Origin of the sequence: Acinetobacter portensis (assembly GCF_010646905.1) — a bacterium.
GTDB classification, from domain to species: domain Bacteria; phylum Pseudomonadota; class Gammaproteobacteria; order Pseudomonadales; family Moraxellaceae; genus Acinetobacter; species Acinetobacter portensis.
Genome location: NZ_JAAARQ010000002.1, coordinates 922,747 through 980,417, shown reverse-complemented (window position 1 = coordinate 980,417; position 57,671 = coordinate 922,747). Strand labels below are relative to the sequence as shown.

Sequence of the window (57,671 nt, the reverse complement as noted above, 5' to 3'; positions counted from 1 at the left end):
CAAGCAGATGTTGTGACATTAGCTTTGGCAAATGATATTGAGGAAATTGTAAATGCAGGTTTAATTAAAAAGAACTGGCAAAAAGAATTTCCGTATAACTCTGCACCTTATACATCAACTATTGTTTTTTTAGTACGTAAAGGTAATCCGAAAGGTATTAAGGACTGGAATGATTTAACCAAACCAGGTGTGGAAATTATTACACCAAACCCTAAAACGGGTGGTGCGCCACGTTGGATTTATTTGTCAGCATGGGGTTATGCGCTTAAACAACCCGGTGGAAATGATGCGAAAGCAAAAGAATTGGTTAAAAAGCTTTATCAGAATGTAAAAGTTCTGGATTCAGGCGCTCGGGGTTCATTAACTACCTTTGCTGAACGTGGTATTGGTGATGTATTACTTTCTTGGGAAAATGAAGCATTACTTGCAACCCAAGGACCAGATAAAGATAAATACCAAATTGTTTATCCGTCCATTTCTATTTTGGCAGAGCCTTCCGTTGCTATTGTCGATAAAAATGTTGATAAAGATGGTAACCGTAATTTGGCAAAAGGATATTTAAATTACCTTTATTCACCTAAAGGTCAAGATTTAGCAGCTAAATACTACTTCCGTCCGCGTAATGCGCAAGTTGCTGCAAAATATGCGAAACAATTCCCTAAAGTACAAACTTTTACTATTGGTAATGTTTTTGGTGGATGGGCAAAAGCACAGAAAACACACTTTGTGAATGGTGCGATATTTGATCAAATCTACACTGAGAAAAAATAATAGCGAAAGCTAATATTTGTCTACGTTAAAAGAATTAAGAAAAAGCGAATAATTATATTATTCGCTTTTTTTCATAAGAAATGCATAAAAATTTATAAATCTAGAATATAGCAGCTTTAATTTTTTTCATAATAAAAACAAAGTATTAATTTTTTTTAGGATGATTGATGTTAAATGAAATCGAATTATCAGAATTGCGATTTATGAAATTACTTCATATAGTTAGCATCATTATAGATAACTATTTTATTTAAATATGAAAACTCAATTCAAAGCATTATTTAGTGCAGCGCTCATTGCGGTGGGTGTGGCTTCAACATCGGCAACTCAAGCAGCTGATCGTGAATTTCTAAATGTTTCATATGATGCGACGCGTGAATTTTATACAGAATTCAATCAGTCATATGGTGCGTATTGGAAATCTAGAACAGGTCAAACTGTAAATTTTAAACAATCTCATGGTGGTTCGGGTAAACAAGCCCGTTCTGTTGTCGATGGCTTAAAAGCAGATGTTGTCACTTTAGCACTTGCAAATGACATCGAAGAAATTGTGAAGTCTGGTCAAATTAATGCAAATTGGCAAAAAGAATTTCCATATAATTCAGCGCCATATACATCTACAATTGTATTTATGGTTCGTAAAGGGAATCCAAAAGGTATTAAAGACTGGAAGGATTTAACTAAATCAGGTGTGGAAGTTATTACACCAAATCCTAAAACGGGTGGTTTACCACGTTGGGTATATTTATCGGCATGGGGTTATGCGCTTAAACAGCCGAATGGTAATGAAGCTCAAGCGAAAGAATTCGTGGGTAAAATGTACCACAATGTAAAAGTAATGGATTCGGCTGCACGTGCATCTATGACAACATTTGCTGAACGTGGCATTGGTGATGTGCTTTTAACTTGGGAAAATGAAGCTTTAATTACTCAAAAAACTTTAGGTAAAGACAAGTTCGATATCATTTATCCGTCTATTTCAATTTTAACCGAACCTTCGGTTGCTATTGTGAATAAAAACACAGATAAAAATGGTAATAAATGGTTAGCGAAAGGTTACATCAACTACTTATATTCACCAATTGGTCAAGAAATGGCAGCAAAACATTTCTATCGCCCACGTAATGTTGAGGTTTTAGCAAAATATAAAGCGCAATTCCCAACATTAAAAACATTCACTATTGATGAAGTGTTTGGTGGATGGGCAAAAGCACAGCAAACTCATTTTGCGAATGGTGCAATGTTCGATCAAATTTATAATTCGAAACGCTAATTTGAATTTATGTTAAAAAGTAAAAAAAGCTGGTCTTGAAAGAGACTGGCTTTTTTACTTTTATAATGATCAATATGCAGTTGTATTTTTTAATATATTTTGAATAAGGTATTTTTGTTTATCTTATTGTATTTTATTGTTATTTTTGATTTTTTATAGATATTGTGGTTTAAAGTGCAAAATAAAGTAATGAATCAGGCAATATAAAGAATAGGGATTAAAACGGTTTTCTCTATGAAAAGTAATAATTAAGTACAAAAAGTCATTTGGAGCTTTGCAAAAACAAGGTAATAATGTGAAGTTATATTTTTAGCTTTTCTATTTGAATAACTATGTCGCATATTTCTGTATTACTTCACGAAACTATTGATGCTTTGCTCGCTGAACGCAATACAGGTATTTATATTGATGGAACATTTGGACGTGGTGGGCATACGCGTTTATTACTTTCAAAATTAGATGAAAATGCACGTGTTTATGGTTTTGATAAAGATCCACAAGCACTTGCTGTCGCAGCTGAACTTGAAAAAGAAGATCCACGATTCAAAATCATCCATGCAAGTTTTGCAGATTTAAAACAAGAATTAGAACAGCGTGAAATTGGCTTAGTTGATGGTGTAATGGCAGATTTGGGTGTATCTTCGCCACAGCTCGATCAAGCAGAGCGTGGATTTAGCTTCATGAAAGATGGTCCATTAGATATGCGTATGGATAACTCTCAGGGACCTACTGCTGCGCAATGGCTTGTGGATATTGAAGAAGAAGCTTTAGCAAATGTAATTTATCAATATGGTGAAGAGCGTTATAGTCGTCGTATTGCTAAAGCCATTAAAAATGCAGGATATATCGATACAACTGCACAACTAGCGGAAATTGTAAAAGTTGCCCATCCTAAATGGGAAAAGAATAAACATGCAGCGACTCGTACTTTCCAAGCGATACGTATTGCGATTAATAAAGAGTTAGAAGACATTGAGATTTTTTTGCCTCAAGCTATGGATGTGTTAAAAACAGAAGGGCGTTTGGCAGTTATTAGTTTTCATTCGTTAGAAGATCGATTGATTAAGCAATTTATTCAAAAAGAATCAACTTTAGCGGAAGATACAGGGTGGGGCTATCCACAAGAGCGTGAAGATACTCGAAAATTAAAGAAAATTTCACGTATTCGTGCAAGTGATGAAGAGGTTAAAGCAAATCCTCGTTCACGTAGTGCTTGGTTGCGTGTAGCAGAAAAATTAGCTTTAAAAGGCGAATAATGAAAACAGAAATTGTTGAAAATAAGGGTGAAAATTTACGTCTAAAACGAGGTATTGCTTACGCAATACTATTGTTGTTGGTTATGGCAAGTGCAATCATGGTTGTACTTCAGGTCTTTCAATATCGCCATGATTATCGTGAATTGAGCTCTTTTTACCGTGAGCGTGATGACTTAAATGCGGAGTGGGGGCGTTTGCTTATTGAACAGCAAACTTTTGGTGCCACTGCGCAAATTGGTACACGTGCGGTAACTCAACTTCGTATGTATTCTCCTCCTGCAGCACAAACCGTTGTAATTTCTTTACCAACTTCGACTGAAAACAAAAAATAGGCTGGCTTTCAATGGTAGATCCACGAAAAAGACAAACACGTAAAAAACAACAGTCGATTACAAGTAAAGCTACAGTAAGTGTTGAAATGTGGCGCTTCTATTTAATGTGGGGTGTTGTTTTATTTTGCTTTATTGCATTGGTTGGACGTGCATTTTATGTGCAAATTGTGAACCATGACTTTTTACAAAATAAAGCAAATGCAAAAATTTTAAGAACAGATACTGTTAAAGCAATGCGTGGGGTAATTTACGATCGCCATGGTGTGCCCCTTGCAATTAGTACACCTATCATGAAAATTGTGATCGATCCACGTGATTATTTTGATGCTAAAAAGTTGTACGATGAAACTTCAGCAGAACTTGTAAAAAATCCAAATGACAGAAAATTAAAGCGCCAATTACCAGATAAAAATCTGAATTTAGATGAATTGGCTGATGCTGTTGGAATGGATCGTGCTGAATTACGTAAAAAAATGAATGAGCGTCCTCGTTCTCGTTATCTAATATTGAAAAAAGAAGTACCGCCACAGCAAGCAGATTTAATTCTAGAACGTGAATTCCAAGCAGTTTACACAGAAAAATATTACAAGCGCTACTATCCGCAACCTCAACCTAATGCACAAATTATTGGTTTAACCAATAGTGAAGGGATGGGGATTGAAGGTTTAGAGATGCAATTAAATTCACGTTTAGCGGGTAAAGATGGTGAACAACAGGTTATTCGTGATAAGCGCGGTAATCGTGTAAAAGATCCTGAAATCATTAAAGAAGTGGAGTCGGGCGAAAATATCACCCTGAGTATTGATTCACGCCTACAGTACATTATGTATCGTGAGTTAACAGCAGCAGGCGTGGCAAATAATGCACGTTCAGCAACTGCCATTACTGTTGATGTGAAAACGGGCGAAATTTTAGCCATGGCAAGTTGGCCATCTTATAACCCGAACGATAAAAAAGGTTTGGGAAATAAAGATGCTATGCGTAACCGTGGTGCAGTCGATTCTTTTGAGCCGGGTTCAACCATGAAGCCTATTACCATTTCTATGGCTTTAGAAAGTGGTAAATTTACAGCAAATTCGGTCATTAATACCACGCCAGGTTCTATGCGAGTAGGTAATCATACGATTCGCGACACACATAATTATGGCGCTTTAACTTTGGGTGGCATTATTCAAAAGTCATCTAACGTGGGTGTTGCAAAAATTGCACTTTCTTTACCTTATTCAACATTACCTACGTTTTATAAACGTGTAGGTTTTGGCGAGCGTTCTGCCGTGAAATTCCCCGGTGAAAGCGCAGGTTTAATTTTACCGAAAAATAAATGGAATGTTTCTGAAGTTGCGACCATGGCATATGGTTACGGCTTAAATGCAACAGTGCTTCAATTGGCAGATGCTTACGCCATGATTGCCAATAAAGGGAAAAAAATGCCTTTAAGTTTGTATAAACTTGAAGAACACCCGAAAGGTGAGCAAATGATTGATCCGAAAATTGCAGATCAAGTGTTGCTGATGATGGAAGCGGTAACTTTGCCAGGTGGTACGGCACGCCAAGCTGATATTCCGGGCTATCGTGTAGCAGGTAAAACAGGTACAGCACATAAGTTGCGTGCAGATCGTAAAGGCTATTCTCAGTCAGATTATCGTGCTTTATTCGCAGGTATGGCACCTGTAAGCGATCCACGCTTAGCGATGGTTGTGGTCGTGGAAAATCCGAAAGGACAATATTATGGTGGCTTGGTTGCTGCCCCAGTTTTTGCACGTGTGATGCAAGAATCTTTACGTTTAATGAACGTACCTTTAGATAAACCCTTAGATGCTCCCAAAATTCAGTAAATAGGTGATGAATGTCGATTACATTTCAAGAGCTATATAGCGTAGATCAACCCGCTGAATGGATGACTCAAACATTTCAGGGGTTTAATCTCGATAGTCGTAAAGTGACAACAGGGCAAATATTTATTGCCCTGACTTCGTTTTCACAACCTGAAAAAACCGTAGAATTTGCGGAAAAAGCATTAAATAACGGTGCAATTGCAGTTGTGTCGGAAAGCGATTTAGGTTTAAAAAATAATATAGTGATTCCAAACGTGCGTCATTTGATGGGGCAGTGGGAAAAACAATATTTACTTGCAACTCAGCCTTTGAATTTAGCGCGAATTATTGCTGTTACAGGCACAAATGGTAAAACCACAATTTCGCGTTTAATTGCTGAATTATTGATGTTACAAGGTAAAAAATGTGCGGTGATGGGTACAACAGGGAATGGTATTTTACCTCACTTGGAAGCGTCATCTCATACCACATTAGATGCATTACATTTGCAAAATGCGCTACATGAATATGCACAACAAGGTGCAGAGTTTGCTGCAATTGAAGCAAGTTCACATGGTTTAGAGCAAGGTCGTTTAAACGGTTGTGATATTGAAATTGCAGCATATAGCAATTTAAGTCGTGACCATTTGGATTATCACGGTACGCTTGAAGCTTATGCAGAAGCAAAATCACGCTTATTTAAGTTCGAATCTTTAAAAGTTGCGATTATTAACATTGATGATGAACATGCAAATATCATGATTGATGCGGTAAAATCCAATCCTGCTCAACCGAAAATTTTGACATATTCAACAACGCAATCTGCTGATTACGAAGTTCAAGATATTCAGTACAGCTTAAGCGGTGCAAACTTTAAACTTGTTACAGCACAAGGCACATTTGACGTAAATAGCCCGTTACTGGGTCATTTTAACGTTGAAAATATTGTGGCGAGTTTAATTGCAGCGGAGCAAGCAGGTTTTGCATTGGCAGATTTAATTGTGGTTGCACCACAACTGAAAGGTGCACCGGGTCGTATGCAAGTACTTCGTGATGCAGAGCGTTTATTTGTGGTCGATTATGCACATACGCCTGATGCACTTATTCAAGTTTTACAAACTTTGAAACGTCACGTATCTCAAAATTTATGGGCGGTGTTTGGCTGTGGTGGTGACCGTGATCGTGGTAAACGTCCGCTTATGACACAAGCAGCGTTAGATCATGCAGATATTGCTTTAATTACGTCGGATAATCCAAGAACAGAAAATCCTGAACAAATTTTTGCCGATATGAAAGCAGGCATTCAATTTGAAAATCACACTGTGCATGAAATTCATGACCGCCGTGAAGCGATTAAATTTGCAGTGAAAAATGCAAAAGATGGCGATATTGTGGTGATTGCAGGAAAAGGACATGAAAACTATCAAGAAATTGATGGTGTTCGTCATTGGTTTGATGATGTTGTTGAAGTTCAATCTGCAATTGATGCACAACACCATCATTCAGATTCAGCATATCCAGCTCAATAGGAAAGATCATGCATACATCGACAACGAGTACCGTGCCTTTAGAGCCGTGGACAGCGAAACAATTAGAAGAAGCAACACAAGGTTATTGGCATAATGGCAAAGCACCGCAAGGTGAAATTAAACGTGTATTAACCGATTCACGTGATGCTGAAAAAGGTGATGCCTTTTTAGCATTAAAAGGTGAACGTTTTGATGCACATGATTTTGTTGCCAAAGTTGCAGAGCAAGGCTGTGAAATTGCGATTGTTAGTCATCCTGTTGAGGCTAATATTTGCCAATGGGTTGTTGCAGATACGCGTTTAGCACTTGGTGCTTTAGGTGCTTATCGTCGTGCTCAAAATTCACAGCTAAAAGTCATTGCTTTAACGGGTAGTAGTGGTAAAACCACAACCAAAGAAATGTTAGGCAGTATTTTATCTCGCTTAGCGCCAACGCTCATTACACGCGGAAACTTAAATAACGATTTAGGTGTTCCAATGATGTTGTTGGAGCTTCGAGCTGAGCATCAATATGCAGTGATGGAGTTGGGTGCAAGCCATCAAGGTGAAATTGATTACACATCGAATTTAGTTCAACCTCATGTTGCAGGTATTATCAATATTGGTACTGCACATTTGGGCGAATTTGGTGGGCGTGATGGTATTTGCCGTGCTAAATCTGAAATTTATGCACATATTTCAAAATCAGGTACATCTATTGTTCCTGCGGCAGATGACTTTGCAGAAGACATTCGTAAAGCAGTACAAACTGAACAAGTTTTGAGTTTTGGTTTGGGTGGTGATGTTTTTGCAACAGATATTGAGTTGCAAGCACAATCGTCTACTTTTACCTTAAATACCCCTCAAGGCAATAAAACGATTCACTTGCCATTTGCAGGTGAACATAATGTTCAAAATGCAACGGCTGCTACAGCATTTGCATTATCTATTGGCATTGCCTTAGATGATATTGTGATTGGATTAGAGCAGGCGACTGGGGCAAAAGGTCGTTTAAACTTTATTCAGCAGAAACAGCACTTATTTATTGATGATACATACAACGCAAACCCAACATCTATGCGCGCTGCGGCTGAAGTTTTAGCACAGCAAGACGGTGTTCGAGTGATGGTGATTGGTGATATTGGTGAATTAGGTGCAACAGCGGCACAGCAACATTACATGCTTGGTCGTGATTTGGTGTCTACCAAAGGCGTTAATTTTGTTATAGCGGTAGGGGAATTTGCACCTGCTTCACAAGAAGGCGCACGTAGTACACAATATGGTAAAAAATTTCAGGCATTCTTGACTCAAGAACAAGCTTTGCCGTTTTTAATTGGTCTAGTCGAAACACATCAGCCTCAGTCCATGAGTTTCCTGTTTAAGGGCTCTCGTTATACCCATATGGAAACGTTGATGGCTGACTTGATGGAGAAACTCTAATGCTGTTATGGCTATTTGAACAGCTTGCGGGCTACCACAGCTCATTCCAAGTTGTACGATATTTAACTTTGCGATCGTTACTAAGCGTATTGACTGCACTCACAATTGGATTGGTACTTGGTCCAATTATGATTCGTAAGCTTCAAGCTTTGAAATATGGTCAAGCAGTAAGTTCTTATGCACCTGAAAATCATGCGAAAAAAATGGGTACACCAACCATGGGTGGTGTTCTTATTTTACTTTCTATTGGTATTTCAACATTACTTTGGGCAGATTTATCGAACCCATATGTATGGATTGTACTTGCCGTTATGGTGATTTTTGGTGCTGTAGGTTGGGCAGATGACTGGATTAAAATCCGTTATAAAGACAACGCTGGCTTACCTGCGAAAAAGAAATTCTTTTGGACATCTGTAGGTTCAATTGGTGCAGGTATTGCATTATATGTTATTGCAAAACAGCAGCCAGATCCTGTGCATACAGCAAATATGCTGAATGTTTTGATTCCATTCTTTAAAGATATCAGCATTCCATTGTCTATGATTCCTTTAGGTATTGGCTTTATTGTCTTTACTTATTTCGTGATTAATGGCGCATCAAATGCAGTGAACTTAACAGATGGTTTAGATGGTCTTGCGATCATGCCAATTGTTCTTGTTGCCGCAGGTTTAGGTGTATTCGCTTATTTATCTGGTGATGCTCGTTTTGCCAATTATTTGCATATTCCTTATGTAAAATATACATCTGAACTTGTTGTAATTTGCGCGGCAATGATTGGTGCTGGCTTAGCATTCTTATGGTTTAACGCACATCCTGCACAAGTCTTTATGGGTGATGTAGGCGCGTTATCTTTAGGTGCAATGCTTGGTACAATCGCTGTGATGGTTCGTCAAGAAATCGTATTTGCGATTATGGCGGGTGTATTCTTGGTGGAAGCAATTTCAGTATTCTTACAAATTGGTTCGTTAAGAATGCGCAATAAGCGCGTATTTCTTATGGCGCCATTGCATCACCATTATGAGAAAAAAGGATGGCGTGAAACACAAGTTGTTATTCGCTTCTGGATTATTACAATTATGCTAGTAGTTTTAGGCTTAATGACCTTAAAATTGCGTTAAGCAAATTGCATAGAAAAGGTCGGCATTTGCCGGCTTTTTTTATTGTGAAATTTTTGGAGAAAATGATGAATCTACTAATGTGTCCTGTATGTCGAAAGGCACTTTTGCTTACTGACAGAACTTGGCGCTGTGAGAGTAATCATAGTTATGACATGGCTAAACAAGGCTATGTAAATTTACATGTTGTACAGCATAAACATAGTAAAAATCCAGGTGATACACCAGAGTCTGTTCAAGCACGTCGTGCATTTTTAAGTGCCGGTTTTTATGCGCCGTTACAGCAAGCTGTAGTTAAAAAAATTCAAGAATTACGTATCGAAAACTTACTCGATATTGGTTGCGGTGAAGGCTACTACACCAATGCAATGCAAGCAGAAGTGATGCAATGTGTAGGTGTGGATATTGCTAAAAATGCAGTTCAAGTGGCAGCAAAGCTCAATAAAGATGTCGCATGGATTGTAGGAACGGGTGCGACTTTACCTGTATTGGATGATTCAATTGATTTATGTACGAGCTTATTTAGCCCTATTCCTAAAGAAGAAATTTTGCGAGTTCTTAAACCAAATGCATATTTAATGGTGGTTACGCCTGCAACTGAACATTTATATGCAATGCGTGAAGCACTTTTTGAAGAAGTAAAACCGCACGAGTCACATAAATTTGTAGAGCAATTGGCTGATGCTTTTAACTTGGTTGAAGATACTGTTGTAGATGCTCTATTTGTACTTGCTCAACAAGATTTGAAGAGCTTGGTTGCTATGACACCTTATGCGTATAAAGCGAAGCCTGAGCGTCGTGAGGCGTTAGAACAATTAGAACAATTGGAACTTAAGGCACAATTCCAAATTTATGTATTTCAAAAAAAGTAAAATTTAGAAGCTAAAAAAGCCCTCAATTGAGGGCTTTTTTATTCCTGATTAAATCTTATTGAACTTGGTCAATTAAACTTTCTAAAGCATCCTTTTTAGTATTGGGCTGTTTAGTCTCAGGTTTGTTGAGAGCTGGTGGCGCTTTCTGAGATGGTGTTAGCACCGTATCAGGTAAGTCTGCAAAATCTCGATCTGGTGTAGATACGACAGGGGTAGGAGCAGGGCGATACACAGGTCTTGCCAATGGCGGAGTAGAACGATCGATGGGTCTTGTTGGCTTATCAAGCTTTTCATGCACGGTTGCTGAATTTTTATTGTCTAAACGAACCCAAGCTTCAGGTGTGCCTTTTAATGCATTCGCCATAAACTTAGTCCAAATAGGAAGTGCAGCAACACCACCATATTCCCGACGACCTAATGTGGTTGGTTGGTCGAAACCAACCCACGCAATAGAAACTAATTTGCCGTTAAAGCCTGCAAACCATGCATCTTTTGCATCGTTCGTTGTACCTGTTTTACCTGCTAAATCACCACGGCCAATACTGAGGGCCGCTCTACCTGTACCATGAACAATTACATCTTGTAAGATATTTGCCATGTCAAAAGCAGAACTAGATTTTAAAATACGCTGTGCTTGACGGTATTGATCTGCATTTTTCCGAGTAGAACTTGTTTTTGATGATGGATTTTTTTTGTGAATCGCTTCAATCACTTCATCATCAGGGGTTGCTACATCTGCGGAAGTAATCGTGTCTTCGTCAATACAAGAGATACACGCATATTCAGGATTGGCTTGATAAATGACTTTACCGTAAGCATCTTCAATGCGATTAATAAAATGTGGTTGAACGCGAAAACCGCCATTTGCAAATGCTGCATAACCTGTTGCCATTTGAACAGGCAATACTTGAGGTGTACCTAAAGCAATGGTGTAGTTACTTGGGATATGATCTTCTTGAAGACCAAAATCCATTAGTAGTTGGCGTGCACGGCTAATACCTACTTGTTGAAGGAGTCGAACTGAAACAGTATTACGCGATAAATATAATGCACGACGTAAGGGGATCGCACCTAAATAGCGTCCATCTGAGTTTCGGGGTGACCATTTACCAATAGTGATAGGCGCATCATCAACCATAGTATAAGGTGTCATGCCACGTTCTAATGCTAAAGCGTAGATGAATGGTTTAATGGTTGAACCGGGTTGGCGCCAGCCTTGTATTGCTCTATTAAATGAAGATTGATAAAAATTATAACCACCTACAATTGCTTCAATTGCACCATTATTGGGATTTAGCGCAATAAGTTGACCTTGTACTTTGGGTGTTTGAACAAGCGACCATGCTGTTTTATTTTCATTTGGTCGAAGACGCACAATATCATTTACTTTAACAATTTGAGAAGCCTTGCTTGGTGCAGGACCAATGCTATTCGCACCACGATAAGGGCTTGCCCATGACATACCTGACCAATTGACTGTAACCGTACTGCCATCTTGCATGATGGCATCAAAGCTGGAGTGACTTACAGCTGTGACTTTTGATGGATAAGTATTTGCAAATGCTGAAAATTCTGTAAGTGGTTTATCGTGAGCTTCGGCACCGCGCCAACCATGACGACGGTCATAAGCTTCTAGACCTTCTTGTACAGATTGTTCTGCATAGGTTTGACGTTTACTATCAATAGTTGTGTAAATTTTATAGCCTGAATCAATAGCTTGTTCACCAAACTTTTCAATTAATTCTGAGCGAATCATTTCTCCGACGTAGGGGAATTTGTTGCTGATACTTCGGTCAGGCATATTGAGGTTAATTGGTTCAGCTGTTCCTGATTGGTATTCTTGTTGATTAATATAACCCAGTTGTAGCATACGTCCTAAAATCCAGTTACGACGTTCTAAGGCTCTTTCAGGGTTTGCAACAGGATTGTATTTAGAGGGTGCTTTGGGTAGGCCTGCAATCATGGCCATTTGACCAATAGTAAGCTCAGCTACACTTTTGTTGTAATAGATTTTGGCAGCGGCGGCAATACCATATGCATTTTTACCCAGAAAAATTTTATTGACATAAAGTGTCAGAATTTCTTCTTTTGTGAGATTTTGTTCAATTTTTCTTGCTAAGAATACTTCGGTTAATTTTCTTTTAATGGTTCGTTCAGGGCTTAAATAGTAGTTTTTTGCCACTTGCATGGTGATGGTTGAACCACCTGTTTGTACATTTGAACCAATTACAGCTTCACTTACAGCCCGCCCTAAGCCTTTAAAGCTAATCCCACTATGTTCAAAAAATGAAGAATCTTCTGCTGCAAGAAATGCATAGGTGAATTTTTTTGGAATTTGATTATATTCCATAGGGATAGAGAGCTTGCCACCATATTCTGCGATTAACTCATTATCTGCGCTGAATACCTGTAAGGGCTTGAGTAATGGTGCTTTTTGTAAAATTGTCATCTCTGGTAAAGAGGGCGCAATATATAGATACATACCGTAAAATCCCATAGGGATTACGGCTAAAAGTATGGTTATTAACAAAAAAAATGGATGAACACGACCCGAACAAGATAGCTTTTTCATAACAAGTGAGTTTTAATAAGGGCTAATGGCAAACTAATTGATAGTCAGTATATCCTTTAAGGATGTCGATTGTTAGATGAGTTATTGTATACGTTAATAATAATAGACCGTCATCAATTAGTAAGTTATATTTTTTTTGGGGAAAGAAAAATAATAGGAACACTATAGTGCGCAGTTTATATAGTAAACAAAGTAAAGGCTTAATTGGAGTGGATATTAGTTCTACTTCTGTTAAGTTATTAGAGCTTTCTGTAAAAAATGGTCGGTATTGGGTGGAAAACTATGCACTTGTGCCGTTGCCAGAAGGAAGTGTTGTTGAAAAAAATATCTTAAACCCAGAAGCTGTTGGTGATGCCATTGAGAAAGCTTTAGGTATTTCTAACATCCGTATTGATAGTGCTGCTTTGGCAATTCCAACTTCAATGGTTATTACGAAGATCATTGAAATGGATGCAGATATGTCGAGTGATGAACGTGAAGTTCAAATTCGTATGGATGCTGAGCAATATATTCCATTCCCATTAGACGAAGTTAGTTTGGATTTTGAAGTATTGCCAGACCGATTATCTACCCCAAACCGTGTCAATGTATTGCTTGTAGCAACGCGTGTTGAAAATGTGGAAATGCGCTGCGAAGCAGTAGAGTTAGGCGGTTTAACGCCTAAAATTGCAGATGTTGAAAACTTTGCAATTGAAAATGCATTCAAAGTTTTTGCTGATACTTTACCAATGGGTGCTAATACTATTGGGATCTTAGATATCGGGCATACGATGACAACCTTATCTGTGCTTCAAGACAATAAAATTATTTATAACCGCGAACAGGTTTTTGGTGGGAAGCAATTAACCCAAGAAATTCAAAATCGTTATGGCTTGTCTTTTGAGGAAGCTGGTAGAGCGAAAAAAACGCGTACGCTGCCAGATGATTATGATGCTGAAGTGTTAGAACCTTTCCTTGATGCAGTCATTCAGCAAGCAGCTCGCTCACTACAATTCTTTTTCTCATCTTCTCAATTCAATGAAATTGATCATATTTTGTTGGCGGGCGGAAATGCAAATATTCCAGGTCTTGCAAAAATATTACAACAAAAACTAGGTTATCGCGTGACGACAGCGAATCCATTTTTACAAATGGGTTTCTCACCCCAAATTGATATTAAAAAAATTGAAAGTGATGCGCCATCTTTATTAGTTGCATGCGGATTAGCATTGAGGAGTTTTGATTAATGGCAAAGATTAATTTACTCCCTTGGCGCGATGAGCTAAGAGAAAAGAGAAAAAAACAATTTATTACTGCAAGTGTTGGGGTTGCGTTTTTAGGGGCTTTGCTTGTTGGGGCAACATGGTTTTTTTACGATCAAAAATTAAGTGATCAAGAGCAAGCAAATCAGCTGATTGTGAGTACAAATCAAAACTTGGATCAGCAATTAAAATCGTTAGATGGTTTGCAAGAAAAGCGTAATCAAATTATTGAACGGATGAAGCTTATTCAGGGTTTGCAAAGTCAAAGACCAATTGCAGTTCGCTTGATTGATGAGCTTGCACGCGTAACACCTACTAATGTTTATATCACTCGTTTTACGCGTTCAGGTGATAAATTTATGTTTGAAGGGCGAGCTGATAGCCCGAATGCAGTTGCAGAATTTTTGAGAAACTTGGAAGCATCTTCATGGTATCGAAATGCGTTTATGAATTCATTTATTGCAGGTGTTGAACAATCTCAAATTCAAAAGTCTGTTGTTCCAAGACCAGAAGATGGTTATGGAACATTTGTTGTTACTGCGGATTTAGATGAACCATCAATTCAAGCTGTAGCGGTAGTGCAGCCTGAGGTGGCAGCAGAAAATGTTGTTGAAGTTTCAACATCGGAGGTTGCACAATGAGTTTAAATGACTTTGATGATATTGCTGAAGAAGCGTCTATTGCGAAAAAGAAAAAGTTTAACTTAGATAAATTTTTACAGCAGTGGAATACCTTAGATGCGAATAATTTTGGTAGCTGGCCTCTTTCTGTAAAGGTAACTGTTTGGATTTTTATCTTAATTGGGATGATCTTTTTAGGTTATATGTTGTTGTTAAAACCTAAGATGGATGAAATTTCAGATGCAAATGCTCAAGAACAAAATTTACTGAATGAATTTAAAGCCAAAGATTCTACATTAAGAAACTTGCAGGCATATCAAAGACAATTACAGGAAATGGAAGCAAACTTTAATCAACAATTAGAGCAACTTCCTAAAGAAACAGAAATTCCTGGTTTGGTTGAAGATATGAACGTAACAGGTGTGAATTCTGGTCTTAAATTTAGGAATATCCGTCTTGAGCCTGAAGTTCAGCAAGAGTTTTTTATCGAGCAGCCAATTTCCATAGAAGCAGTGGGTGATTATCATTCTTTTGGTGCATTCGTGAGTAGTATTGCTGCATTACCACGTATTGTTACATTGCATGATTTTACTTTGACTGCAGGACCAAACACTGAAAAAAGAACAGATATTCCTCAAATCACATACACAGTAAAAGCAAAGACTTATCGTTATGTTGGTAATGCAACAGAAGGAGCGCAATAATGAATATCAAGACATTAACGCTTATCTGTTTATCAACGGCTATTGTTGTTGGGTGTGACTCTCGTATAGATGCAGTGAATTTACAAATGGCAGAAATTCGTAGTCAAGCGCCTTTGCCTATTGAGCCGACACCAAGTTTTGAGCCTGCTCCAGTGTTTAACTATTCGGCACTTCAGCTTCGTAGCCCATTTATACAAAGTTCACTTGCTGCAGAGTTGAAATTAATGGCTGGTAAGCGCGTCTATCCAAACTTATCGCGTCAACCTCAACCATTAGAAAGTTATTCGCTTGAATCTTTAAGTTTGAAAGGCAGTTTAAAGAATAGTGCGGGACAAATTATTGCGTTAATCCAAACACCAGATGGTGAGGTGGAACGTGTACAAGTCGGTAGCTATATGGGGATGAGCTATGGACGTGTGGTGAAAATCACACCTACACAAATCGATTTAATTGAAATTATTCCAGATGGCCGTGATGGATTTGTTGAGCGTCCAAGAAGTCTAATTTTAATTGGGCTTGCGCCATAAGTTTAAGGAATAAAAATGAAGAATAGTGCAAAAGATTTTATATTTGGGGATGGTATTACAATGAACAATTTGTTCCGTCAATTTTCTATGGGTGCTGTTGCCTTTGCTGTAGTACAAGTGGCAAATGCTCAAGTGAGTATTACAAATATTGTGCCTATGGATATTCCTGGACAGGGAACTGAAATTCGTGTGATGTTCAATGGTATACCGCCACAACCTGCAGCTTATCAATTAGAGCAACCATCACGTTTAATTCTAGACTTTGATAAAGCACAACAAAATTTAAAACAAAAAGTAATCCCAATTGCATCTAAAGAAGCGAATTCAGTTGATGTGATTTCAGATGCTCAGCGTTCACGTGTAACTGTTAATTTGGCAAATTCAGGTGCATTTACCACACGTGTTGAAGGTAATACCTTTATTTTAAAAATTAATTCAGCAGATGTTGTTGCAAAACCAGTTTATGCCCCTGTGCAAAATCAATTTGCAAAAGGTGTGTCAAATATTGGTTTTCAACGTGGAAACGATGGTGAAGGGCAAGTTGTTGTCGATTTACTAGGGAAAGATACATCTGTAGATGTGCAGCAAAATGGCAGTAAAATTATTGTCCGTACTATCGGTAATAAAATTCCATCTCATTTGGCACGTCGCTTAAATGTAAATGATTTTGCTACGCCTGTGTCGACAATCGATTCGCATAATGATGGTGCAAATGGTGTTATTACGATTCAGGCAACGGGTGGCTATGAATACATGGCTTATCAAGCAGAAAATAAGTTAACTATTAGCTTAAAGCGCCCAACTGAAAAAAATACTTTAAAACCTCGTTCATCGAATAGTTACACAGGTCAGAAGCTTTCTCTAGACTTCCAAGATATTGAAGTGCGTCGAGTTCTACAGTTATTGGCAGACTTCACCAATGTGAATATGGTTGCTGCTGATAGTGTGGGGGGGAGTATTTCACTACGGCTAAAAGATGTTCCTTGGGATCAAGCACTTGATATTATTCTAAAAGCGAAAAACTTAGAAAAACGTCGCAGTGGTAATGTGATTTGGATTGCACCAATGGCTGAACTGACGAAAGCTGATGAAGATGAAGCAAAAATGTTGGAGCAACAAATTAAGCTTGCGCCAATCCAAACCGAATATATTCAACTAAGCTATGCCAAGGTTGAAGATATTTCAGCATTAATTACTTCAAATAAAGCAGCTGGTGGTGGAGCAAGTGAAGGTAAAAATGAAAGCCTTTTAAGCTCACGTGGTTCGATTTCTGTCGATAAAAGAACAAATACCTTAATTGTAAATGATACGGATCAGTTTATTCAAAAAGTGAAAAAAATGATCGACTTGCTTGATGTTGCTGTAAAGCAAGTGATGGTCGAAGCTCGTATTGTGACTGCTGATACAAGTTTCTCGCGTGAATTGGGTATTAAGTGGGGGCTTGAGCGTGGTAATCCATCTTTAGCCCAAGGACCAAATGGCTCAACAGTTTGGGGTGGAGATTTTTCTCCTAAATTTGATTTGGGGGTAGATTTATCTGACGGTATAGCAACAGCAGGTACATTTAACTTTGGTTTACTTAAAATCTCTGATTACATGTTGAATCTTGAGTTAATGGCAATGCAGTCGGATGGTCATGGTGAAGTATTATCTGCACCCAAAGTTTTAACAGGGGATAAGCAAAAAGCGTATATCCTTCGTGGTGACCAACTTCCATACCAAACGTGGAGTGCGGATACGGGTGTAACAACAAACTTTGTTGATGCCAACTTGAAACTAGAAGTAACGCCAAGTATTACCCCAGATGGCAAAGTTCAAATGTCTTTGAAAATTGAAAAAGATACAGTGGGTGAACTAACAACTGCGGGTTATGCGATTAAGACCAATGAACTTGAAACGAATGTTTTGGTTGATGATGGTGAAACAGTTGTTCTAGGTGGTATTTTTGATGATGCGAAAAGTAACACTTACAAAAAAGTGCCATTCTTAGGTGATATTCCTGTTGTTGGGAATTTATTTAAGAATAATGTCAAATCAAATCTTCAATCTGAGCTATTGATTTTTGTTACACCGCGAATTGTTAATGACAGTGTTTCAAGAAATCATTAATATATTTTCAATTTAAACAAAATTAAAAGGTGACTCCTTGCTAAGCAAAGAGTTTGAGTCTCTACCTAATATTTATTTGGTAGGACCTATGGGGGCAGGAAAAACCACAGTTGGGCGGCATCTCGCAGAATTGTTAGGTCGTGAGTTTCTTGATAGTGATCATGAAATTGAGCGAAAAACAGGAGCAACAATTCCATGGATCTTTGAAAAAGAAGGTGAAGCGGGGTTTAGAGGTCGTGAGACTGTGGTTATCGATGAGTTAACAAATCGCCAAAATCTTGTTGTTGCGACAGGTGGTGGTGCTGTGACTCAGGCCCCTAATCGAGAATTTTTAAATCAACGTGGTATCGTTGTTTATCTGTATACTCCTGTCGAAATTCAACTTCAGCGTACCTATCGCGATAAAAATCGTCCATTATTACAAGTAGAACATCCGGAACGAAAGTTGCGCGATCTATTAGCGATTCGTGATCCATTGTATAGAGAAGTTGCACATTACATTATCGAAACAAATCAGGGTGCTGCCAAAGATTTGGCACATAGTATTCTAGATTTAGTTATTTCTAACGAATTACCCTAAGCTGTTAAGCGGTCTATTTCATGCAAACTTTACATGTTGAACTCGGCGATCGCCGTTACCCAATTTTTATTGGTAGTAAGTTAAATCCACAGGAGTTACTTGCGCCTTATATTCATGGCAGACAAGTCATGATTGTAACCAATACAACAGTTGCGCCTCTGTATCTAGATCGCTATGTGAATGCAATTCAGGGTTTAGGGAAAACCGTTGAAACCTGTATTTTGCCTGATGGTGAAAAGTATAAAAATATTGAGCATTTAACACTTATTTTTGATGCTTTATTGAAAGTCGGTTTTAACCGAGATTGTACGGTGCTTGCTTTAGGTGGTGGCGTTATTGGAGATATGGCAGGTTTTGCATCTGCAAGTTTCCAACGTGGTGTTTATTTTGTGCAAGTTCCAACCACATTGCTTTCCCAAGTCGATTCTAGTGTTGGTGGTAAAACAGGGATTAATCATCCCTTAGGTAAAAATATGATTGGTGCATTTCAGCAACCGCAAGTGGTTTTAGCCGATATGTCTCAATTAAAAACTTTACCATCACGAGAACTTTCAGCAGGTTTGGCAGAAGTCATTAAATATGCACTTTTGGGCGATATTGAATTTTTAGCTTGGCTTGAAGATAACATTGGTGGTCTTGTTGCAGGTGATGAAACATTACTTGCAGAAGCGGTTTATAAATCTTGCGCGCATAAAGCTCGCATTGTTGCGAATGATGAAAAAGAACAGGGTGAACGCGCATTATTAAACCTTGGTCATACTTTTGGTCATGCAATTGAATCTTACCTAGGTTATGGCGAATGGTTGCATGGTGAAGCTGTGGCAACGGGTATGGTGATGGCAGCAGATTTATCTTATAGAATGGGATGGATTAGCCAAGCAGATTTAGAGCGTACAAAAAACATCATTTCTCGCGCGCAATTACCTATCATTTGTCCTAAAATTCCATTGGATGATTTTCTTGGATTTATGTCGCATGACAAAAAGGTCTTAAATGGTCAATTGCGTCTAGTGTTAATGAAACAATTAGGTCAGGCAGTTATTACAAAAGAGTTCGATGTAGAATTGATGAAACAAGCAATTTTAGCGAATCAAGACATCGTATAAGGTATTTTTTATGGCAACACTTCGTACATATTGGGAGCGTATTCAAAGTTCAATTTGGCTTACGTGCGGTGTGTTGTGCCTATTTTTTGCTTTGGTGTTCTGGGCAATTACAGACAAAGATGACGATGTTGTTGAAGTTGTTAAGGCACCTGAAACAGAAGTCGAAATTCAGATTCAACCTGAAAAAGTTGCTGCGACAACACATTTAGGTGCGTTACTTGATGAAGTTAAGCCTTTAGAAAACACAACAAGATTAACAGCATCAGGAAACCATGAAGCTGAGTTTCGTGGTACTAAATTTATTACAGATCAAGCAAAAAACTCGACCATTGAATTGTTTCGTGCAACAGAAGAAAGTGTTGTAAAAGATTTTATTCAGAAGCAAACTGATCGTAGTCAATTGATTTATATTCGCTTGAGCGGAGAAAATCAGCACGAGCAATACGTTGTACTTTATGGTAATTACAGCAATGCAAATACAGCTAAGTCTGCTTTAGAGTCATTTCCTATCAAACTTCCTGTTTCGCTTAAACCAACAATACATTCATTTTCTGATTATGCTGAATGGGTAAATGACCTTGGATCTGATGAGCTTGGAATTACAGGAAAGATTCATGAAGTGAGATTATTGCCTGCGGCTGTTCCTAGAGTTGTACAAGTGCCTGTTGTAAAACAGCAAAATTCATTAAATGAAGATAAAGTGCCTGCTGATGCGACAACAACAACGACAGTGACACGTCGAGATGATAGTGGAAATGTTGTTGATGTAAAAAAATCACACACGGAAGTTCCTAATACATCATCAGATCATGCAGAATAAGTAGAAAATAAATAATCGTTTAAATTTGAATAAAAATAGGTCATAAATCTGTTCTAAAATAGCGCATAGCAATTCTTCTATTTTTTAAAATGCACATGAATAGTGCAAAAAACAATAAAGTAGTTTGTCCTGCTTGCAGATTTAATACTAACTCATCGAAAATTAAATGCTTTAAAAGTTGAATAAAGAGTTGGCATTATTTTTGCTTTATTGGTGCATGAATAAAATAAACGTCACTGTTTTGGCGCAAAAATATTCAATTATTGTGCGATCTTGTCAAATTTGCTTACTTAATTTTGGTACTTAAAACGCATAAATCTGTTTTTCATCGCCTTCGGTTGAGCTATAACTTAGCTATTAGTTCAATTGTAATTAGAACAGATTTTGTGAATATTCAATGATGTGAGTGAGTCATACGAATCGCAAAGAAATTAGATTTATTTTAATACTTGAAAGAGTATGTTGAAAAGAAGGGTACGCTATGCACATGCCATCGCCTAATACTGTAGCTCCCGCTCAAGGTTTATACCAACCGGATGAGTTTAAAGATAACTGTGGTTTCGGTTTAATTGCCCATATGAAGGGTGATGCAAGCCATGATTTAGTCAAGACCGCGATTCATAGTTTAAGTTGTATGACCCACCGTGGTGGTATTGCCGCAGATGGTAAAACAGGGGATGGTTGTGGTCTTCTTTTGGCTATGCCAAAGGCTTTTTTCCGTGAAGAAGCGAAAAAAATTAGTGATATTACTTTAAGCGAAATATTTGCTGCAGGCACGGTATTCTTAAATTTAGATCCTGCATTGGCAACACATTCTAAAAAAATTCTAACGAAAGAAATTGAAGCAGAAGGATGTAAAGTTTTAGGTTGGCGTGTAGTTCCAACCAATAATGATGCATTAGGTTCTATTGCAATGCAGTCATTGCCTGCATTTGAACAAATTATTGTGAACTGCCCAATGGGAGTAACTGAAGTTGAATTCAACCGTAAATTGTTTATGGCACGTCGCCGTGCAGAACAACAATTAACCAATGACCCATATTTCTATGTAACGACTTTATGTTCAACAGTTCTTACTTATAAAGGCTTGATGATGCCTGCATACATTGCAGACTTCTATACAGACTTGGCAGATGAGCGTTTAGCTTCTCATATTGTAGTATTCCATCAGCGTTTTTCTACAAATACATTGCCACGTTGGCCATTGGCTCAGCCATTCCGCTATTTAGCACACAATGGTGAAATCAATACCATTACCGCAAACCGTAACTGGGCAACAGCACGTACGCCTAAATTTGAAAATGAATTTTTACCTGGCTTAACCGATTTAAATCCAATTGTGAATCGTACAGGTTCAGATTCTTCAAGTATGGATAATATGCTTGAAATTTTAGTCGGTGGTGGAATGGACTTATTTCGCGCACTTCGTATGCTTGTTCCGCCTGCATGGCAAAACGTTGAAACTTTAGATGCAGATTTACGTGCATTCTATGAATTTAACTCTAAGCATATGGAAGCTTGGGATGGTCCTGCTGGTCTTGTAATTCAAGATGGTCGTCATGCGATTTGTATGCTTGACCGTAATGGTTTGCGTCCTGCACGTTGGGTGATTACGAAAAATGGTTACATTACACTTGCATCTGAAATTGGTGTTTGGGGTTATCAACCTGAAGACGTGATTTCGAAAGGTCGTGTAGGGCCGGGTCAAATTCTTGTGATTGATACATTCACAGGCAAAATGCTAGATACAAATGATGTCAGTAATCATTTGAAACGCATGCGTCCATATCGTCAATGGTTACGTGAAAACTCTGTACGTATTCAAGGTAGCCCAGAACTAGAAGAATATTTATGTGATCAAGGCTTAAAAGGCGATGATCTAAAAGCATCACAAAAAATGTTCATGGTAACTTTTGAAGAACGTGATCAGCTATTACGTCCAATCGCTGAAAGTGGTCAAGAAGCTGTCGGTTCAATGGGTGATGATACGCCAATGGCGGTATTGTCTCGCCAAGTACGCCATGTTTCAGATTACTTCCGTCAACAATTTGCTCAAGTAACCAATCCGCCAATCGATCCATTACGTGAATCAATCGTGATGTCATTGGAAACGTGTTTCGGTCGTGAGCAAAATGTATTTGAACAAAGCCCTGAACATGCAGATCGTTTAATTATTTCAAGCCCTGTACTTTCAAATTCGAAAATGCACCAAATTCGCACTTCAGGTCGTAAAGGCTATGAAATTGCGGATATCGACTTGAACTATCCTGAAGCTGAAGGTTTGGAAGCAGCAATTTCACGTATTTGTGGGGAAGCCGCTCAAGCCATTCGTGATGGTAAAACATTGCTTGTTATTTCAGATAAGAAAATCCGTCAAGGTTTCCTTCCTGCAAATGCAATTATGGCAACAGGTGCAATTCATCACTTCTTAATGAATTCGGGTTTACGTACCGATGCCAATATTATTGTTGAAACTGCACTCGCACGTGATGCGCATCAATTTGCGGTGATTTTAGGTTTTGGTGCAACAGCAATCTATCCATACCTTGCATACGATGTGATTAATGATTTAATTGCAAAAGGTGAGTTGTTGGGTGACCCAATTCATGCACAAGCGAATTTCCGTAAGGGTATCGAAAAAGGCTTACTCAAAGTTTTATCAAAAATGGGTATTTCTACCGTTGCATCTTACCGCGGTGGTCAACTATTTGAAGCGGTGGGTTTATCTGATGAAGTGGTTAATAAATGCTTCACAGGTGTTCCAAGTCGTATTAAAGGGGCGACATTTGGCGACCTTGAAAATGACTTGAAAAAATTAGCAGATTTGGCTTGGAAAGCACGTAAACCAATTGAACAAGGTGGTTTGCTGAAATTCGTATTCGATAAGGAGTATCATGCCTTTAACCCAGACGTGATTAATGCTTTACATAAAGCAGTGCGTTCGGGCAATTATGCAGACTTTAAAGAATATGCAGAGCTTGTAAATACACGTCCTGTTGCCACTATTCGTGATTTATTTAAGCTTAAAACAGACAATTCAATTGCTTTAGATGACGTTGAATCGGTAAAAGATATTCTTCCTCGTTTTGACTCAGCTGGGATGTCTTTAGGTGCGTTATCACCTGAAGCACATGAAGCGATTGCTATTGCAATGAATACTATTGGTGGGCGTTCAAACTCGGGTGAGGGTGGTGAAGATCCATCACGTTACGGCACAATTCGTAACTCGAAAATTAAACAAATTGCATCGGGTCGTTTTGGTGTAACTCCTGCATATTTAACTTCTGCAGAAGTGCTTCAAATTAAAGTGGCTCAAGGTGCAAAACCAGGTGAGGGCGGTCAGTTGCCGGGTGGTAAAGTGAATGGCTTAATTGCTCGTTTACGCTACTCTGTTCCGGGTGTGACGCTTATTTCTCCACCTCCGCATCACGACATCTACTCAATTGAAGATTTATCTCAATTAATTTTCGACTTAAAACAGGTTAACCCACAGGCGATGGTGTCCGTTAAGCTTGTTTCAGAGCCGGGTGTAGGTACGATCGCTGCGGGCGTTGCAAAAGCCTATGCCGATTTCATTACCATTTCAGGTTATGACGGTGGTACAGCGGCATCTCCACTTTCTTCGATTCATCATGCAGGTTCGCCATGGGAATTAGGTCTGTCTGAAGCGCATCAAGCACTTCGTGTAAATGACTTACGTGGCAAAGTACGTGTACAAACTGATGGTGGTTTAAAAACAGGTCTAGACGTTGTTAAAGCTGCAATTTTAGGTGCGGAAAGCTTTGGTTTTGGTTCTACACCAATGATTGCTTTGGGTTGTAAATATCTACGTATTTGCCACTTAAACAACTGTGCAACAGGTGTTGCAACACAGCAAGATCATTTACGTCAGGAACACTATATTGGTGAACCTGAAATGTTGATTAACTTCTTCACATTTATTGCAGAAGAAACACGTGAATGGTTGGCAGCGCTTGGTGTTTCAAGCTTGAAAGATTTGATTGGTCGTACAGATTTACTTGAAGTTTTACCGGGTGAAACTGAAAAACAATCACATTTAGATTTAAGTGCCTTACTTCAATCGCATCCTTCTGCTGAAGGTAAAGCGCAATATTGCCAAGTTGAAGGTAATGCACCATTCGATAAAGGCTTGCTTGCTGAAAAAATGGTGGCAGAAATTCTTCCTGCAATTGAAGCTGGTACAGGTGGTGAATATAGTTTCACAATTGGTAACTGTGACCGTTCTATTGGTGCACGTTTATCGGGTGAAATTGCACGTCGCTACGGTAACTTAAGCATGGAAGCACATCCTGTTAAAGTGAATTTGACAGGTACCGCAGGTCAATCTTTAGGTGTTTGGAACGCGGGTGGTTTGCATATTAGCCTTGAAGGCGATGCAAATGACTATGTGGGCAAAGGCATGGCGGGTGGTCGTATTTCCATCTTCCCACCAAAAGGTTCACCATTCCAAACGCAAAATACTGCCATTATTGGTAATACATGTTTATACGGTGCAACAAGCGGTAAGTTATTTGCAGCAGGTACAGCAGGTGAGCGTTTTGCAGTTCGTAACTCAGGTGCCTTTGCGGTTATTGAAGGTGCGGGCGATCATTGCTGTGAATACATGACAGGCGGTATTGTGACTGTATTGGGTAAAGTGGGGCATAACTTTGGTGCGGGCATGACAGGTGGTTTTGCTTATGTACTTGATTTAGATAATGACTTCGTTGACCATTACAATCACGAGCTTATTGAATTGAATCGTATTTCAACTGAGGCAATGGAGGAGCATCAATCGTTCTTACTGCGCATTTTAGATGAACATATTAAAGAAACAGGTAGTGCTTGGGCGTACAAGATCCGCAACGAGTTTGATTTCTACAGTCGTAAATTCTGGCTTGTGAAACCAAAAGCAGCGAACTTACAAACGCTGTTAAAAACAACTCAAGCAGATCCACAATAATTCCACTACTTGCTGAAAGATAGGCAGGTGTAGCAAAAAAAAACTGACTACACCTACCCACGGAGAGAGACATGGCAGAGCGCCTAAACAATGACTTTCAATTTCTGGATGTAGCACGCCAAGATCCAGAGAAAAAAGATTTGAATATCCGCAAAGCAGAGTTTGTGGAAATTTATAAACCGTTTACAGCTGAAGTTGCAGCAAACCAAACACATCGCTGTTTAGGTTGTGGTAATCCGTATTGTGAGTGGAAATGTCCAGTGCATAACTACATTCCCAACTGGCTCAAACTGATTGCAGAAGGTCGCATTTTCCAAGCGGCTGAACTGTGTCATCAAACCAATACATTGCCTGAGGTGTGTGGTCGTGTATGTCCACAAGACCGTTTGTGTGAAGGTGCTTGTACGCTGAATGATGGTTTTGGTGCAGTCACCATTGGTAATGCAGAAAAATATATTAACGATACCGCCTTTGCTTTGGGCTGGCGTCCAGACATGTCGCATGTGAAATGGACAGATAAAAAAGTCGCAATTATTGGTGCAGGCCCCGCAGGTTTAGGTTGTGCAGATATTTTGGTACGCAATGGTGTTCGACCTGTTGTATTTGACAAGCGTCCTGAAATTGGTGGACTTCTCACTTTCGGTATTCCTGAGTTTAAAATGGAAAAAGATGTGATGAAACGCCGTCGTGAAATTTTCACAGGCATGGGCGTTGAATTCCGTTTAAATACTGAAATTGGTACAGATATCACCATCGATCAATTACTTGCAGATTATGATGCGGTATTCATGGGTATGGGAACATACACTTACATGAAAGGTGGTTTTGCAGGTGAAGACCTAGATGGTGTTGTTGATGCACTGGATTTCTTAATTGCCAACGTAAACCGTACGCAAGGATGGGAAAAAGATCCATTAGAATACATTTCAGTTGAAGGCAAAAAGGTGATTGTGCTTGGTGGTGGAGATACCGCAATGGACTGTAACCGTACTTCAATTCGTCAAGGTGCAGAATCTGTAACGTGTGCTTATCGTCGTGATGAAGAAAACATGCCAGGTTCACGTCGAGAAGTGAAAAATGCGCGTGAAGAAGGTGTGAACTTTGCTTTTAATCGTCAACCTATCGAAATTGTAGGCGAAAATGGCAAAGTAACAGGCGTGAAAGTGGTGACAACACAATTAGGCGGGCCTGATAGTCGTGGTCGTCGTAGTCCTGAGCCAATTCCGGGTTCTGAAGAAATTCTACCTGCCGATGCTGTGCTTCTTGCATTTGGTTTCCGTACAAGCCCTGCAGACTGGTTTGGTGCTGCAAACATCAGCTTAGATGGTTCAGGTCGTGTGGTTGCTGCTGAAAAGCAAGACTATAAGTTCCAAACGTCTAATCCGAAAATTTTCGCAGGCGGTGATATGGTGCGTGGCTCAGATTTAGTGGTTACGGCAATCCATGAGGGGCGCCAAGCAGCGGAAGGCATTCTTGATTATTTAGATGTTTAAAATATTTAAATCATTTATAAAACTCGCTTCGGCGAGTTTTTTTATGCGTATTGTATTTTTCTCAAATAGTGTATTTTAGAGATGTAAAAAAAATACACAATAATCATGAAAAATCGAGTTAGAATCGAGTGAACTTAACAAATATAACTAAGTCATTGAGGTTTATAGAAATGAACTACATGAAAAAAACTGTTTTAGCGACTGCACTTGCAAGTACATTGATGTTAACAGGGTGTGGCTACAATACTTTGCAAGTAAAAGATGAATCTGTTGCTGCAACATGGTCAGAAGTACAAAACCAATATCAACGCCGTGCGGATTTAGTGCCTAACCTTGTGAATGTCGTGAAAGGCTACGCCAAGCATGAAGAGCAGGTATTAACGGAAGTAACTCAAGCACGCTCCAATATTGCAGGCTTAAAAGTAGATAAAGAAGTTCTAGAAGATCCAGCTTTATTTGAAAAATATCAACAAGCTCAAGCACAAATGACTAGTGCTTTGTCACGTTTAATTGCAGTTTCTGAAAATTATCCAGACTTAAAAGCCAATGAGCAATTTAAAGAACTTCAAGTGCAATTAGAAGGTACAGAAAACCGAATTGCAGTTGCACGTAATCGTTACATCACAAGTGTTCAAGATTTTAATTCGTATTCACGTCAGTTCCCGCAAGTGATGACAGCGAAAGTGATTGGAATGAAAACCAAAGAAAACTTTAAAGCAGATCAGGGTGCACAAACTGCCCCAAAAGTGGCTTTTGAATAATTCAGTGACTCAAAAAGACCATAAGGATGGTGCAGATGATTGACTCTGAAAAAAGATTTCCAATAACAAAATTAATCCAATTTATTTGTTTAAGTTGGATGATGCTTTTTACTGTCTCTGCTTGGAGTGAAACTGCGACAGCAATAGATAGTAGTGAAGATACAGTCGTTCTTGGGCAAGTCATTCAGGGTCAACAACAACGAACAGTTCAAAAAAATACGCTGCAAGAAACTCAAATTCAGCCACTGCAAGTTGAAAATGATTTAGCAGATGGTGAATTAATAAGAGCTTTGCCTACGTTAAATGAACCTGTTATTGATCAAGCGAATATCTTATCTGCAAGTGAAAAACAACAAATCAGCGCTCGAATTTTAAAGCTAAATGAACAAGCAAAAGCACAAATTGGCGTTGTGATTGTACCCACTCTAGGGCAAGAAGATATTTTCGATTTTGCAATGCGTGTTGCAGATCAATGGAAATTGGGTTTAAAAAAACAAGATAATGGCTTGCTTATGGTGGTTGCGGTGAATGATCATCGCATTCAAATTGTGACAGGTTATGGTTTAGAAGGTGTTTTACCCGATATTGTTGTAAGTCGAATTATTAGAAATAGCATCACACCTTATTTTAAACAAAATCAGTTTGCACAAGGAATTGATGCCGGTTTGGCTGAAGTTGAAACCATCTTAAATATGGATCCTGAAATTGCTACTCAAGCGGCTCAAGAGCTAAAAGAACGGCAAGCTCAGGCTTTGCATGAACAACAAGCCAAAGAGAAAACATTTAATACTGCTTTGATTATTTTAATTGCAGGGATTTTTGGCTCATTTGTTGTGGGTAAACGACTCAGCGCATCGACTGCGGCTGTTGCAGGAACTGTGGCAGGTTTGGTGAATGGGGCAGGACTACTAACAAGCTTACTTATTGGTGGGGGGATCTTCTTCTTACTTATAACCACTATCGCACAAATTTTATTACAAGCAGTTTTATCGGGTGGTGGACGTGGTGGTTCGGGAGGTGGTAGAAGTGGTGGTGGATATAGTGGCGGAGGCGGTGGCTTTGGCGGGGGAGGAGCATCAGGATCATGGTAACAAATACAGAAACGACAAAAATTGTCACGCAACCTAAATTATTGGAAACCTCGCAGCCAAGCTTGAAAAGATGGCTAAAACATTTTTTCTTTATGCCTGCAACAAAGAGATATTTTAATCAGCAAGATCAACATGCAATTGCAGAAGCCGTTAAACAAGCAGAAAAAGGTCACGTGGGTGAAATTCAGGTGGTCATTGAAGCTTATATTCCTGCCGCACAAGCGTATTACCAAGACAGCTATGCTAGAGCGAAACAACTTTTTGCAGAAGTGGGTGTATGGGATACAGAGTTTAATAGTGGTGTTTTGGTTTATATAAATTTATGCGATAAAAAAGTGGAAATATTAATCGATAGAGGGATTAAAAAAGCGACAACAAAAGATGCTTGGAATAGTATTTGTGAGAAGATGATTCAAACCATAAAAAAACAAGAATATAGGGAAGCTGTTGTAGTTGGTGTGACAGAGATAGGTATTGTTTTGGATAATTATTATACTGATCAATACCAAGATATTGAGAACGAGTTATCTAATTCGCCTATTATTATTGGATAAATTACAAAATAAAGTGACAAATATTGTCACTTTATTACAATAAAAAACATTAAAAAAATGTATAAAAATAATTCGACATAAAACTCTGTTTTTATTTAAAAAATAATTATAATGTGAATTGGCATGTATTGTGCTTTTTACAAAATAGCTCATAAAGCTTATAAAAACTTAACAAAACATTTGTGGAGAATGTTATGAACAATCAAAAGGGTTTTACTCTTATTGAATTGATGATCGTAGTCGCGATTATCGGTATTCTTGCAGCAATTGCGATTCCTGCATACCAAAACTACACGAAACGTGCTCATGTTACAGAAGGTTTAAACCTTGCTGGTGGTGCAAAAGCAGCGGTTGCTGAATATTATTCATCAAATGGTGATTGGCCTGCTGGTAATACAACTGCTGGTGTTGCACCTGCTGCAAGCATTAAAGGTAATGCGGTACGTTCAGTAACTGTTAATAAGACAAAAATTACAATTGAATACACATCTAAAGTTGAAAACAAGGCAACTGTAACTTTAGTTGCGGCAGCTACTAGTGGTGGTATTGAGTGGAATTGTAAAGGTGGTACATTAAAATCTGAATTACGTCCAGCTAACTGCCGTTAATTCTAAATAAAAAAAGAAGCATCAATTGGTGCTTCTTTTTTTATTGTTTTAATAATATAGAGGTAGTAATGAAAAAATCTAAATTTTATAGTGGTTTAGTTTTAATGTTATTCTCAACCTTTGTTATTTATTGGGTTGGTTTAAAAGGCGATTATGTATTCGATGATAGCGCAAATATATTAGAAAACTCTAAATTAGCAATTACAAATCTAGATTATGAATCACTAAAAGCTGCTTATGGTTCTGGTGATGCTGGTCCCTTAGGGCGACCAATTAGTATGCTGTCATTTGCTTTTAATCATTATTTAACTGGTTTTGATCCATATTATTTTAAGTTAACGAATCTGTTTATTCATTTAATAAATGGTATTTTGGTCTGTTTTTTATCTTTATTTATTTTAAAGTGGATAAATAAAGATAAAAAATTAAGTGAGAAAACTGTTGCTGTTGTGGCGATTGTTATTAGTGCAATATGGCTTATGCACCCTTTAAATTTAACAAGTGTGCTTTATATCGTTCAAAGAATGACAAGCTTATCGACATTATTTGGCTTGTTGGCTCTAGTCTTATATTGTAACTGGAGAACAAAGTCTCATTTATTTATAACAAATATATTCTTATTGTTTGGTGTAATTGGTTCATTTGTATTATCAATTTTAAGTAAGGAATCTGGGCTTTTATTTATTCTATTGTTGTATTGGATTGAGCTCCTTATCTTTCAAGTAAAAGATCGAAGCGGTATACCGCTAACAATCTGTAATATACAACTCAATAAAGTTTTGTGGTTATGTGCTTTATTCGGGAGTGTTATATTACTTTACCTTGTTCAGCCACATTTAAATCCATATGCTTTTATAAGACGAGATTTTAATTTAGAAGAAAGACTACTAACTGAATCAAGAGTTATCTTCTTTTATATCAAGATGTTTATTTATCCGCAGTTAAATGAGCTAAGCCTTTATCATGATGATTTTATTATCTCGAGATCAATTCTAAATCCAATTACGACTCTGTATTCAATTGTTGGATTAGTAGTAATTAGCCTGTCCAGTATATTGATGATAAAAAAATATCCTTTGGTATTGTTTGCTTGGGGCTGGTTTTTGATTAGCCAGTTAATGGAATCAACCGTTTTTTCATTAGAGCTAGTTCATGAGCATCGAAACTATTTTGCTTTTATAGGCATCATTCTTGTAGCAACTTATTATTTAGCTCAAATCAATAATAAAAAAATAAAGCCATTTGTTTATTTAGTCGGGTTGATATTTGTCGCAAATTTAGCATTTACGACGTGGCAAAGAGCAAGTATTTGGTCAAATTTAGTTGATCATGCTATGTATGAAGCAACGATGCATCCAAAATCAGATCGTGCAAATTATCAGTTAGCTCGTATCTACATTAAATTGATGCAAGACGAAAAAAATGAGTCTTTGAAAAAAGAATACATTAAAAAAATTGAATATTATTTGAATTTATCAAAACAAAGTTATTTGCCGGCAAATGGTGCATGGTTTGCTGAAATACATCTAAATTCATATTTAAGAAAACCTATAGCTCAAGAAACCATTGAAGAGCTAATAGGAAATTTATCAACACACCCTTTCCAAAATAGTAACATTAGCTTTTTAAGTTCATTTGCAAACTGTCAAATTAACGATTTTTGTAAACTTGATCATATACAAGCGGTACAGATTCTTGCAGCAGGGCTAGATAATAAAACGTCGAACTCTGATATTAATTCTGAAATTTATAAGCTTTTAGCGATGTATTATGTATCTATTTTTAATGATTATATCAAAGCAGAAGAATTCTTGAATAAAGCAATTTCCTTGAAAAATGATGTGAATGCTCATTTATTATTAACGCAAATTTATCGCTTACAAGGTAAACTACGAGAAGCAAATTTAGAGTTAAATAAAGCAAAAGATTTAGACCTAAAAGGGGTTTGGTTTAAGGAAATTGCAGTAGAAAAACGAAATATTGGTGATGCATTTAAAGGATTGGGGAAATAGATGAAAATCAGCGTAGTTCTTCCTGCAAAAAATGAATCTGGGGCTATTGAGGCAACAATTTCCAAAATTTTAAACTTGAAATTAGTTGATGAAATTCTCGTGGTAAATGATGGTTCAACGGACAATACAGCTGAATTAGCACAGAATGCAGGTGCTCGAGTTATTTCTCATCCTTATTCTAAAGGCAATGGTGCTGCTATTAAAACTGGTGCACGCAATGCATCTGGTGAAATTATTGTCTTTATGGATGCAGATGGTCAACATGACCCGAATGATATTCCAAAATTATTAGAAAAAATTAATGCAGGCTATGACCTAGTTGTTGGTGCACGTCAAAGGGGATCTCAAGCAAGTGTTGGGCGTGGTATTGCGAATAAGTTTTACAATAACTTAGCAACATATATGACTGAACATAAAGTTGAAGATCTAACTTCAGGTTTTAGGGCGGTTAGAGCAGAAAAATTTAGAGAATTTATTTACTTGCTACCCAATGGTTTTTCTTATCCAACCACAAGTACGATGGCATTTTTTAGAGCAGGGTATTCGATTTACTATGTGCCCATTCATGCAAGTCAACGTATTGGGAAAAGTCATATTCAGCCATTAAGAGATAGTATTCGTTTCTTCTTAATTATTTTTAAAATTGCGACATTGTATTCACCACTTAAAATGTTTTTCCCAATGGCAATATTATTGTTTCTAATGGGAACAGGGTGGTATGGATATACTCTTTATGAATATCACCGTTTTACAAATATGAGTGCTTTATTTTATACAGGAAGTATTATGATTTTTCTGATGGGTTTAATATCAGAACAAATAACTGCACTTATGTATAAAGAGAATTAGTCTGATGTTGGAAAGTTTAAAACAGCTTTGGAAAATCTTAATTCCACTCGATAAGCGTAAAGTCATTTATGTGCTTATTTTAGTCATGGGTATGGCATTTATTGAATCTGCGGGTGTCATTTCAATTATGCCATTTTTGGCTGTTTTATCTAATCCGTCAGTTATAGAGACCAACTCCGTAATTAACAAGTTTTATGTATTTTCTAATGCAAATAGTTCTGAACAGTTAATTGTATATTTAGGGATTATTTCATTCATTATTGTTGTTTTTTCAACAGTATTTAAAATTATTACTCAGTATGCAGTTAATCGATTTTCAAACTTACAACGACACTATTTTTCAGCAAGATTGCTGAAAATTTATTTAAATCAAAAATATGAATTTTATATTCAAAGAAATAGTTCTGTACTTATTAAAAATGTTTTATCAGAAGTAGATCAACTCATTGGCACAATGATATTGCCGACATTAACAATGATGTCATATGGAGTGGTATTGCTAGCTATGACTGGCATATTACTGATGTATGATCCTGTTATGGCAATTGGAACAGCAAGTATTTTGGCTTTCTTTTATATTTCAATCTATATGTTTGTTAAAAATAAATTAAGTCGTATAGGTGCTGAATTTACCCAAGCAAATAAAGAAAGATATCAAAGTTGTCAGGAAGCTTTAGCTGGAATAAAAGATGTCATTATTAACAATGCTAGAGATGGATATATAGAACAATTTGAAAAATCATCACGTGTATTTGCAAGACATATTGCGACACGTGAAACTTTGGGGCAAGTTCCATTAAATATCATTGAAACTATTGGCTATGGTTCTTTAATTGGTGTTGCAGTATTACTTGTGGTATCGGGCAAGGATGTTTCACATGTCTTACCAGTATTAGGTCTTTATGGCTTTGCAGCTTATAGAATGTTGCCCGCAGCGCAAAATATTTATCGATCTATCTCGCAGCTTAAATTTTCAGAACAAGTCCTTAAAGTCTTAATTCCAGAGTTTGAATTGGAAAAACTCAATTCAGAAACTCAGTCCTCAACTCATGTTACGTCGTTAATTTTTGAAAAATCTATTCGGCTTGAAAATATAAGTTTTGCATATCCTAATCGTTTAGATAAGCAGATTCTTAAAGATTTTAGCCTTGAGATTAAGAAAAATGAAAGCTTGGGAATCATGGGTAAGAGTGGCTCAGGCAAAAGTACATTAATGGATTTAATGCTTGGTTTGTTAAACCCACAAAGTGGAAAAATCTATGTGGATGATACTGAACTTAATGATACTAATGTGGATGAATGGCGGAATTTAGTTGGCTATGTACCGCAATTTATTTATTTAGCCGATAAGTCTGTAGCTGAAAATATTGCTTTCGGCACGCCTAAAGATCGAATTGATTTAGAGCAAGTAAAAAAAGTAGCACAGCTAGCCCAAATAGATGAGTTTGTAATGAAAAACTTAAAAAATGGTTATGAAGAGCTTATTGGAGAAAGAGGCGTAATATTATCTGGTGGGCAAAGACAGCGTATAGGTATTGCGCGGGCTTTATATAAAAATCCTCAAGTTTTATTTATGGATGAAGCTACAAGTGCCCTAGATATTGATACAGAGAAAGCTGTGAATGAGTCAATAAGGGGATTAAATGGAAAGATGAGTATTATAATTATTGCACATAGGAAAAGCGCTATCCAAGCTTGCGATACTATTATTCAAATGATTTAACTGTTATTGGAGTCGATGTGCAAATTTATTTAATTTCACTTAAAAATGATAATTTCAGGCGAGAAGTTTTAGAAAATCAGTTTCCTAGAACATTTAGTAATTTTAAAATAATAGATGCTATTAATGGTAGGGAGGCTAATGCTGGAGAATATTTTAATAATATTCGAAAATTTTTTAAAAAGACTAATCGATTATTAACACCTAGTGAAGTTGGTTGCACGTTATCTCATTTAAAAGCATTAAATAGTTTTCTAGAGTCAAATGATAAATATGCATTAATTTTAGAGGATGATATTCAAGGTAATGATCAAGATATCTTAGATATATTGAATATTATGGATTCTGTTAGAAATCTAGATGGGGTTTTTATATTTGGCGGACAAGAAGGTTTTGATTTCAACAAGTATATTTTAGGCAAACCTTTTCAGATTAAAAAATCGAATTATATGTATTATGAGGTGTCTAAATTTTCACAAAGATTTATTTTGAGAACTTGCTGTTATGTTGTGAATAGAGAAATAGCCCAATATATTTTGAGTATACATGAGGATTGTTTACGAAATGCAGATGCATGGTCGACAATATTAGAATTAAGTTCTTATAGAATGTATTATGCAAATTATTTAAGGCATCCTGTGGATTTAACAGATAGCACTATAGAAAGAGAGAGAGAAAGTTTTTATGAATATAAATTTTTGAAAAGAATTTATAAGCAAGGAATCCTTTGGAAAATATTTAATAAAATATATAATGAATTCTACAGATTAATATTGCTGATTTTAGGATTCAAAAATATTTTTAAAGAGAAATAAGTTGACTTTAATAACAGTTGTAATACCTAGTGCTGGTCGTCGTCCTGAATTATTAGAACGTGCTATTAAAAGTGCGATAATAGATGATTTGGATATTCAAACTGAAATTGTTGTTATTTTGAATGGGGAAGATGGTGTTAAGTTTGATATGAATTCTGCTTTTGGCCATCCTTTAGTTAAATATTATAAATTAGAAGAAGGTAATGTTTCAAAAGCAAGAAATTATGGGTTATCAATTGCAAAAGGAAAGTTTATAAGATTTTTAGATGATGATGATTACTTAAGCATAGATATTCATCAGTTACAGATTTCTAGAATGGTAAAGAATAATTATGATATTTCAACCTGTGATATTGATATTCTTGATGAAACAGGTAAGTGGCATGGGCGGAGCTACGCTGACAAGATAAGTAAAAATGGATTAGTTTCACTCTTAAGTGTTAATTGTGTTGTTTTACCATTAGCACATTTGTATAAAGCATCATTTATAAAAGACTGTAAGTGGAATGAAGCGATCTGTAATGCTGAAGATTTAGAGTGGTTGCATACTGTTGCAAGAAAACGACCGAGATGGATTATATATGACGAATGTGTAGGATACTGGTATCAACATAATGATAATAATAGGTTGTCGTATGCAACAGTTAATCAAGAGGCCACGAAAGTTTGTGCTGAGCAATTAATGTGTACTTATAAAGTTCATAAAAATAATGAAGCATTATCTAACTTGGAAAGCATTGTAGCGTATGGCTTATGGAAAGTGATTCATAAAGCATTTTACCTAGATCCTTTTTACTGGACAAAAATAGCATTATTTGCAAGAAAGTTAGATCCCAAGGCGGTTCCTGAAGGTCGAATATTTGTTTATTTCCCTTTTCCGTTATTCATAGAATGGTTGATGATACCTAAAAGGCTTTCAAATTTTTTATGGAGAATTTTAAAAGCTAAAGTTAATAGATCGTATTACATTCGGAAATTTTAATGAAAGTTTATATTGTCGTTGTTTCCTATAATCGAAAAACATTATTGACGAAGTGTTTAGATGCTTTGATAGGACAATCTTATGTGTTTGAAAAAATTATAGTTGTTGATAATTCATCAACAGATGGAACGATTGATTATTTAAATCAGAATGGTTTTCTTAAGAATACCCTCGTAAATCTTTTGCAATTGGAAAGTAATACAGGCGGAGCAGGTGGTTTTGCAGCCGGGATGAAATATGCTTTTGATAACGGTGCAGATTATGTTTGGATGATGGATGATGATGCTGTACCACATCAAAATGCTTTAGAGCAATTGATGAAACATGCGACACCAAATCATATTTATGGTTCACTCGCTGTAAATGGTGAGGATACTGCTTGGACTACAACCTTATTGCCAGAATCTAAAATTATTGATTTTAAAAATTTAGTTCCGGAAATATCAGAGGTGCAATCTTTACCTTTTTTAGGTTATTTAACAAGTAAAGAAATATTTGAAAAATTAGGATTACCAGATATTTCATATTTTATCGCTGCTGATGATGTTGAATACTGCATAAGAGCACAACAAGCAGGATTTAAGACTTATATTTGTGGTGAAAGCTACATCGAGCATCCAAAATCTGATCGTTATACTTTCAATTTATTTGGAAAAAAATTAATTTGCTTGAAATTAATTCCTTGGAAAAGATATTACGATACAAGAAATAGGCTTCTTATCGCTCGCCAGTATTATGGAGTGAAAGCATTTACTCAAACTTTACCTGCTTCGTTTGTTCGGTTATTTGCAGCACTTTTGAATGAACCTAATAAGTTTATGCAAATTAAGGCATTTTTTGTTGGTGTATATGATGCATTGTTTAAACACACAGGCAAAAGACATGATTATTGGAATTTATAATTGATGAATATTTTAATTATTGGGGCGGGATTTGCAGGTTCAGTATGTGCAAGAGAACTCGCAGAATCGGGACATCAAATATTAGTGGTAGATAGACGAGATCATATTGCTGGTAATGCTTTTGATATTAAAGATGAATATGGAATTTTAATTCATCAATATGGTCCACATATTTTTCACACGAACAGTGAAAGAATTTTCAATTATCTTTCTAAATACACAGAATGGTATAAATATGAACACCGTGTACGTGGTGTAGTTAATGGCAAAGAATATCCATTTCCAATTAATAGAGACACGTTAAATCAGTTATATGATCTAAATTTAACAGAAGAACAAGCTACTGAGTTTTATGAAAAAGTCCGTGAGCCAAAAGACACGGTTAAAACAAGCGAAGATGTTGTTTTAAATTCTGTTGGACGAGATTTGTATGAAAAGTTTTTTTTGAACTATACAAAAAAACAATGGGGATTAGATCCATCTGAATTGAAAGCAGGAGTTGCTGCACGTATACCAACTCGTACTAATTCTGATGATCGATATTTCACAGATACCTATCAAGCTATGCCACTACATGGCTATACGACAATGTTTGAAAACCTCTTAAATCATCCGAATATTTCAGTAAAATTATCAACTGAGTTTAAAGATGTTTTAAATGATGATCAGCACTTTGATCACATTGTGTATACAGGTCCAATTGATGCATTTTACGATTTTAAATTTGGACATTTACCTTATAGATCATTACGTTTTGAGCATGAACATTTATCCGATATCGAATGGTCTCAAAGTGTAGGAACTGTAAATTACCCAAATGATCATGATTACACTCGCATTACTGAGTTTAAGCATTTAACAGGTCAGAAAAATCAATCTACATCTATTGTTCGTGAATATCCAACTGCAAACGGTGATCCTTACTACCCAATTCCTCGTGACGAAAATGAAGAGCTGTTTAAAAAATATCGTGCTTTAGCTGATATTGAAGAAAAAGTCACATTTGTGGGGCGTTTGGCTGAATATCGTTATTACAATATGGATCAGGTGGTTGGTGCTGCTTTAAATGCAGTTGATAAAATTTTGGGTAAAAAGTAAATGAAAATAGCGTTCTTGTGCAAACGAAAATATATGTCTAAAGATGTAATTCTTGATAAATATGCTCGTTTGTATGAGATCCCTAATCAATTGTCTTTACTAGGACATGAGGTTGAATGTTTTTGCTTGAGTTATCAGTCACATAAAAATGGTGATTGGGATGAAAGCACAAATAGTAAAAAGCTCATTTGGCATTCTAAATCTTATATTGGCTTAAATAAGCTTTCGATTTTGTCTTACCCTTTTTATTTATTAAATTTATTATCAAAAAATAAGCCTGATATTATTATCGCGGCATCAGATATTCCTCATATTGTTATGGGGCAGTGGCTTGCAAAGAAATTAGATGTCCCTTTTGTTGCAGATCTTTATGATAATTTTGAAGGATTTGGGCAAGCCAAAATACCTGGGATGAAATTTCTATTACGTCAGGCTGTTTGTAAAGCGCAGCTTATTACGACTACAAGTCAAGCATTGGCAGAGCTTGTTACTCAAGAATATGGTGCTAAAGGTATAATCATTTCTATGCCAAGTACAATTGATCACAAGTTCTTTAATTGTGCCGATAAATTTGAAGCTAGAAAAAAATTAGGTTTATCTAATAATAAAAAATATATTGGCACAGCCGGTGGATTATACAAAGACAAAGGTGTCGAGGTGATTTATGAGGCTTGGGAAATCATAAAGGATCGAATTGCTAATGTGGATTTGGTTATAGCTGGTCCATTTGAGACAGACTTGCCTCCACCTAGAAGTGCACGAGTTCATTATTTAGGTGCGCTAGCTCATCAAGATGTTGCTACGCTTTTTCAGGCATTGGATGTCGGGATTATTTCTATTTTAGATACACCTTTTGGACGATACTGTTTTCCTCAAAAAGCATATGAAATGTTGGCTTGTGATTTACCTGTAGTCGTCGCTGATATTGGTGAGATGAAATATTTATTTGCTTGTGAACCAGATATGCTATTTCGTGCAGAAGATGCAGAAGATCTAGCTAAAAAGTTAGAACACCAATTATTAATTCCCAAGCAAGTAAATATACCTATTGAAGATTGGTCAGTGATTATAAAAAGTTTAGAGCTAAGGCTTACTAATCTAGTATCGTAAGTCTAATCTTTATGAAATTGCTCAATACTTTCTTGAATTAACTGTGCATATTGTTGAGATACATTTTCCCAGTCAATAAATGAAATGGTATTATTGCGAATGCGCTCTGACCTTTCTAAGGCTGTATTCGGGTTTTCTAAAATTTCTAAAATTGCTTTTACCAGTGCTGTAATATTTTGCGGGTTAATTGCTATATTCTTAATATCTGAGCCTAATAAATCTTCAATTCCAGCAACTTGTCCAACAATAACAGGGCATTGGCAACCTATTGCTTCCATTAGAGCAACAGGTAAACCTTCTTGGTCTCCATTATCGGCTCTTATAAATGGGGCAACAAAGATTGTTGCGGATTGGTAGAGTTGAGGGAGATGCTCTTGAGGTAAAGCTCCAACAAAATTCACAACTTTTTCTAAATTTAAAGTTTGAACTTGGGCTTTTAATCTAGCCTCTTCAGGCCCAAATCCTACTATTTTTAAACGTAAATGTGGATGAGTTTTGATGAGTACTGTAAGTGCTTCTAAAAGGAATGTTACGCCTTTTTTAGGGACTAATCGTCCTACAAACAATAACTCAAAGTCTTTTCTTTCTATTGTGGAATTGGGTACAAAACGACTTTTTAGGTCAATTCCCATTGGAATGATTTGAAGTTTTTTAGGATAAATATTTTGACTTTTTAGATAGTCCTCCATTGCAGAACTAACAACTGTCATTGCGGTAGAAGATTCAGCAACTTGTTTTTTTATACTTGTTAGAAATTTCCCTCGCAATCCATATAAATCTCCGCCATGAGAGGTAACAATAAAAGGAATATTATGTTTTTTTGCTAAAGTTTGGGCAATCCATCCTTGAGGTAATAACCAATGTGCGTGTATAGCATCTATTTTTCGATTATTAAGTAAGTGCTTTACATATAAATACTGACTAATGAAAAATCCAGGAACTAAAAGCCATTTCCAAAGGTAGTTCTTTAAATTAGCAACAATCCCGCCATTATTAACCAAAGATTGCATGTGTTTTGGTGCATATCTATAACGAATGACTTCAATATCATCAAATATTCCACTTGGATCTGCATTTTGAGAATCAGGGACCAAAGCAATAACATTAAACTGAGTTGTTAAGCGCTTACAAAGTTCATGTATGAATCTCGGTTCATGATCACCTTCCCAACGAGGATAGGTTGAAGCTAAAACCAATATTGTCTTTTTTTGATTCATGATATGCCTTTAGATGGAAACTGATATTTAATAATCATATTTCAGATTGAGCTATTTAAGAGGATTTTTATTTATCTTTAAATATTCAATACCAATTTTTGTTGAGCCTTCATAAGATAAATGTTGATTATCACGATAAATAGGAGTTTTGTTAATATATGAGTAACATTTTTTTGAATTACAAATAATGTTATTTAAATCAATAATGATTAATTTACTGTATCTTTTCTTCAGGTTAGATAATTCGGATTCCCAATCTTTAAAATGTTGAATATGCACTTGTTTGTCAAAAGAACAATCTTCCTCTGGATTTATATTCCTTAAGTTGCAATTGGTATCTACGTTTGAAAGAAGAGGGGTATCATTAATAATGATAGGTGTAGCACCAGTATTAATAATACTTTGTATACTATTTTCAAATCCAATTTTAAAGTTTTCGAGTGACTTTTTTGGCTGTATATCATTCGACTTATGTGTTGTGTAAATATTACGTAGCCAGTTTTCTGGAAAATATCCGCTTATAACGACAAATTTGAATTGATTTTTTTCAATTAATTCTTTTTTAAAGGTATTTAAATAATTAAAGCTTTCTATGAACTCATATTTTTGAGTTGCATGATTAAAAGAGTAACGATCAGTATTTAGTAAAAATGCAGTTGATGAATGAGTAACTTCATATCCTTTCATATTTGCATCTTTTGCAAGAATATCTACAAATCCTGAAAGTGAATTTGCATGACTGTCACCTACCAATAATATATCTATATTTTCGTTATTTAAACGACCAAACATACATTCCTCTAAGGGGTGTTGTAATTGGTCAACACATTTAATTGTATTAATTGTGGAATTTGGTATTTCTTGGCCAATATCCTCTTCTGGCTTGTTAAGCAAAAATAATGAAATTGCTAGCGTTATGCTTAGTGGTAAAATAAATAATTTTTTGATGTTATCATTTGATTTAAATGAAATTAATTTTACTTTTTTCTCAATAAACTCATGAGTGATAGCGGATAGTGCAATCGTAAATGTAATTATTCCTAAACCGACTATCGGTACTAGTTTAATTGAATACAGACTTAAATAAACAATAATTGGCCAATGCCATAAATACATAGGATAAGAAATCCTCCCTAAGTAATAAAATGGAGTAGCAATTTTTAACTTTTGAATATTTTGTGAGAAATATATAAAAATAGCAGCGGATATACAGGGTAGTAATGCATTATAAGTTGGGAATTTTGTCTGTTTATCTATCACAAAACTAGCAGTCAGAATTGAGAAAATAGAAAATAATACTGCGAAATAAGAGTATTTTTTATTTACTTTATAATAAGGTATCAGTGCAACGATAGCACCAATACAGAATTCAAAAATTCTAGATGGCAATAAATAATAAGCTAAAATTGGATGGTTTTTGGTTAAATATTCTGAAAAAAGTAGGGAGCTCACAATAAAAATAGAAAAGTATAAAAAATAATTTCTTGTTTTAGATTTAAAAATGAAAATAAGTACAAATGGCCAAATTAAATAAAACTGCTCTTCTAAACTTAATGACCAAATATGAAGTAGAGGTGTTGAATAGGCATTTATACTAAAATAATCATTTAGTTGTGTTGCAAAGTAAATATTAGAATTTAGAGTGGTACTTGAAATTACAGATTTTAGAAATTGAGACCATTCATCTTGAGTAAATATCAGGCTAAAAACCAATAAACTTGACCATATAAGTGTAAAAAAAGCGGGAGCAAGTCTTATAATGCGTTTTTCGTAAAAATTTTTTACTGAAAAAGATGATGTTTCATTCTGTTCTTTGATGATATTTTTTGTTATGAGGTATCCTGAGATAACTAGAAAAATATCTACTCCTATAAAGCCACCTTGAAATAAATTGATATTTAAGTGATTGAATATCACTAAAAAAACAGATAACGCTCTCAAAATATCAATTTGATGATTGTATGAATGTGGCATGAAGTTTTTAAGTGTATAAGTAATGTAAATATTATACAGACTCACGAATTATTTCTTTTCATTATTTATGCATTTGCGAATAAAAATGCATACTATAAGCAAAATTTTAGTATTCCTTTAAGTATGAACTTTCTTTTAGTCTTACTCGCAAGTGTATTTATATCACTCGCATGGCTTTTGCCCATACATTACCACCCTTGGGTGACTTATACTGGCGAGCTTTATGCATTTTTTGCACTCATTACGTTAGCGCTTTTACTTATTAAAGAGAAAGTTCATATTCCTAAGCTGAGCTTGGGTTTAGTCGTATTGGCTATTGTTCCATTTGGGCAATTTTACTTTGGGAAAGTATTTTTCTTTAGTAATGCATTAATGAGCTCGATTTATATACTCGGTCTTTGGTTCGCAATTATTTTTGGCTATAACCTCTGTATTGGTAAATTTAACCGTGAAAAGACATTTACAACACTTTGCTATGTCTTCCTACTTTCGGGTGTTTTAACCGCACTCATCGCCATTTGCCAATGGCTTAACTTAGATGATGTGATTCCAGGTATTAGTCGCCAAATTAATGCACGTCCATATGCAAACTTCGCACAGCCAAATAATATGGCAACATTCTTGCTCATGGCTTTGCTTGCTTGTTTATATTTATATGAAAAACAAAAAGTAAAAACATCATTATTGGTGAGCTGTACTTTTGTCATGCTTATTAGCCTTGCACTCAGCCAATCTAGAACATCATGGGTCGCTTGTGCATGTATTTTGGTATATTTAGGTTATCAACAATATAAAGCTCAAATTACCATTAAGTGGTATGCCTTAACAGCTTGGCTTGTGGTATTTATTGGATTAATTTTCCTATTTCCTACTTTGGGTGTGTATTTAAGTCAATTCTCAGATGATCAGATTAAATCTGTTGATATTGCACGACGTGCAACAGGAGATATGTCTCGTTTAGCAATTTGGCAACAAATGCTACATGCTGTGGAATATCGACCTTGGTTTGGCTATGGTTGGTTCCAATCAAGTACGGCTTATACAACCATTAGTGAATACTTCCAAGGGCCTGTGTGGGTTCGTAGTGCGCATAATTTCGTATTAGATTTTATACTTTGGAATGGCGTGATTATTGGTGTTCCATTTTTAGTATATTTTGCTTTTTGGGGTGTGCAACTTCAAAAGTATGTAAAATCTAAAGAATCTATTATTGGTATTTTGATGGTTGGGGTATTCATTGTTCATGCAATGCTTGAATTCCCTCAAAACTATGCTTACTTCTTACTTCCTGTTGGTTTTATTTTAGGAACGATTCAAGCACAAAACGTATTGAAAACAGATATCGTATTTCCATCTATTTTTATGCGACTGGGCTTTGCAATTGGTCTTCTTTTATTGGCTTTAATTTATCGAGATTATGATGTTGCTTCATCTCGATTAAGTCAGGCAATGAAATTTGAAAAATCACCTGAAAAAATCACCAATCATCAGCCTGTCTATTTGCTCACAGAATTTAAACATAGAATTGACTGGGTGAAGATGGATCCGTATACAAAAGTATCTGATCAACAAATTCAGGATATTTCACATATTGTTTTACTCTATCCAACGAGCTATAACATGGTGAAATTTGCAAGATTACTTGCATTTAATGGTTATGAAGCAGATGCTCGTCATCAACTTAAAATGATTAAAATTATTCGTAAGGCGGATATTCTTTATGAAGATATATTAAAGCCTTAAATGTCTAAAATAAAAAAGCCAGCATATCGCTGGCTTTTTTATTACTCGATTAAAATCGTATTTAGATTTGGCTTTGAATATAATTTTCAGTTCCAACACTTTCAACCAAGTCTAACTGCGTCGTTGTCCAATCTAAATAGTCTTCTTCTTTTTCAAGAATTTCCTGAACAATATCACGCGTTACATAGTCAAGCTCTTGCTCAGCCAAAACTACCGCTTTTTGAAGTGCTTCGATGTTCTCTTTAACTTTACGAACATCGCAATTTAAAACTTCAACCGTATGTTGACCAATATAAAGCTTACCTAAATGTTGTAAATTAGGTAAACCTTCTAAGAATAAAACACGTTCAATAATTTTATCTGCATGTTTCATTTGGCGAATAGATTCTTTGTATTCAGCAGAGCCTAATTTTTCAATGCCCCAATCATTAAACATGCGTGAATGTAAAAAATATTGGTTAATTGCAGTTAAATGATGATAAAGCACCTGATTTAGCTGGTTAATCACATCACGATTGCCTTTCATTAAACTACTCCATCCATTATTCAAAGCTTGTTGATCAAGCGGCATTCTAATTATATTAACCAACAGAACACACAATGGCGAGAGATTTATAGAACAGCAAATGAAAATCGCAATCAAAATCAAAAGGGGTGATTATTGTGATGAATGGTTATGGTAAAAGGAGAGGCAATAAAAACCCGCTGGAGTCAGAAGCGGGGGAGGAGGAATGATCTTCTGATCATTAATTTTATAATTATGCTTATTCTTTAATATGGGGTTTATGCAGCAATTGCTAAGCGAGAGGCAATCATTGAAATTTCATCGCTGATAATTGCGCGCGCTTCAGGTGCACAGCGCCCGCAGCAAGTACCAAGGTCAAGTAGCTCACGTACTTCTCTATAGCTTTCTGCGCCATTTGAAATAGCATCTTTAATGTCTTGATCTGTAATACCACGGCACAAACACACGTACATTGATACAACCATGAAAGAATAAATAAGATAAGTGATATTATTGATAATTATTATCGTTTGTCAATAAAAATCATTTGAATTGCCTTTTATTGTTATTGAGTTTTTGAATAAAAAAACGCCACCTTATAGGTGGCATTTATGGTGAGTAATTAAGTTATTGATTAATAACTACAATACCATCCATTTCAACTAAAGCATTTTTAGGCAGACTTGCCACACCTAATGCCGCACGAGCAGGATATGGTTGAGCAAAGTATTCGCCCATAATCTGGTTCACAAGTTGGAAGTGAGATAAATCTGTTAAGAAGATATTTAATTTGGCGATATCAGCCAAAGAGCCACCAGCAGCTTCACATACTGCTTTTACGTTATCGAAAACACGACGAATTTGCGCTTCAATGCCTTCCACAAGTTCCATGCTATAAGGGTCTAAGCCAATTTGACCAGAAAGATACAGTGTATCACCTACTAAAATAGCTTGAGAATAAGTACCGATAGCAGCAGGTGCATTTTCAGTATGAATCACTTGGCGGGACATCTATTTCTCCTTTTATCGTTTCAATTCATCATAAGCTATAGAGCAGCTTCATAGAAGCCTTTCTTTATTGAATTTCTAGCTTGCTATTGATGCTTCGGTCATATTGATAGGTAAAGATAAACGTGTGATACGAGGGAAACCAAAGTGCATACGTAAATCACGAATGATTTTTGCAATTTGATTTCGATCACTAACGACTACATTGGCATAAGTCTTAGATTCGTAAGCACGAACCATTTCTACGCCAACTTTGGCTTTACGGCATTGATAGATAAGCTCTGAAATTTGCTCATCATTCATATTCATATCAATAGATAAATAGGCGTTGAAACTCACATCATCTACATCTTCAGATGTCCAATGTAGTGGCATGATATTTTCAGGATGTAGATGTTGTTCATGCAATAAATTATGACAACGAATACGGTGCACAATTAAACCACGACGAGATAAATTACCTTGGATCGGATCGCCTAATACAGGATTACAGCAATGGGCGTATTTAACATCGACACCTTCTGTACCTTGAATTAAACGGGTAGATGCGTGTTCATCATGCGCTTGATCTTGAGCGAATAAATGATTTGCCACTAACTGAGGTAATAAATCGCCTACTGCAATTTGTTCATATAAATGATCTTTAGAATCGATATGACGCCAAGAAAGTAAATCTTGCCAATCATTTTCTGTTAAATCTTGAATTGAACGATTAAATAATTTTAAAGCACGATTTAAAGCTTGCTGACCGACTAAACGCTGTTCATCAATATCTTGTTCACGCAAAATATTTTGTAGTGCACGACGCGCTTTTTGCGTATTAATAAAGCTCAACCAATCTGGATTTGGTGTTGCTAATACATCGGTAATAATTTCGATAACTTGACCATTCAGCAATGGTGTAGATAAAGGCTTTGTTTCACCATTAATCTTTGAGCCAACTGCGTGGTTACCTAAAAATAGACTTGCTGAATAAGCAAAATCTACAGCAGTTGCACCTTGCGGAAGCTCATGTAATTGACCTTGCGGGGTATATACCCAAATCTTTTCTTGGTGCAAATAATCTAAGAAGTCATTAAAGGTTGTTTTTGCACAGCTACCATCTACCAGAACATTCAAGTTTTGCATAGAAGCTTGAATCGCAGAGCGACAAGCCTGAGGTGCATTTTCACCTAATACAACGCCAAAACGAGCTGCCTTACGCATCAACTCTGTTTGAACGGTAAGTGAGAGTGTCGTTTTTTCGCCTTTTAAGCGCATCATTAAAGATTGATTGCCACCCGGAAGTGGACGACGAATATGATCTGCAAAATGAAGAACTTTAAAGTTTTCTCTTAGAATATCTGCAAGGCGGTCACAGTCGGCAATACTTGTTAAAATAATTTCAAAGGCATGGCTGTGTGTGAGTTCTTGAAGATTGATGTCATTTTTGACGAAGTGTCGAAGAAGTTCGATATTATTATTTTTCTTTTTAATGCGACCCTCAATGCCATGATTTGTTAGAAGGTCGTTTAGATTTTTTTCCCAAATAGACTGGTATTCACAGCGTTTAGGCTTTGTTTGGCGAAGCGCTTCTTGAATGTTATCAAACATATCTAAGTCTAGATTTTGATAACACAGATGTTCTAAATTATCTGCCATTTCATTCATACCAACAATACGTGCCATTGGTACAAAAATATCGATGGTTTCTTGAGCAATACGTGCGCGTTTATCTGGTCGTAATGCACCAAGCGTGGTCATATTGTGATAGCGGTCGGCAAGCTTAATAATAATAACGCGAGGGTCTTGCAGTGTGGCTTGTAAAATTTTTCGGAAGGAAGCGGCTTTATTATATTCTTTATCGCTTGAGTGGCTAAGTTTGGTGACACCATCTACAAGCTCAGCAACTGTTTTTCCAAATTTTTCTGTAATGTCTTCTTTTGAAAAATCGGTATCTTCAATCACATCGTGTAAAAGTGCTGCCATAAGGGTTTCGGCATCTAAACGCATATGCGCAAGGATACAACTTACCGAAATAGGGTGAAGAATATAGGGTTCACCACTTTTACGGGTAATACCATCATGGGCAATGTCTGCATAATCACAAGCCGTAAGCACTCTATCGACATCGCTTTCACTTAAATAAGCATCGATAATTGATTTGAGTTGCTGTTTGGCTTGGCTGACCTCTGCACCTGGCATAAACCACCTTTAAATTTTAAGTTACAACATAATGGGAGATTGAAACTACTAATGAAAAGCATATTGAGAAGTATGTCAATTTATTTTTTCATTTGGGGAGAAAATAGTGTCAATTTAAAAAAAATCTTTATCCCGTATTTATAACTGTTATTTCTGAAAGATTAAAGTTCTAAGATAAAAAAAGCCTAGTTTTAAACTAGGCTTTTTTTGATAATTAATTCTTATTGAAAAGAAAAACCATCTAAATTCAAATTGTTTGCAGAAAGTGCAAGGTCAAGACTAGATGTTTGGTAGTCTTGATCACGTTGTTTCAAGATATCTTTAGAAACATGACCGATTGCAATTTCACGTAGAGCAACAACAGTTGGCTTGTCATTGTCCCACTCAACAGTAGGTTCAATGCCTTGACGTGCCAATTGACGCGCGCGTTTGCTTGCCACTAGTACAAGCTCAAAGCGGTTGTCTACATGGTCTAAACAATCTTCAACGGTTACGCGTGCCATAAGGTTTCTCGTTTGAAATAATAAATTTTAACAGACTGAACAGTATAAGGTGCTTTGCCTTTAGACTCAAGTTTTAATCACTTAGATGTTGGAGTAATTAACTTCATAATGAGTTCTTGATGTCTATTTGCTTGCTGAGAAAGCGTAAGGCGATTGGCAATAATGACAGCTTCTAAATCATGTAATGCTTTATTAAAGTCATCATTAATAATGACATAGTCGAAGTTTGTATATTGCTGCATATCTTCAACAGCACAACTTAAACGATGTTCAATGACTTCAACAGAGTCTGTACCACGGTTAGATAAACGTTGACGTAAATCGAACTGGCTTGGCGGTAAAATGAAAATTTGTTTAGATTCAGGAAAAAGTTTACGAACTTGCTCAGCACCTTGCCAGTCAATTTCAAGTAAAACGTCATGACCTTTTGCAAGTTGTTCTTTTACTGTTGCTTGTGCTGTGCCGTAGTAATTACCAAAAACTTCTGCATATTCTACAAAACCACCTTGTTCAACAAGCGCAAGGAAAGATTCTTTTTCTGCAAAATGATAATGTACGCCATCTAATTCGCCAGGGCGTTGACCACGTGTCGTATGGGAGACAGAAACGTGTAAGTTGTTAACACGCTCAAGTAGGGCTTTAACTAAAGATGTTTTGCCTGTTCCTGAAGCAGCAGAAACGACAAACAAGAGACCCGACATGATATTTTTCCTGATATGATAAAATATCTTCTCTATTTTAGAGCAGAGTATGCTTAAACAAAATAGCTAAGCGTCGTTTTGTTTGCATTATTTTTGAATTCTTCTGCAAATTTGATTGAACATCGAGGGTTCTATGGAAATTGTATTGGCCAATCCACGTGGTTTTTGTGCAGGTGTAGACCGTGCAATTGCGATTGTAAATCGCGCTCTTGAGTGTTTTAACCCACCCATTTATGTGCGTCATGAAGTGGTACATAATAAATTTGTGGTCGATGATTTACGTCAGCGTGGTGCTATTTTTGTCGATGAACTTGATGAAGTTCCCGATGATAATATTGTTATTTTTAGTGCACATGGTGTTTCTAAAGCGGTTCAACAAGAAGCGGCACGTCGTGGTTTAAAAGTATTTGATGCTACATGCCCTTTAGTAACTAAAGTTCATATTGAAGTCACAAAATATGCACGTGAGGGTACAGAAGCCATTTTGATTGGTCATGAGGGTCATCCCGAAGTTGAAGGGACAATGGGGCAATATGACAAGAAAAATGGTGGTGATATTTATTTGGTTGAAGATGAAGATGATGTTGCAAAATTAGCAGTGAATCATCCCAATAAAGTTGCCTTTGTAACACAAACAACACTATCTATAGATGATACTGCGAAAGTGATTGATGCTTTACGTCAAAAATTTCCAGAAATTCAGGGTCCTCGAAAAGACGATATTTGTTATGCAACACAAAACCGTCAAGATGCGGTACGTGATTTAGCAACGCAATGTGATGTTGTACTGGTTGTTGGTTCGCCAAATTCTTCAAATTCAAACCGTTTACGTGAACTTGCAGAGCGTATGGGTAAACATGCTTATTTAGTTGATAATGCAGATCAGCTTGAAAAATCATGGTTCACTGAAAATTCAAAAATCGGAGTGACAGCTGGCGCGTCTGCACCAGAGATTTTAATCAAACAAGTGATTCAACGCTTACAAGACTGGGGGGCTAAAGCGCCTGAAGAGCTTGCAGGTCGTGAAGAGAATATTACTTTTAGCTTGCCAAAAGAACTTCGTATTCAAGTAACACAAGCTTAATTATATTAATTTTTTTAATAGAATATTAAACAGATAAATAAAGTGATTTATTTATCTGTTTTTTTTATTTCAGATAAATGGGTTTGATTTTGTGGAGGAAAATATTTATTTTGGCGTAATAGTAAATAGAGCACTTGTTTGGGAATGTTTTAATGGTCGCTTAGCTTTAGTTTCATATTTTTGTTGGTTTCTATTAAACGGATAGAAATCTAAAAATTAATAAAAATACAGATCAAATTAGAAAGTAAGCTTTTAAAATTAAAATTCATTTTAGGTGCTTGTTGTACTTAAATCATTGTTTAAAAACTTTTATAAAAAATAAAAAAGTGCCTGCTACAACGTGGAAGGAACATGTTGATCATGGAATTTGAAAAAGGCGTTGGCATGATTGAAGTTTTGGTCGCATTACTTCTGCTTGCAATTGGTGTAATGGGTTTCACGGCTTTGCAATTAAAAGCTGTTGATGCCACAAATGAAGCTATGTCCAAAATTGAAGCCATGAATGTTGCAAGAGATGTCGCTGAACGTATTCGAGTGAATAAAAATGGGTTGGCAACGTATATTTCAGAACTAAATAAAACAACACAAGCAACGTTGAGTACAGCGGGCTTAAAAAAGTGTTTAGGAAGCAATGTTTGTTCAGTTACAGATATGGCGAAATATGATGCTGCTCAAATTGTCAGTCAGGCTCAAGATACAGCAATGCAAATTGCATTACCTAATTGTCAGGTGACGGGTTCAGTCAATCGCATGTGTATTTATGTTGCATGGGGTGGTACAAAGCCAATCAATCATGCCACAGATCCAGACGCATGTACTTTTGGTGGAGCATATTTGCCTGAAGCAAAGTGTATTGTCATGGAGTTGTATTAATGAAAAATAATATTGCTCAATATGGTTTTACAATTGTGGAATTAATGGTTGCCATTGTGCTGGGGTTAATTATTACAGCTGCCGCTGTTCAGTTATTTTTAACGGGACAAATTTCACTTAGTACTCAAAAAGGTATGGCGGATATACAGGAAAGTGGAAATTTTGGATTACGCTATATTACTAGTGATGTTCGTCGTGCAAATTACGATAATGTGGACTTAATCAATGACCGTTTATTGAATAGTGGTATTGTTTTAACGTCAAGAAATGCTCCATCTTATATTTCAACTTCAACATTTACTTCTACCAATATTCCAACGAATTTACCCAATACAATCACTAATGCCGTTCTGTTAAGTTCGAGTAAAAACCAACTCAGTAATGTTTTAAATTCAGTAAAAGTGGAATTGAAATCAGATCAATTGGTCATTCAATATTATGCGGATCAGGACGGAACTGATTGCGAGGGAAGTGGTTACACAGCAGGACGTTATATTGTACAGCGTTATTTTTTAAGGTTAGATAGCAATGTATCGAATGCAGAAGCAAATCAGGCACTAGCTTTGGCTTGTGAGGCAGGTTGGTATATCGATACAAGTACAAAAATTCTAAAAAACCCATCTACATCGACATTAGAGTTTGGAAAAACCGAAGGTGAAATTATCATTCGCCGTGTCGATTATCTGCACTTCTTGTTGGGTGTTTCTAATAATGAAAGCAACAATAATTTTAGATATATCTCTGTAGAAGATTATCTTGCAATTAATGATTATCCAAGACCTCGAATTTCTTCAATTCAAGTTGGAATGCTGATTCGTTCCAATGAAACAGCAAATGTTTCTGATGTTGTTTCAATCGATAAAGCCTACACGGTTTTAGATCAATCTATTTACTTAAAGCCACATTCCAATACAACGAAATATCTGCGTCGCGTGGTATCGCAAACCATTGCCTTAAGAAATGGAATCTCCTCAGAAGCAAAGGCGGTGATGTGATGAAAAAGCAAATAGGATCGACTTTAATTATTGTGCTGTTGTTGCTGATGGTGATTACTGTTGTGGGGACATTTGCGATACGACAAAGTATGGTGAGCTTAAATGTTGCGACAAATAGTCAGGCGCAGCAATTACTCATGCAATCTTCAGATGCTGTGTTGTACCGCATAGGAAATTCGAATTTTGCCAGTACCAGTGGGAATCCATCCTCTTTATTAGGATATGCATTGAAGAATTCGGGGCATGAAGTGGTCTTCTGTTTTAGAAGCCAACTCAAAGAAGATACGGCATTTTCGGTTGGTACAACTAGCTTGTTAATGTGGAATGATAGCAATACGGAAGTGGCATCGAGTGGTGTATCGGGTTTTTGTGATTTAACCAAACAAGCCGATTATGCAAGCAGTCGAAAAGCGCAAATTACACAAGTCACGATTATTGCAAACCCACCTTCTAATATCGCTTCTAAGCCTTTACAAAGTGTGAGTTTGGGCAGTGACCTATCTAGCTTGGGCAAGTTAGATGAAGATCAAAGCAAAAAAATACGGGTGTATGTGACATCAATTTTACCCAATTTAAGTACGGCTACATCAGCAAAAATAACAGCATGTTTAAAAAGACCAAGTGAAAAGCCATTGTTTGGTAGTGCAGAAACAATAGATGCCTGTTTAACCAAAGAAAATGTTCCATTTAATACGCAGATGCAGGACTTTATTTTAGATACATACGTGAGTATTGCGACATAGCATTACAGATTTTGGAAATATAATAATGAATAAAAATGTACCAAAAAATAAGATAAGAAAAATAGGCTCAAAAATCTTTGTTTGTGCGCTTTCAGCGAGTTTGATGGGTGTTTTTACAACAGCAATTACACATGCAAGTGATATTGAAATTTATAAGAATCCAACCGTGAAAGGCAAGACGATTGTTATGTTGGCATTGGATTACTCTTATCGTATGGGCTTAACAGACACAGGTAAGAATAAAACGCGCTTAGCCATTTTAAAACAGTCTTTAAAAGAAGCACTTGAAGGTGTTAAAGATGCAAAAGGTAATTATACGATAACCCCTTTGCCTGATACGACGATTGTTGGATTATCTACTTTGGGTACAGGTCCGAGGCATGGAAAAATTGTTGTTGCTGCTAGAGCTTTAAATGATTGGGTTGGATTAGAAAGACAGCGGCAAGTTTTAATTCGTGAAATTAACGCGATTAAGTCTGAATCAAGTACAGCAACGAGTCTTTTGTATGCAGAAACTGTGGGGTATTTGTTAGGAAACTCTATGACATATCCAGTTGATATTTCAAGTGTCAATAATGGAGTTGAGTCGGGTGTTCATACTAAATTTGACTATATTACAGATTTAGCAATTAAGTCGCCTTTGTTGGGAATGGGAAAATATAAATCACCTATGTCTCAATTATCTCAAGAGGAACAACAATGTTCTGCACAAGGCATATTCATTTTTACGGATGGTGTGCCAACAACAATTACCAAAGAAATTGCAGAGCCGCTATATAAGAATGCCGTAAATGACCCAAGTTTCAGTTGTAATGCGACTGAAACACCTGCTGTTTATTACTCTTTAAAAAATGTAGATGCTTATTATCGCGGTACAGGTACAGATCCTGCTGAAATCAAAGAAATGGGGTATGCAACATCGAGCAAGCTTATAGATAAAATAGTCGTAGGAAATAGTGGTTTAAAACAAGATAAATATACCGATAGAAGTGCATGGCAATGTTTAGGTGCTATGGCTAAAAAAATTGCATTTGAAACTCAAACAAACAAAAGAATTTACACTGCAGTTGTGGGTTTCGACCCCGATTTTTCTGAAAATCTAGCAAATAACTGTAGTGAGGCTTCAGGTACAACTTATGCAGGTTTTACTAATTATCAATATTGTGGAAGTGCTGCTGTTACCGCAAGTTCTGGTTATTCCAACGGATTAAACATCCAAAATGCACTTAGTTTGGGTGAACTCGGTAAAGGATTAACAAGCAAATTACATTATCCAGATGCGGTAGGAACAAGTGCTGTAAATATTATTCCTGAACGTGGTGGGTATTTTGATGCAAGTAATGGTGAATCTCAGCCAATTGTGGATGCACTTTCAAAGTTTGTGAACAGTATGAATATTTCATTTGATACTACAAGTTTTGGTACTTATGTTGTGCCTACAGATAGCTTATCTTCAACAGCATCATCTTCTGTATATGCACCACAATTTCAGCCTCAAATGAGTGGATCAGGAAGTAGTGTTCAATCGACTCAACAATTGTGGTTAGGTAATTTAAAAAAATATAAATTAAATCATTTAGGCATTATGGTTGATGCAAGAAATGTAGCACTACTAGCGGAAAATGGTGCGGTAAAACCAAATACGAAAGATATTTGGAATTCCTCGAATGATGATGATGGTGCAAATGCAACATTGGGGGGAGTTTCATCGAAGTTGACTATTCCAAGTGGTGGTACGGTCACATTAGCAAATGTTTCAAATGTGTCGAAAATTAATACACGACCATTATTCACAGATGCGAAAGTTGAAAAAGCATCTACATTAAATATTACGGCAAACAAGCTATCTCAAGATAATAACTTAAAGCAAATCACCACTGAATTAGTATTAGATGTGAATGATGTCGATTGGTTAAAAGTAGGTTGGCAAAGGTCGATATATCAACCCTATCTATTGTCTGCGTTAGGATATCAACTCAATCAAGATATTTTAAAAGATGAATGGTTTACAACGAGATGGTCATGGGATTTGGCAAAAATTAAAACCCTAAGCACTATGCAACAAATGGGTGGTGTATTGCATTCAGACCCAATTTTAGTCACAACAGAAGCGCCTGTAGATCAAAATGGTCAGATTCTAGAAGAATTAAAAGACACTTCAAATATCGTGAAAGCATCACGTCAGGACTATATTATTTTTGGTACGATGCAAGGTTTATTGCATATGGTTGATAAAAATACAGGTCAAGAAGTATTCTCCTTTTTACCCTTTGAAATTATTGATGATCCTGCACGTAAAGATGCACTTTTAGATGTTAGTAATCTTCAAAAATCAACGAAGCATCCTTATTACGGTATAGATGGTGCTTGGACATCTTTTGTTGATTATGAATATATAGAAGAGCCATTAAATACTTTTTACGTATCGCAAAAGGGTACAAATCAACTGAGCTACATGCGTAAATTTAAGGCAAAAACTGCCAATATTTATGGTGGTATGCGTATGGGCGGGCAAAGTTATTATGCACTTGACGTGAAAAATCCTACCGAGCCTAAATTCCTATTTCAAATTGACCCTAAAAATGGAGTCGTAAAAAGTGCAACGACAGGGAAAACATCGCCAACTGCAAACCCTGCACTTCAAGCCATGGGGCAAAGCTGGTCTAAGCCTACGCTTGCAAAAGTAAGATTTAATAATGTACTTCGTGATGTGATGATTGTGGGTGGCGGTTATGACTATGATGTTTACGAAAATTTAATTGCACGCGATGCTGTGAAAAAAGACAAAGGCGCAGGCGTGTATATGTTTGATGCCAAAACAGGTGAGCTTTTGTGGAATGCAAGATATGGCACAAATAATACATCTTCAACAGAGGTGAAAAATATCAACTTAGAATATAGCGTTGTTAGTCAAATCAAAGCTTTTGACCGTAATGCAGATGGATTGGTCGACAATTTATATTTTGGCGATTTAGGTGGGCAAGTTTTCCGTATCGATTTAAATAATAATTATGGCGTAACAACAAATAGCTTCGGTCGAATTGTTCGAATGGCAGATTTTTCATCACAAAAACAACGCTTTTATGAAATGCCTGCTTTGTCTATTCATGATGAAAGTGACGCTAAATTTGGTGTAATTAGTATTGCATCTGGAAATAGAAGTTTCCCAACGAATATATCCAATACCTTTGATAATAGAGTATATGTGCTTTTTGATAAGGAGCTTGCATCACAAGCGTTATTCAATAATGGATTCGCTCCTGCTGTTGCAATGACAGAAAATGATCTAATAGACTGGGGTGTTATTTCTACAGCGAATGTTGGCGATTTACGAACAAAAACAAAAAGAGGTTGGTATTACATCTTGCGTTCAACAAAAGAGAGCGTAAATGAAACGATGAATACAGGAACCGTAAAGGCCTTTAATGGTTATGCTGTTGCTGCGTATAACGATATATATTCAGACTTATATGTTTCATTATTTAACACGAATCATTCATCTACTCAACAACCAAACTCATGTACAGGTGGTATTACAGGGACAAGTGTTGTCGCAAAACTCTGTTTGCCTTATGGCATTTGTGGCGATACTGCAAATAGCACCAATGTTACAGATAAGAAAAAAGTTGCATTTGTATCTAAGCTAATAGATGGCTTTACCAAAGTGAATACAGGCGGTTTTAATGATGGAACGCGTAATTTAGTGACTATTGTTCCGAGTGCGGGACAAAATTATCAAATGACGAAAGTATTTAAAAGTCGGAATTGGCGAGAAGTTCAATAGAGGGTAGATCTTATGCGTTTAATCAAAGGTTTTACTTTATTGGAATTGATGGTTGTTTTGGCAATTGTTGCGATATTTACAGCAATTGCTTTGCCTTTATATGACGCTGAAACAAGGAAATTAGATGCCTCTGCTGTACAACAAGAAATGCTTAAACTTGCAGATCAGCTAGAAAGATATAAAAGTCGAAATTTTTCTTATCATGGTTTTGATCCTAAATATTTGTATGATGAAACCACAGCGATGAATACGATTAATTTTCCTAGAAAAGGTGTGAAAAAATACACCATCACACTCTATGACACGAGTGAGGCAACAGTCAGAAAACTCTTAAATACTGAAAGTGGTCTAGGACAAAAATGGGCAATTATCGCTTTAAGTGAAAGTGAGAAAAATGATAGTTTTTTGTTCACGAGTACAGGAGTTCGCTGTAAAAATAAAACTAAGACCAATATTACTTATACGGGGTGTGGTGAAGCTAATACTGGTATGGAAATCTGGTGAATAGACCAAATATCTACTGAGGGAAGGGAAGAGTAAATAAGTTAAATTATTTACTCTTTTTTTTTGCATTAAAGTTTTTGTAACGCATTGGATACATTTTGGGGTTTTGATTATTTTTTTTGTTGAGTGGGTTAAATTATTAAATCTATTTCATTTTATCGTGATAAATAACCTTTTATCTTCTTTGATATTGTGTGAATTGTTTGTTGAATGTTACTTTATGTATCCAGTATCAT

At 36.4% G+C, this 57,671-nt stretch carries 47 protein-coding genes (1 of these 47 running past the window's edge); 38 read left to right on the top strand and 9 right to left on the bottom strand.

All coding sequences use genetic code 11. The annotated features are described in order from the left end of the window. The 9 genes from GTK57_RS04665 to GTK57_RS04625 all read left to right on the top strand — a co-directional run. A protein-coding gene (locus GTK57_RS04665; RefSeq protein ID WP_163121597.1) for a sulfate ABC transporter substrate-binding protein crosses the window boundary here: on the top strand, positions 1 to 771 show its 3' portion. It extends 231 nt beyond the left edge of the window; 771 of the gene's 1,002 nt are visible here — the last part of the coding sequence; its start codon lies beyond the left edge, outside the window; the stop codon is at positions 769 to 771. A gap of 256 nt (positions 772 to 1,027) precedes the next feature. Then, a complete protein-coding gene (locus tag GTK57_RS04660) occupies positions 1,028 to 2,044 on the top strand; it encodes a sulfate ABC transporter substrate-binding protein (RefSeq protein WP_152875700.1) in 1,017 nt (338 codons plus the stop codon). Between the two features lie 332 nt (positions 2,045 to 2,376). Next, the gene (gene rsmH / locus GTK57_RS04655) at positions 2,377 to 3,300 is read left to right on the top strand and encodes a 16S rRNA (cytosine(1402)-N(4))-methyltransferase RsmH (RefSeq protein ID WP_163121595.1); all 924 of its coding nucleotides are present in this window, start codon (positions 2,377 to 2,379) and stop codon (positions 3,298 to 3,300) included. Then, entirely contained in the window at positions 3,300 to 3,632 is a 333-nt protein-coding gene (ftsL, locus tag GTK57_RS04650; RefSeq protein WP_152875698.1) for a cell division protein FtsL, read from the top strand. The genes rsmH and ftsL overlap by 1 nt, the downstream gene beginning before the upstream one ends. A gap of 11 nt (positions 3,633 to 3,643) precedes the next feature. After that, complete coding sequence (gene ftsI, locus GTK57_RS04645) at positions 3,644 to 5,467, top strand: penicillin-binding protein PBP3 (RefSeq protein WP_152875697.1); 1,824 nt, start codon at positions 3,644 to 3,646, stop codon at positions 5,465 to 5,467. Positions 5,468 to 5,478: 11 nt separating this feature from the next. Beyond that, the gene (locus tag GTK57_RS04640; RefSeq protein WP_163121593.1) at positions 5,479 to 6,975 is read left to right on the top strand and encodes a UDP-N-acetylmuramoyl-L-alanyl-D-glutamate--2,6-diaminopimelate ligase; all 1,497 of its coding nucleotides are present in this window, start codon (positions 5,479 to 5,481) and stop codon (positions 6,973 to 6,975) included. 8 nt (positions 6,976 to 6,983) lie between these two features. Further along, positions 6,984 to 8,393: a UDP-N-acetylmuramoyl-tripeptide--D-alanyl-D-alanine ligase gene (locus GTK57_RS04635; RefSeq protein ID WP_163121591.1), complete on the top strand. Its 1,410-nt coding sequence runs from the start codon at positions 6,984 to 6,986 to the stop codon at positions 8,391 to 8,393. Next, positions 8,393 to 9,511 (top strand): phospho-N-acetylmuramoyl-pentapeptide-transferase, encoded by a 1,119-nt coding sequence (mraY, locus tag GTK57_RS04630; protein WP_152875694.1) that lies wholly within the window; start codon positions 8,393 to 8,395, stop codon positions 9,509 to 9,511. Before GTK57_RS04635 ends, mraY begins: the two co-directional genes overlap by 1 nt. A gap of 65 nt (positions 9,512 to 9,576) precedes the next feature. After that, a complete protein-coding gene (locus GTK57_RS04625; RefSeq protein WP_163121589.1) occupies positions 9,577 to 10,380 on the top strand; it encodes a putative RNA methyltransferase in 804 nt (267 codons plus the stop codon). 55 nt (positions 10,381 to 10,435) lie between these two features. Here GTK57_RS04625 and ponA read toward each other — a convergent pair whose 3' ends face one another. Then, a complete protein-coding gene (ponA, locus tag GTK57_RS04620; protein ID WP_163121588.1) occupies positions 10,436 to 12,952 on the bottom strand; it encodes a penicillin-binding protein PBP1a in 2,517 nt (838 codons plus the stop codon). Between the two features lie 167 nt (positions 12,953 to 13,119). Here ponA and GTK57_RS04615 point away from each other — a divergent pair, with 167 nt between their 5' ends. The 22 genes from GTK57_RS04615 to GTK57_RS04510 all read left to right on the top strand — a co-directional run bounded on the left by GTK57_RS04615 (position 13,120) and on the right by GTK57_RS04510 (position 39,617). Further along, on the top strand, positions 13,120 to 14,178 hold the full coding sequence (locus GTK57_RS04615; protein WP_163121587.1) for a pilus assembly protein PilM: 1,059 nt from the start codon (positions 13,120 to 13,122) through the stop codon (positions 14,176 to 14,178). Beyond that, positions 14,178 to 14,834 (top strand): PilN domain-containing protein, encoded by a 657-nt coding sequence (locus GTK57_RS04610; RefSeq protein ID WP_152875689.1) that lies wholly within the window; start codon positions 14,178 to 14,180, stop codon positions 14,832 to 14,834. The genes GTK57_RS04615 and GTK57_RS04610 overlap by 1 nt, the downstream gene beginning before the upstream one ends. Continuing rightward, complete coding sequence (locus tag GTK57_RS04605) at positions 14,831 to 15,517, top strand: type IV pilus inner membrane component PilO (RefSeq protein ID WP_163121586.1); 687 nt, start codon at positions 14,831 to 14,833, stop codon at positions 15,515 to 15,517. The genes GTK57_RS04610 and GTK57_RS04605 overlap by 4 nt, the downstream gene beginning before the upstream one ends. Beyond that, on the top strand, positions 15,517 to 16,044 hold the full coding sequence (locus GTK57_RS04600) for a pilus assembly protein PilP (protein WP_163121585.1): 528 nt from the start codon (positions 15,517 to 15,519) through the stop codon (positions 16,042 to 16,044). The genes GTK57_RS04605 and GTK57_RS04600 overlap by 1 nt, the downstream gene beginning before the upstream one ends. Before the next feature lie 15 nt (positions 16,045 to 16,059). After that, positions 16,060 to 18,153, top strand: a complete 2,094-nt coding sequence (gene pilQ, locus GTK57_RS04595) for a type IV pilus secretin PilQ (RefSeq protein WP_163121584.1) — start codon at positions 16,060 to 16,062, stop codon at positions 18,151 to 18,153. A gap of 37 nt (positions 18,154 to 18,190) precedes the next feature. Continuing rightward, complete coding sequence (aroK, locus tag GTK57_RS04590) at positions 18,191 to 18,733, top strand: shikimate kinase AroK (protein WP_163121583.1); 543 nt, start codon at positions 18,191 to 18,193, stop codon at positions 18,731 to 18,733. Between the two features lie 20 nt (positions 18,734 to 18,753). Then, positions 18,754 to 19,839 (top strand): 3-dehydroquinate synthase, encoded by a 1,086-nt coding sequence (gene aroB / locus GTK57_RS04585; RefSeq protein ID WP_163121581.1) that lies wholly within the window; start codon positions 18,754 to 18,756, stop codon positions 19,837 to 19,839. Positions 19,840 to 19,849: 10 nt separating this feature from the next. Continuing rightward, positions 19,850 to 20,659: a hypothetical protein gene (locus tag GTK57_RS04580; protein WP_163121579.1), complete on the top strand. Its 810-nt coding sequence runs from the start codon at positions 19,850 to 19,852 to the stop codon at positions 20,657 to 20,659. Positions 20,660 to 21,146: 487 nt separating this feature from the next. Then, positions 21,147 to 25,622 carry a glutamate synthase large subunit gene (gene gltB / locus GTK57_RS04575; RefSeq protein WP_171522136.1) on the top strand — a complete coding sequence of 1,492 codons (4,476 nt, stop codon included), beginning with the start codon at positions 21,147 to 21,149 and terminating at the stop codon, positions 25,620 to 25,622. A gap of 71 nt (positions 25,623 to 25,693) precedes the next feature. Then, the gene (locus GTK57_RS04570; RefSeq protein WP_163121575.1) at positions 25,694 to 27,115 is read left to right on the top strand and encodes an FAD-dependent oxidoreductase; all 1,422 of its coding nucleotides are present in this window, start codon (positions 25,694 to 25,696) and stop codon (positions 27,113 to 27,115) included. 170 nt (positions 27,116 to 27,285) lie between these two features. After that, the gene (locus GTK57_RS04565) at positions 27,286 to 27,876 is read left to right on the top strand and encodes a LemA family protein (RefSeq protein ID WP_163121573.1); all 591 of its coding nucleotides are present in this window, start codon (positions 27,286 to 27,288) and stop codon (positions 27,874 to 27,876) included. Positions 27,877 to 27,911: 35 nt separating this feature from the next. Beyond that, positions 27,912 to 28,967, top strand: a complete 1,056-nt coding sequence (locus GTK57_RS04560; RefSeq protein WP_163121571.1) for a TPM domain-containing protein — start codon at positions 27,912 to 27,914, stop codon at positions 28,965 to 28,967. Further along, positions 28,961 to 29,521, top strand: a complete 561-nt coding sequence (locus GTK57_RS04555; protein ID WP_152872853.1) for a TPM domain-containing protein — start codon at positions 28,961 to 28,963, stop codon at positions 29,519 to 29,521. Before GTK57_RS04560 ends, GTK57_RS04555 begins: the two co-directional genes overlap by 7 nt. A gap of 194 nt (positions 29,522 to 29,715) precedes the next feature. Then, positions 29,716 to 30,129, top strand: coding sequence for a pilin (locus GTK57_RS04550; protein ID WP_163121569.1), 414 nt, complete (start codon positions 29,716 to 29,718; stop codon positions 30,127 to 30,129). 68 nt (positions 30,130 to 30,197) lie between these two features. Beyond that, on the top strand, positions 30,198 to 32,141 hold the full coding sequence (locus GTK57_RS04545) for a tetratricopeptide repeat protein (RefSeq protein WP_163121567.1): 1,944 nt from the start codon (positions 30,198 to 30,200) through the stop codon (positions 32,139 to 32,141). Beyond that, positions 32,142 to 32,990, top strand: a complete 849-nt coding sequence (locus GTK57_RS04540; protein ID WP_163121565.1) for a glycosyltransferase family 2 protein — start codon at positions 32,142 to 32,144, stop codon at positions 32,988 to 32,990. A 4-nt stretch (positions 32,991 to 32,994) separates the two neighbouring features. After that, the gene (locus tag GTK57_RS04535) at positions 32,995 to 34,713 is read left to right on the top strand and encodes an ABC transporter ATP-binding protein (RefSeq protein ID WP_163121563.1); all 1,719 of its coding nucleotides are present in this window, start codon (positions 32,995 to 32,997) and stop codon (positions 34,711 to 34,713) included. A gap of 17 nt (positions 34,714 to 34,730) precedes the next feature. Continuing rightward, the gene (locus tag GTK57_RS04530) at positions 34,731 to 35,525 is read left to right on the top strand and encodes a glycosyltransferase family 25 protein (protein ID WP_163121561.1); all 795 of its coding nucleotides are present in this window, start codon (positions 34,731 to 34,733) and stop codon (positions 35,523 to 35,525) included. Between the two features lies 1 nt (position 35,526). Beyond that, positions 35,527 to 36,507 (top strand): glycosyltransferase family 2 protein, encoded by a 981-nt coding sequence (locus GTK57_RS04525; protein WP_163121559.1) that lies wholly within the window; start codon positions 35,527 to 35,529, stop codon positions 36,505 to 36,507. Then, the gene (locus GTK57_RS04520; RefSeq protein ID WP_163121557.1) at positions 36,507 to 37,409 is read left to right on the top strand and encodes a glycosyltransferase; all 903 of its coding nucleotides are present in this window, start codon (positions 36,507 to 36,509) and stop codon (positions 37,407 to 37,409) included. Before GTK57_RS04525 ends, GTK57_RS04520 begins: the two co-directional genes overlap by 1 nt. Positions 37,410 to 37,412: 3 nt before the next feature. Beyond that, on the top strand, positions 37,413 to 38,507 hold the full coding sequence (gene glf / locus GTK57_RS04515) for a UDP-galactopyranose mutase (protein ID WP_163121555.1): 1,095 nt from the start codon (positions 37,413 to 37,415) through the stop codon (positions 38,505 to 38,507). 33 nt (positions 38,508 to 38,540) lie between these two features. Further along, entirely contained in the window at positions 38,541 to 39,617 is a 1,077-nt protein-coding gene (locus GTK57_RS04510; protein WP_228720285.1) for a glycosyltransferase family 4 protein, read from the top strand. Between the two features lie 2 nt (positions 39,618 to 39,619). Here the strand turns inward: GTK57_RS04510 and GTK57_RS04505 are convergent, their stop codons facing one another. Together GTK57_RS04505 and GTK57_RS04500 are read right to left on the bottom strand one after the other, a co-directional pair. Next, entirely contained in the window at positions 39,620 to 40,834 is a 1,215-nt protein-coding gene (locus GTK57_RS04505; RefSeq protein WP_163121551.1) for a glycosyltransferase, read from the bottom strand. A 51-nt stretch (positions 40,835 to 40,885) separates the two neighbouring features. Next, entirely contained in the window at positions 40,886 to 42,853 is a 1,968-nt protein-coding gene (locus tag GTK57_RS04500; RefSeq protein WP_163121549.1) for an acyltransferase family protein, read from the bottom strand. Positions 42,854 to 42,931: 78 nt separating this feature from the next. Between GTK57_RS04500 and GTK57_RS04495 the strand changes: the two genes are divergently transcribed. Further along, positions 42,932 to 44,551 carry a PglL family O-oligosaccharyltransferase gene (locus GTK57_RS04495; RefSeq protein WP_163121547.1) on the top strand — a complete coding sequence of 540 codons (1,620 nt, stop codon included), beginning with the start codon at positions 42,932 to 42,934 and terminating at the stop codon, positions 44,549 to 44,551. Positions 44,552 to 44,612: 61 nt separating this feature from the next. Here the strand turns inward: GTK57_RS04495 and bfr are convergent, their stop codons facing one another. The 6 genes from bfr to gmk all read right to left on the bottom strand — a co-directional run bounded on the left by bfr (position 44,613) and on the right by gmk (position 49,452). Next, on the bottom strand, positions 44,613 to 45,077 hold the full coding sequence (bfr, locus tag GTK57_RS04490) for a heteropolymeric bacterioferritin subunit Bfr (RefSeq protein ID WP_152874046.1): 465 nt from the start codon (positions 45,075 to 45,077) through the stop codon (positions 44,613 to 44,615). Between the two features lie 257 nt (positions 45,078 to 45,334). Further along, positions 45,335 to 45,529 (bottom strand): bacterioferritin-associated ferredoxin, encoded by a 195-nt coding sequence (locus GTK57_RS04485; RefSeq protein ID WP_152874047.1) that lies wholly within the window; start codon positions 45,527 to 45,529, stop codon positions 45,335 to 45,337. 154 nt (positions 45,530 to 45,683) lie between these two features. Further along, positions 45,684 to 46,067: a RidA family protein gene (locus GTK57_RS04480; RefSeq protein ID WP_152874048.1), complete on the bottom strand. Its 384-nt coding sequence runs from the start codon at positions 46,065 to 46,067 to the stop codon at positions 45,684 to 45,686. A gap of 75 nt (positions 46,068 to 46,142) precedes the next feature. Further along, the gene (locus GTK57_RS04475) at positions 46,143 to 48,248 is read right to left on the bottom strand and encodes a RelA/SpoT family protein (protein ID WP_152874049.1); all 2,106 of its coding nucleotides are present in this window, start codon (positions 48,246 to 48,248) and stop codon (positions 46,143 to 46,145) included. Positions 48,249 to 48,469: 221 nt separating this feature from the next. Then, positions 48,470 to 48,751: a DNA-directed RNA polymerase subunit omega gene (gene rpoZ, locus GTK57_RS04470; protein WP_058870403.1), complete on the bottom strand. Its 282-nt coding sequence runs from the start codon at positions 48,749 to 48,751 to the stop codon at positions 48,470 to 48,472. Between the two features lie 77 nt (positions 48,752 to 48,828). Continuing rightward, positions 48,829 to 49,452: a guanylate kinase gene (gene gmk / locus GTK57_RS04465; RefSeq protein ID WP_152874050.1), complete on the bottom strand. Its 624-nt coding sequence runs from the start codon at positions 49,450 to 49,452 to the stop codon at positions 48,829 to 48,831. A gap of 133 nt (positions 49,453 to 49,585) precedes the next feature. Here gmk and ispH point away from each other — a divergent pair, with 133 nt between their 5' ends. From ispH to GTK57_RS04435, 6 genes are all read left to right on the top strand, one after another. After that, positions 49,586 to 50,536 (top strand): 4-hydroxy-3-methylbut-2-enyl diphosphate reductase, encoded by a 951-nt coding sequence (ispH, locus tag GTK57_RS04460; RefSeq protein ID WP_163121545.1) that lies wholly within the window; start codon positions 49,586 to 49,588, stop codon positions 50,534 to 50,536. A 357-nt stretch (positions 50,537 to 50,893) separates the two neighbouring features. Next, complete coding sequence (pilV, locus tag GTK57_RS04455; RefSeq protein ID WP_163124605.1) at positions 50,894 to 51,409, top strand: type IV pilus modification protein PilV; 516 nt, start codon at positions 50,894 to 50,896, stop codon at positions 51,407 to 51,409. Then, on the top strand, positions 51,409 to 52,404 hold the full coding sequence (locus GTK57_RS04450) for a PilW family protein (RefSeq protein ID WP_152874053.1): 996 nt from the start codon (positions 51,409 to 51,411) through the stop codon (positions 52,402 to 52,404). Before pilV ends, GTK57_RS04450 begins: the two co-directional genes overlap by 1 nt. Beyond that, on the top strand, positions 52,404 to 53,147 hold the full coding sequence (locus GTK57_RS04445; protein WP_152874054.1) for a PilX N-terminal domain-containing pilus assembly protein: 744 nt from the start codon (positions 52,404 to 52,406) through the stop codon (positions 53,145 to 53,147). Before GTK57_RS04450 ends, GTK57_RS04445 begins: the two co-directional genes overlap by 1 nt. Before the next feature lie 25 nt (positions 53,148 to 53,172). Continuing rightward, positions 53,173 to 56,931, top strand: coding sequence for a PilC/PilY family type IV pilus protein (locus GTK57_RS04440; RefSeq protein ID WP_163121543.1), 3,759 nt, complete (start codon positions 53,173 to 53,175; stop codon positions 56,929 to 56,931). 12 nt (positions 56,932 to 56,943) lie between these two features. Further along, positions 56,944 to 57,435, top strand: a complete 492-nt coding sequence (locus tag GTK57_RS04435) for a type IV pilin protein (RefSeq protein WP_163121541.1) — start codon at positions 56,944 to 56,946, stop codon at positions 57,433 to 57,435. Positions 57,436 to 57,671: the final 236 nt, after the last annotated feature.

Excerpts from the sequence above, each read along its gene's own strand:
- GTK57_RS04485 (WP_152874047.1), bottom strand. The coding sequence starts at position 45,529 with ATGTACGTGTGTTTGTGCCGTGGTATTACAGATCAAGACATTAAAGAT.
- aroB (WP_163121581.1), top strand. The coding sequence starts at position 18,754 with ATGCAAACTTTACATGTTGAACTCGGCGATCGCCGTTACCCAATTTTT.
- ftsL (WP_152875698.1), top strand. The coding sequence starts at position 3,300 with ATGAAAACAGAAATTGTTGAAAATAAGGGTGAAAATTTACGTCTAAAA.
- GTK57_RS04555 (WP_152872853.1), top strand. The coding sequence starts at position 28,961 with ATGGTAACAAATACAGAAACGACAAAAATTGTCACGCAACCTAAATTA.
- GTK57_RS04605 (WP_163121586.1), top strand. The coding sequence starts at position 14,831 with ATGAGTTTAAATGACTTTGATGATATTGCTGAAGAAGCGTCTATTGCG.
- gltB (WP_171522136.1), top strand. The coding sequence starts at position 21,147 with ATGCCATCGCCTAATACTGTAGCTCCCGCTCAAGGTTTATACCAACCG.
- GTK57_RS04660 (WP_152875700.1), top strand. The coding sequence starts at position 1,028 with ATGAAAACTCAATTCAAAGCATTATTTAGTGCAGCGCTCATTGCGGTG.
- GTK57_RS04535 (WP_163121563.1), top strand. The coding sequence starts at position 32,995 with ATGTTGGAAAGTTTAAAACAGCTTTGGAAAATCTTAATTCCACTCGAT.
- GTK57_RS04475 (WP_152874049.1), bottom strand. The coding sequence starts at position 48,248 with ATGCCAGGTGCAGAGGTCAGCCAAGCCAAACAGCAACTCAAATCAATT.
- GTK57_RS04450 (WP_152874053.1), top strand. The coding sequence starts at position 51,409 with ATGAAAAATAATATTGCTCAATATGGTTTTACAATTGTGGAATTAATG.
- GTK57_RS04435 (WP_163121541.1), top strand. The coding sequence starts at position 56,944 with ATGCGTTTAATCAAAGGTTTTACTTTATTGGAATTGATGGTTGTTTTG.
- GTK57_RS04550 (WP_163121569.1), top strand. The coding sequence starts at position 29,716 with ATGAACAATCAAAAGGGTTTTACTCTTATTGAATTGATGATCGTAGTC.
- GTK57_RS04545 (WP_163121567.1), top strand. The coding sequence starts at position 30,198 with ATGAAAAAATCTAAATTTTATAGTGGTTTAGTTTTAATGTTATTCTCA.
- GTK57_RS04625 (WP_163121589.1), top strand. The coding sequence starts at position 9,577 with ATGAATCTACTAATGTGTCCTGTATGTCGAAAGGCACTTTTGCTTACT.
- ponA (WP_163121588.1), bottom strand. The coding sequence starts at position 12,952 with ATGAAAAAGCTATCTTGTTCGGGTCGTGTTCATCCATTTTTTTTGTTA.
- GTK57_RS04520 (WP_163121557.1), top strand. The coding sequence starts at position 36,507 with ATGAAAGTTTATATTGTCGTTGTTTCCTATAATCGAAAAACATTATTG.
- GTK57_RS04570 (WP_163121575.1), top strand. The coding sequence starts at position 25,694 with ATGGCAGAGCGCCTAAACAATGACTTTCAATTTCTGGATGTAGCACGC.
- GTK57_RS04560 (WP_163121571.1), top strand. The coding sequence starts at position 27,912 with ATGATTGACTCTGAAAAAAGATTTCCAATAACAAAATTAATCCAATTT.
- GTK57_RS04480 (WP_152874048.1), bottom strand. The coding sequence starts at position 46,067 with ATGTCCCGCCAAGTGATTCATACTGAAAATGCACCTGCTGCTATCGGT.
- GTK57_RS04600 (WP_163121585.1), top strand. The coding sequence starts at position 15,517 with ATGAATATCAAGACATTAACGCTTATCTGTTTATCAACGGCTATTGTT.
- GTK57_RS04610 (WP_152875689.1), top strand. The coding sequence starts at position 14,178 with ATGGCAAAGATTAATTTACTCCCTTGGCGCGATGAGCTAAGAGAAAAG.
- GTK57_RS04440 (WP_163121543.1), top strand. The coding sequence starts at position 53,173 with ATGAATAAAAATGTACCAAAAAATAAGATAAGAAAAATAGGCTCAAAA.
- bfr (WP_152874046.1), bottom strand. The coding sequence starts at position 45,077 with ATGAAAGGCAATCGTGATGTGATTAACCAGCTAAATCAGGTGCTTTAT.
- GTK57_RS04640 (WP_163121593.1), top strand. The coding sequence starts at position 5,479 with ATGTCGATTACATTTCAAGAGCTATATAGCGTAGATCAACCCGCTGAA.
- ispH (WP_163121545.1), top strand. The coding sequence starts at position 49,586 with ATGGAAATTGTATTGGCCAATCCACGTGGTTTTTGTGCAGGTGTAGAC.
- GTK57_RS04580 (WP_163121579.1), top strand. The coding sequence starts at position 19,850 with ATGGCAACACTTCGTACATATTGGGAGCGTATTCAAAGTTCAATTTGG.
- GTK57_RS04505 (WP_163121551.1), bottom strand. The coding sequence starts at position 40,834 with ATGAATCAAAAAAAGACAATATTGGTTTTAGCTTCAACCTATCCTCGT.
- rsmH (WP_163121595.1), top strand. The coding sequence starts at position 2,377 with ATGTCGCATATTTCTGTATTACTTCACGAAACTATTGATGCTTTGCTC.
- glf (WP_163121555.1), top strand. The coding sequence starts at position 37,413 with ATGAATATTTTAATTATTGGGGCGGGATTTGCAGGTTCAGTATGTGCA.
- GTK57_RS04565 (WP_163121573.1), top strand. The coding sequence starts at position 27,286 with ATGAACTACATGAAAAAAACTGTTTTAGCGACTGCACTTGCAAGTACA.
- rpoZ (WP_058870403.1), bottom strand. The coding sequence starts at position 48,751 with ATGGCACGCGTAACCGTTGAAGATTGTTTAGACCATGTAGACAACCGC.
- pilQ (WP_163121584.1), top strand. The coding sequence starts at position 16,060 with ATGAAGAATAGTGCAAAAGATTTTATATTTGGGGATGGTATTACAATG.
- GTK57_RS04510 (WP_228720285.1), top strand. The coding sequence starts at position 38,541 with ATGTCTAAAGATGTAATTCTTGATAAATATGCTCGTTTGTATGAGATC.
- GTK57_RS04445 (WP_152874054.1), top strand. The coding sequence starts at position 52,404 with ATGAAAAAGCAAATAGGATCGACTTTAATTATTGTGCTGTTGTTGCTG.
- ftsI (WP_152875697.1), top strand. The coding sequence starts at position 3,644 with ATGGTAGATCCACGAAAAAGACAAACACGTAAAAAACAACAGTCGATT.
- GTK57_RS04635 (WP_163121591.1), top strand. The coding sequence starts at position 6,984 with ATGCATACATCGACAACGAGTACCGTGCCTTTAGAGCCGTGGACAGCG.
- GTK57_RS04495 (WP_163121547.1), top strand. The coding sequence starts at position 42,932 with ATGAACTTTCTTTTAGTCTTACTCGCAAGTGTATTTATATCACTCGCA.
- mraY (WP_152875694.1), top strand. The coding sequence starts at position 8,393 with ATGCTGTTATGGCTATTTGAACAGCTTGCGGGCTACCACAGCTCATTC.
- gmk (WP_152874050.1), bottom strand. The coding sequence starts at position 49,452 with ATGTCGGGTCTCTTGTTTGTCGTTTCTGCTGCTTCAGGAACAGGCAAA.
- GTK57_RS04540 (WP_163121565.1), top strand. The coding sequence starts at position 32,142 with ATGAAAATCAGCGTAGTTCTTCCTGCAAAAAATGAATCTGGGGCTATT.